General features: G+C 39.5%; 38 protein-coding genes and 2 pseudogenes. 34 read left to right on the top strand and 6 right to left on the bottom strand.

Annotated features, from left to right (window positions below; genetic code table 11):
- Window positions 1-498: 498 nt before the first annotated feature.
- Window positions 499-1,767: an MFS transporter gene (locus tag BIV60_RS06895; RefSeq protein ID WP_071354997.1), complete on the top strand. Its 1,269-nt coding sequence runs from the start codon at window positions 499-501 to the stop codon at window positions 1,765-1,767.
- A gap of 62 nt (window positions 1,768-1,829) precedes the next feature.
- On the opposite strand, the gene BIV60_RS29080 is transcribed toward BIV60_RS06895, so the two are convergent.
- Window positions 1,830-1,955, bottom strand: coding sequence for a substrate-binding domain-containing protein (locus BIV60_RS29080; protein WP_256218319.1), 126 nt, complete (start codon window positions 1,953-1,955; stop codon window positions 1,830-1,832).
- Between the two features lie 36 nt (window positions 1,956-1,991).
- Between BIV60_RS29080 and BIV60_RS06890 the strand changes: the two genes are divergently transcribed.
- Complete coding sequence (locus BIV60_RS06890; RefSeq protein ID WP_071354996.1) at window positions 1,992-2,924, top strand: substrate-binding domain-containing protein; 933 nt, start codon at window positions 1,992-1,994, stop codon at window positions 2,922-2,924.
- Window positions 2,925-2,986: 62 nt separating this feature from the next.
- Here BIV60_RS06890 and BIV60_RS06885 read toward each other — a convergent pair whose 3' ends face one another.
- On the bottom strand, window positions 2,987-3,349 hold the full coding sequence (locus tag BIV60_RS06885) for a winged helix-turn-helix transcriptional regulator (protein ID WP_071354995.1): 363 nt from the start codon (window positions 3,347-3,349) through the stop codon (window positions 2,987-2,989).
- A 178-nt stretch (window positions 3,350-3,527) separates the two neighbouring features.
- On the opposite strand from BIV60_RS06885, the gene BIV60_RS06880 reads away from it, so the two are divergent.
- Complete coding sequence (locus BIV60_RS06880; protein WP_071354994.1) at window positions 3,528-4,763, top strand: MFS transporter; 1,236 nt, start codon at window positions 3,528-3,530, stop codon at window positions 4,761-4,763.
- The gene (locus BIV60_RS06875; protein ID WP_071354993.1) at window positions 4,744-5,583 is read left to right on the top strand and encodes an aldo/keto reductase; all 840 of its coding nucleotides are present in this window, start codon (window positions 4,744-4,746) and stop codon (window positions 5,581-5,583) included. Before BIV60_RS06880 ends, BIV60_RS06875 begins: the two co-directional genes overlap by 20 nt.
- 305 nt (window positions 5,584-5,888) lie before the next feature.
- On the opposite strand, the gene mqo is transcribed toward BIV60_RS06875, so the two are convergent.
- Window positions 5,889-7,415: a malate dehydrogenase (quinone) gene (mqo, locus tag BIV60_RS06870; RefSeq protein WP_256218318.1), complete on the bottom strand. Its 1,527-nt coding sequence runs from the start codon at window positions 7,413-7,415 to the stop codon at window positions 5,889-5,891.
- A 508-nt stretch (window positions 7,416-7,923) separates the two neighbouring features.
- Between mqo and BIV60_RS06865 the strand changes: the two genes are divergently transcribed.
- The 4 genes from BIV60_RS06865 to BIV60_RS06850 all read left to right on the top strand — a co-directional run bounded on the left by BIV60_RS06865 (window position 7,924) and on the right by BIV60_RS06850 (window position 12,677).
- The gene (locus BIV60_RS06865) at window positions 7,924-8,403 is read left to right on the top strand and encodes a TOBE domain-containing protein (protein WP_071354991.1); all 480 of its coding nucleotides are present in this window, start codon (window positions 7,924-7,926) and stop codon (window positions 8,401-8,403) included.
- Between the two features lie 122 nt (window positions 8,404-8,525).
- The gene (locus BIV60_RS06860) at window positions 8,526-10,280 is read left to right on the top strand and encodes a putative 2-aminoethylphosphonate ABC transporter permease subunit (RefSeq protein ID WP_371261509.1); all 1,755 of its coding nucleotides are present in this window, start codon (window positions 8,526-8,528) and stop codon (window positions 10,278-10,280) included.
- A 5-nt stretch (window positions 10,281-10,285) separates the two neighbouring features.
- On the top strand, window positions 10,286-11,155 hold the full coding sequence (locus BIV60_RS06855; protein ID WP_071354989.1) for an EamA family transporter: 870 nt from the start codon (window positions 10,286-10,288) through the stop codon (window positions 11,153-11,155).
- Between the two features lie 214 nt (window positions 11,156-11,369).
- Window positions 11,370-12,677 carry an MFS transporter gene (locus BIV60_RS06850; protein WP_071354988.1) on the top strand — a complete coding sequence of 436 codons (1,308 nt, stop codon included), beginning with the start codon at window positions 11,370-11,372 and terminating at the stop codon, window positions 12,675-12,677.
- 4 nt (window positions 12,678-12,681) lie between these two features.
- Here the strand turns inward: BIV60_RS06850 and BIV60_RS30860 are convergent.
- Window positions 12,682-12,789: pseudogene (locus BIV60_RS30860) on the bottom strand (transposase); the annotation flags it as partial.
- A 387-nt stretch (window positions 12,790-13,176) separates the two neighbouring features.
- Between BIV60_RS30860 and BIV60_RS06840 the strand changes: the two are divergent.
- The 20 genes and pseudogenes from BIV60_RS06840 to deoD all read left to right on the top strand — a co-directional run bounded on the left by BIV60_RS06840 (window position 13,177) and on the right by deoD (window position 32,835).
- Entirely contained in the window at window positions 13,177-14,589 is a 1,413-nt protein-coding gene (locus BIV60_RS06840; protein WP_071354986.1) for an amino acid permease, read from the top strand.
- Window positions 14,590-14,640: 51 nt separating this feature from the next.
- Complete coding sequence (gene phnW / locus BIV60_RS06835) at window positions 14,641-15,774, top strand: 2-aminoethylphosphonate--pyruvate transaminase (protein ID WP_071354985.1); 1,134 nt, start codon at window positions 14,641-14,643, stop codon at window positions 15,772-15,774.
- A 151-nt stretch (window positions 15,775-15,925) separates the two neighbouring features.
- The gene (locus tag BIV60_RS06830; protein ID WP_071354984.1) at window positions 15,926-16,711 is read left to right on the top strand and encodes a DeoR/GlpR family DNA-binding transcription regulator; all 786 of its coding nucleotides are present in this window, start codon (window positions 15,926-15,928) and stop codon (window positions 16,709-16,711) included.
- 69 nt (window positions 16,712-16,780) lie between these two features.
- Complete coding sequence (locus tag BIV60_RS06825; protein ID WP_071354983.1) at window positions 16,781-17,299, top strand: MgtC/SapB family protein; 519 nt, start codon at window positions 16,781-16,783, stop codon at window positions 17,297-17,299.
- Window positions 17,300-17,566: 267 nt separating this feature from the next.
- A pseudogene (locus BIV60_RS30215) lies at window positions 17,567-17,726 on the top strand (Rossmann-fold NAD(P)-binding domain-containing protein); the annotation flags it as partial.
- 155 nt (window positions 17,727-17,881) lie between these two features.
- On the top strand, window positions 17,882-18,694 hold the full coding sequence (phnX, locus tag BIV60_RS06820) for a phosphonoacetaldehyde hydrolase (RefSeq protein ID WP_071354982.1): 813 nt from the start codon (window positions 17,882-17,884) through the stop codon (window positions 18,692-18,694).
- A 62-nt stretch (window positions 18,695-18,756) separates the two neighbouring features.
- Window positions 18,757-19,275 carry a BMC domain-containing protein gene (locus BIV60_RS06815; RefSeq protein ID WP_256218313.1) on the top strand — a complete coding sequence of 173 codons (519 nt, stop codon included), beginning with the start codon at window positions 18,757-18,759 and terminating at the stop codon, window positions 19,273-19,275.
- Window positions 19,275-20,747: an acetaldehyde dehydrogenase (acetylating) gene (locus BIV60_RS06810; RefSeq protein WP_071354981.1), complete on the top strand. Its 1,473-nt coding sequence runs from the start codon at window positions 19,275-19,277 to the stop codon at window positions 20,745-20,747. The genes BIV60_RS06815 and BIV60_RS06810 overlap by 1 nt, the downstream gene beginning before the upstream one ends.
- 32 nt (window positions 20,748-20,779) lie before the next feature.
- The gene (locus tag BIV60_RS06805; RefSeq protein WP_071354980.1) at window positions 20,780-21,061 is read left to right on the top strand and encodes a BMC domain-containing protein; all 282 of its coding nucleotides are present in this window, start codon (window positions 20,780-20,782) and stop codon (window positions 21,059-21,061) included.
- A 3-nt stretch (window positions 21,062-21,064) separates the two neighbouring features.
- On the top strand, window positions 21,065-21,847 hold the full coding sequence (gene pduL, locus BIV60_RS06800; protein WP_071354979.1) for a phosphate propanoyltransferase: 783 nt from the start codon (window positions 21,065-21,067) through the stop codon (window positions 21,845-21,847).
- Window positions 21,848-21,852: 5 nt separating this feature from the next.
- Complete coding sequence (locus BIV60_RS06795; protein ID WP_071354978.1) at window positions 21,853-22,680, top strand: hypothetical protein; 828 nt, start codon at window positions 21,853-21,855, stop codon at window positions 22,678-22,680.
- Between the two features lie 6 nt (window positions 22,681-22,686).
- Entirely contained in the window at window positions 22,687-22,968 is a 282-nt protein-coding gene (locus tag BIV60_RS06790) for a EutN/CcmL family microcompartment protein (RefSeq protein ID WP_071354977.1), read from the top strand.
- A 25-nt stretch (window positions 22,969-22,993) separates the two neighbouring features.
- A complete protein-coding gene (gene ald, locus BIV60_RS06785) occupies window positions 22,994-24,127 on the top strand; it encodes an alanine dehydrogenase (RefSeq protein WP_071354976.1) in 1,134 nt (377 codons plus the stop codon).
- Between the two features lie 204 nt (window positions 24,128-24,331).
- Window positions 24,332-24,607, top strand: a complete 276-nt coding sequence (locus BIV60_RS06780) for a hypothetical protein (protein ID WP_071354975.1) — start codon at window positions 24,332-24,334, stop codon at window positions 24,605-24,607.
- A gap of 360 nt (window positions 24,608-24,967) precedes the next feature.
- Window positions 24,968-25,096, top strand: coding sequence for a sporulation histidine kinase inhibitor Sda (sda, locus tag BIV60_RS28185; RefSeq protein ID WP_083402138.1), 129 nt, complete (start codon window positions 24,968-24,970; stop codon window positions 25,094-25,096).
- A 435-nt stretch (window positions 25,097-25,531) separates the two neighbouring features.
- Window positions 25,532-25,810 (top strand): hypothetical protein, encoded by a 279-nt coding sequence (locus BIV60_RS30855; protein WP_371261508.1) that lies wholly within the window; start codon window positions 25,532-25,534, stop codon window positions 25,808-25,810.
- A gap of 66 nt (window positions 25,811-25,876) precedes the next feature.
- Entirely contained in the window at window positions 25,877-29,284 is a 3,408-nt protein-coding gene (locus tag BIV60_RS06775; RefSeq protein WP_071354974.1) for a S8 family peptidase, read from the top strand.
- A gap of 306 nt (window positions 29,285-29,590) precedes the next feature.
- Window positions 29,591-30,772, top strand: coding sequence for a NupC/NupG family nucleoside CNT transporter (locus BIV60_RS06770; protein WP_071354973.1), 1,182 nt, complete (start codon window positions 29,591-29,593; stop codon window positions 30,770-30,772).
- Window positions 30,773-30,922: 150 nt separating this feature from the next.
- Entirely contained in the window at window positions 30,923-32,101 is a 1,179-nt protein-coding gene (locus BIV60_RS06765) for an MFS transporter (RefSeq protein ID WP_071354972.1), read from the top strand.
- Between the two features lie 29 nt (window positions 32,102-32,130).
- The gene (gene deoD, locus BIV60_RS06760) at window positions 32,131-32,835 is read left to right on the top strand and encodes a purine-nucleoside phosphorylase (protein ID WP_071354971.1); all 705 of its coding nucleotides are present in this window, start codon (window positions 32,131-32,133) and stop codon (window positions 32,833-32,835) included.
- Window positions 32,836-32,864: 29 nt separating this feature from the next.
- On the opposite strand, the gene BIV60_RS06755 is transcribed toward deoD, so the two are convergent.
- Together BIV60_RS06755 and bacA are read right to left on the bottom strand one after the other, a co-directional pair.
- Window positions 32,865-33,623 carry a TrmB family transcriptional regulator gene (locus tag BIV60_RS06755; RefSeq protein WP_071354970.1) on the bottom strand — a complete coding sequence of 253 codons (759 nt, stop codon included), beginning with the start codon at window positions 33,621-33,623 and terminating at the stop codon, window positions 32,865-32,867.
- A 108-nt stretch (window positions 33,624-33,731) separates the two neighbouring features.
- Window positions 33,732-34,529 carry an undecaprenyl-diphosphate phosphatase gene (bacA, locus tag BIV60_RS06750; RefSeq protein WP_071354969.1) on the bottom strand — a complete coding sequence of 266 codons (798 nt, stop codon included), beginning with the start codon at window positions 34,527-34,529 and terminating at the stop codon, window positions 33,732-33,734.
- A gap of 422 nt (window positions 34,530-34,951) precedes the next feature.
- Here bacA and BIV60_RS06745 point away from each other — a divergent pair, with 422 nt between their 5' ends.
- From BIV60_RS06745 to BIV60_RS06720, 6 genes are all read left to right on the top strand, one after another.
- Entirely contained in the window at window positions 34,952-36,493 is a 1,542-nt protein-coding gene (locus BIV60_RS06745; protein WP_071354968.1) for a bifunctional GNAT family N-acetyltransferase/carbon-nitrogen hydrolase family protein, read from the top strand.
- A 194-nt stretch (window positions 36,494-36,687) separates the two neighbouring features.
- Window positions 36,688-38,421 (top strand): sigma 54-interacting transcriptional regulator, encoded by a 1,734-nt coding sequence (locus BIV60_RS06740; RefSeq protein WP_177177233.1) that lies wholly within the window; start codon window positions 36,688-36,690, stop codon window positions 38,419-38,421.
- A 423-nt stretch (window positions 38,422-38,844) separates the two neighbouring features.
- Window positions 38,845-40,038 carry an APC family permease gene (locus tag BIV60_RS06735; RefSeq protein WP_071354966.1) on the top strand — a complete coding sequence of 398 codons (1,194 nt, stop codon included), beginning with the start codon at window positions 38,845-38,847 and terminating at the stop codon, window positions 40,036-40,038.
- Window positions 39,983-40,771, top strand: coding sequence for a carbon-nitrogen hydrolase family protein (locus BIV60_RS06730; protein WP_071354965.1), 789 nt, complete (start codon window positions 39,983-39,985; stop codon window positions 40,769-40,771). Before BIV60_RS06735 ends, BIV60_RS06730 begins: the two co-directional genes overlap by 56 nt.
- A 139-nt stretch (window positions 40,772-40,910) precedes the next feature.
- The gene (gene gabT, locus BIV60_RS06725) at window positions 40,911-42,254 is read left to right on the top strand and encodes a 4-aminobutyrate--2-oxoglutarate transaminase (RefSeq protein ID WP_071354964.1); all 1,344 of its coding nucleotides are present in this window, start codon (window positions 40,911-40,913) and stop codon (window positions 42,252-42,254) included.
- 18 nt (window positions 42,255-42,272) lie between these two features.
- Window positions 42,273-43,691 carry an aldehyde dehydrogenase family protein gene (locus BIV60_RS06720; RefSeq protein WP_071354963.1) on the top strand — a complete coding sequence of 473 codons (1,419 nt, stop codon included), beginning with the start codon at window positions 42,273-42,275 and terminating at the stop codon, window positions 43,689-43,691.
- Window positions 43,692-44,314 lie beyond the last annotated feature (623 nt).

The following is a 44,314-nucleotide window of genomic DNA, read 5'->3' as shown; positions in this document are numbered from 1 at the left end:
GACTTCATTTATCACATGTCTTCGTCCCTTTCTTCTATTTTCATCATGCTTATTTTGTCATAACGGGACGAAATTGAAAACTGAAATGCTTTCAAGGTACCTACTCCTTTTTCAAAGACTATTTTCGCATAGATTGTTGTTTTTCGTATAAGTTCATCAACCCGTATAACAAAATGTTTCGTGGCATCTTTTCGTAAGAACATTTGCGAAAATTGCCTAGAAACTTAAGTATTTGACCCTTATCAAGGTCCAAAAGCAACAAAGTTTACGAAAAGAGCCATATTAAATGCCTCATCCATCTATTTTTCCAAAAATGGCCTAGGATATACACTTTATCGGCATTTGCAATGCAGAGGGAAATCCCTACTGGATTGCCTTTTTTAATTGGAAAAAACTTTTTTTGAAGTGTAAACGCCTACATGAGTAGAAATTTCTATATTCGAAATAAATATGGAGTATAATATTGAGAAAGAAAAAAGTAATCAGGAGAAGAGACCATTGGATAAACAAAATAGCAAGTATCGTTGGGTTGTTTTTGCCACGGTATTGTTTACGTATTTTTTAATTGTCAGCCAAAGAACGGCCCCGGGATTAATTACGGACCAATTAATGACGGATTTCAATTTAACTGCCTCCACCATTGGATTAATGACGAGTATTCAATTTTTGGCGTACGCAGGACTGCAGATTCCGATTGGCATATTATCAGACAGGTTTGGCCCAAATTTTTTCCTTATCATTGGTACATTGCTAAATGCAACCGGAACGGTCATTTATAGTCTTGCACCAAATGGAGCAATTCTTGTCCTTTCCCGATTATTAGTGGGCATGGGGGATGCAACCATTTGGGTGAACCTTGTATTAATTTTAAGTCAATGGTTCAAAGTAAAAGAATTTGTCGGACTGTTGGGGCTTGCCGGTGTCGCCGGAAGTATGGGATTCTTGCTGGCAACTGTTCCGTTTTCAGCATGGATTTCTTTATTTGGCTGGCGTCCGCCATTTTTAGTGATTGGCATTATTTTATGCCTTTGTGCTTTCCTTTTGTATTTCGTGCTGGTAAAAAAACCAAAACAGATTTTTAAGAATGAGGCACCCAAGGTTAAAATGGTGAAAAAACATGAAAATCCACTTCAATTGTTACGCCGGATTTTTTCGACTCGCCAAGCGTGGGCGACCTTCTTTTGCCATTTTGGCGCAGTCGGAACGTATGTAGGGTTTATCGGTTCATGGGCAGTACCGTATGGGATGCACGTCTATGGAATGACGCGGTCACATGCCAGTCAATTCATTATGATTGGTCTAATTGGCGCCGTTATCGGTGCACCGTTGACCACATGGATTTCCAATCGGGTGAATTCAATTAAACGGCCCTATATGGTTGTTCATCTAATCATCTTCTTAAGCTGGGCTGCGTTCCTTTTATTTGGAGGAAAACCGCCATTTTATATGCTGATGATTCTTTACTTTATTATTGGATATGGAAACGGGTCGAGTTCGTTAACTTTTGCGGTTGTCCGAAAGTCCTTCCCTATGAAAGAGGTCGGTGTGGTTTCCGGATTCGCGAATACGGGAGGATTTTTGAGTGCGGTTTTGCTGCCAACTGTTTTTGGGAAGGTTTTAGATTATTTTCATGCTTCAGAAGCCAGTGTTGGATACCAATATGGTTTTATCATTCCCGTAATATTCACTTTGTTAGGCTTGGTCGGAGGGATTTTAATCAAGGAACAGCGTCAGGAAGCCAAGCAGACAAGCGAAGTAAGAGCATAATCATAAAAAATGCGAGGATGCATACATTTCATCCTCGCATTTTTATTTAACTCGTGTGCTTTTTAATGAAGCCCTTTAAACCCATACTTTTCTAAAATCTTCATGGAATTTTGACCTTGAAGAAAATCGTTGAATAACTGCGCTTCTTTTGGGTGTGAACTATTTTGTATAATACATACAGGATAAATAATTTTAAGTTAAAATAAAAGATGGAGGCGATGCAAATGTCAAAGGAGCTATCCTATACGATTGAAGAGGTATCACAGTTACTAAAAGTATCGAAATTAACCCTTTATGACCTTGTGAAAAAAGGGGAGCTGCCTGCTTTCCGTGTGGGTCGCCAAATGAGAATCGATGCGGCTGATCTTGACCAATATATTCACAATCAAAAAACACATAAAACAAAACACCAAGCACCTATTGTTGATCTTCAAAGAAGTGAAAAAGTGGAATCCAACAATATTATTATTAGTGGCCAGGATATGGTGCTGGATATTCTCGGTAAATATATTGAGAAACATTCTTCCTATAAGCCGCTTCGTTCTTATACCGGAAGTTTGAATAGTCTTATCTCTATGTACAATGGCGAAGGTGATATTGTCAGTTTGCATCTTTTTGATGGGGATACAGGAGAATATAATCTCCCATACATAAAGAAAATTTTAGTAGGCCACTCTTATATTTTGCTTAACCTTCTCTCAAGGAAGGCTGGTTTTTATGTTAAAAATGGAAACCCTCTTAACATTACTTCTTGGACAGACTTAAAACAGAATCATATAAAAATTGTCAATCGGGAAAAAGGGTCGGGGGCAAGGATTCTTCTTGATGAACAACTTCGGCTCAATCAAATTTCGCCAAGAAACATTAATGGCTATGAGAATGAGGAGTCCAATCATTTAAGTGTGGCATCCGTTATTTCTTCAGGGGCAGCGGATGTGGGAGTTGGAATCGAAAAAGCAGCCAAAATCGTTGGAATCGATTTTATCCCATTAATAACAGAACGTTATGATCTGGTGATACTAAAAACTTTGGAAACAGAAAAACTCATTGGTACGATAAAGGATATTTTAACCTCCAGGCAATTTAAGAGCGAAATTCACGCTTTAGGTGATTATGATACCACCCATACCGGAAATATTATCTATGAAACCTATTAAAAGAAGGCAGCTGAAAATTTTATTTTCAACCGCCTTCTTTTTCTTTTCTTTTCTTTAACTGATCATTTATTTAATACGTTATCTTCTAGGACGGAAAATTTATCCCCGTATACCTTGGTAATATGTTTTTCTCCCCATGTACAAAGAGAGTCCAGAATGTCTTTTAAACTCCAGCCGTATTCACTAAGTTCATACTCCACTTTAGGAGGGACCTGGTTATGGACTATCCGCTTTACAACCCCGTCTTCTTCTAATTCCCGTAATTGCTGGGTCAGCATTTTTTGTGTAATGTTTGGCATAAGCCGTTTCAATTCACTTGTTCGCTTTTTCCCATGTGTCAGATGGCAAAGAATCACACATTTCCATTTTCCCCCGATTACTTCCAACGTGGCTTCAACTGAAATATTATATTTCTTCTGCATGATTTTCTCCTTTCATATAGGTACTAAAAAGTACCTATATCACTTTTAGGTTCCTATATTACTTAAAAGTACGTACTTTCTTTTATGTTCTTTATATTCCATAATAACATTTGCCGGCTAACAAAAACCACACATTTATATAGTTTTCCAGAAACCACTAAATCGATAAGGAGGAGAAAATATGGTTTTAGATAAAAAAAGAAGTACCCTGGCGTTGCTCGCTTTGGCGGTCAGTGCCTTTGCAATCGGAACAACGGAGTTTATCAGTGTTGGATTATTGCCGCTAATCGCTAATGATTTAAAAATATCCGTCACAACTGCGGGACTGACGGTTTCGTTATATGCCTTAGGGGTAACCTTTGGGGCACCTATTCTTACTTCCCTGACCTCAAGAATGTCGCGAAAAACATTATTACTATGGATCATGATTATTTTTATCATCGGCAATAGTATTGCTGCTAATGCGACAATGGTGAGCGTTTTGCTGGTGGCCCGTGTTGTTTCTGCGTTTTCCCATGGAGTTTTTATGTCCATCGGATCTACAATCGCAGCGAATTTAGTCCCGGAAAATCGCCGGGCAAGTGCGATTTCAATTATGTTTACAGGGCTCACGGTAGCTACCGTGACAGGTGTTCCGTTCGGAACCTTTCTTGGTCAGCAATTTGGCTGGAGATTTGCCTTTATGGCAATTGTTGCAATTGGTGTGATTGCTTTTATTGCAAACAGTCTATTAATACCCGTTGATTTGCCAAAAGGAATCAGGACGACTTTTCGTGATCAATTCAAGCTTGTTACCAATGGCCGGTTATTACTTTTATTTCTAATTACTGCATTAGGATATGGCGGAACATTTGTTGTCTTTACGTATCTTTCACCATTACTTCAAGAAATTACAGGCTTTAAACAAGGGTCCGTGGCGGTGATTTTACTTGTCTATGGAATAGCCATTGCAATTGGTAATGTAATAGGCGGAAAGGCAGCCAACCGGAAGCCTATATCAGCTTTATTCTATATGTTTATTTTACAAGGTATTGTGCTGTTCGTTTTAACCTTTACTGCACCATTTAAGGCAGCTGGCTTAATTACAATAATTTTTATGGGAATATTGGCTTTCATGAATGTTCCTGGATTACAAGTTTACGTGGTGATGTTGGCTGAGCGTTTTGTACCAAGTGCAGTGGACATTGCTTCTGCTATCAATATTGCTGCCTTTAACGCTGGAATCGCGATAGGGTCGTATCTTGGCGGCATAATTACAGACTCCATTGGACTGATTCATACTGGTTGGGTAGGTGCATTGATGGTTCTGGGAGCTGTTATTTTAACAGGCTGGAGCAGAGCACTAGAACAGAAGGACGAAAAAATAAAAAATTTCTTAAATAATGAGGAGAATCTAGATGAAAAACTTGCAAGGTAAAACGATATTAAATAATGGTGTAAAAATGCCCTGGTTTGGCTTAGGTGTATTTAAAGTAGAAGAAGGTCCCGAGCTTGTAAATGCTGTTAGAACAGCTATTATACATGGATATCGCAGTGTGGATACAGCGGCGATTTACGGAAATGAAGAGGGTGTGGGACAAGGAATCCGTGAGGGATTACGCGAGACTGGAATTTCAAGGGAAGAGTTATTTGTCACTTCAAAGGTGTGGAACTCTGACTTAGGCTATGAATCTACTTTAACGGCCTATGAAAATAGCCTTCAAAAACTAGGTCTGGAATACTTGGATTTATATCTTATTCACTGGCCAGTAGAGGGGAAATATAAAGAGGCCTGGAGAGCATTGGAAACTCTATATAAACAAGGACGCGTAAAAGCAATTGGGGTAAGTAATTTTCAAACCCACCACCTAGAAGACTTAATGAAGGATGCAGAAATCAAACCAATGGTAAACCAGGTGGAGTACCATCCTCGTCTTACTCAAAAAACGCTTCAGGAATTTTGCCGGGATCATGATATCCAGCTTGAAGCCTGGTCGCCATTGATGCAGGGACAATTGCTTGACAATCCGGTACTGAAAGAGATTGCTTCAAAGTATAATAAATCAGCGGCTCAAGTTATTTTACGCTGGGACCTGCAAAATGGAGTTGTAACGATTCCTAAATCTACGAAAGAGCATCGTATCGTTGAAAATGCATCCGTCTTTAATTTTAGCCTGTCGAAGGAAGAGATGAACCGGATTGACCAACTGAACCAAAATCATCGAGTGGGTCCGGACCCTGATCATATTGATTTTTAAAGTCAAAGGAGACATTTGGTTTTAGACCTGATGTCTCTTTTATTTTAGCTATAAATGCTTTGTTCATTTATTTATTCTCGCTTTAATAAGAATATTCAGCGAGTCGCCTTCTTAACTATGAAGGCGACTCGGGGCTGTAATTTTTTGTTTTCGGACAGGCAGGGGGGCGGATATAACAGTTAAACGTATTGCGATTAATGTGAATGACGCTCGTATTCCGGAACATAATCTGCATGTTTTTTCTCGACATAGATGGTTCTGTGTTTTATTTCTCATTCAATATCTTGGTTTCTACATCCAAAGAATTAACTAAAGACCGGCTCTTTTTCAATAAGACCAAGCGTCTGCGCTGTTGAAGTATGAATTTCGTGAAGAAGCTCTGGGTTTTCCATTAGTGATATGCCATAAGAAGGAATTATTTCTTTGATTTTCGGTTCCCACTCTTCTATATATTGCGGGAAGCATTTTTTGATTACCTCAAGCATAACGTGAACAGCAGTAGAAGCACCTGGAGAAGCGCCTAGTAATGCTGCGATCGAGCCGTCAGCGGAAGTAATCACTTCCGTACCAAATTGAAGCGTTCCCTTACCACCAGCTTCAGTATCTTTTATAACTTGCACACGTTGGCCCGCTACGACAAAATCCCAATCTTCTCTTTTGGCGTTCGGGATAAATTCACGTAACTCTTCCATGCGCTCTTCTTCCGATAACATAACTTGCTTAATCAGGTATTTTGTCAATGACATCTCTTTTACGCCTGCCGCCAACATAGTTAAGACATTATTCGGGTTTACGGAAGTTACTAGATCAAAAATTGAACCATTTTTTAAGAACTTTGGTGAGAAGCCGGCAAATGGTCCAAATAGCAACGATTTTTTATTGTCGATATATCTTGTGTCAAGATGCGGAATAGACATAGGCGGAGCACCAACCTTAGCTTTGCCGTATACTTTTGCATGATGCTGCGCTACAACATCTGGATTATTACACACCATAAATATTCCACTTACCGGAAATCCTCCAATATGTTTTCCTTCAGGAATACCGGATTTTTGCAGTAAATGCAGGCTTCCGCCGCCGCCTCCGATAAAGACGAACTTTGCAGTATGGAGTTCGACAGTACCGCTATCGAGATTCTGCACCTTCAATTCCCACAAGCCGTCACTAGTACGTTTAATATCCTTAACATTATGTTTGTGGTTTATTACGGCATTTTTACTTTCTAGGTGATCAAACAACATGCGTGTTAAAGCACCGAAGTTGATATCAGTTCCAGAGTCGATTTTTGTTGCAGCTATAGGTTCATTCGATGCGCGGTCTTGCATAATAAGCGGAATCCATTCCATCAGTTGTTCTGGTTCATCGGAAAATTCCATCCCTTGGAAAAGGTGGTTGTTTGATAGCGCTTTAAAACGTTTCTTTAAAAACGTTACATTTCGTTCCCCTTGTACAAAACTCATATGAGGCAGTGGCATGATAAAGTCTTGTGGATTACGTATCAGCCTGCTGTTTACAAGATAAGACCAAAACTGCATTGAAACCTGAAACTGTTCATTAATTTTTATAGCTTTATTAATATCTATAGATCCATCCGATTTTTCGACCGTGTAGTTAAGCTCGCACAGTGCGGCATGCCCCGTACCCGCATTATTCCATTCGTTAGAGCTTTCCTCTCCTTCCTTTGCGAGCTTCTCAAACACTGTAATTTCCCATTCTGGTACTAATTCTTTCATGAGTGTCCCCAAAGTCGCACTCATGACTCCGGCGCCAATTAAAATGACATCTGTTTTTGTTTCTCTGTCGCTCATTTTTACAACCCCTTCCTCTAAAATTTGCAGAAAAGATGTTGGTGTCACAGCAAGTAAGGTGCGTCTAGTCACAAACCTTTTCTGTCTCTAACCATTTCATAGTGTATTAATATCATATATAGATTAAAATATTTACAATTATATGATAATTTCGGATTATTTAAAAGTAGGGAGAAGAAAAAAACAATATAATTCAAATGAAATAAAACTAAAGCCAATTATTTTTGTTAAATTTAATTGGTTTTTCTTGTGTTTGTCTTGGGGATTAACAATATTAGTATTACTTAATTAAAGGCTGTGTTAAAGAACAATGTTGATTTTTGAACAATGTTGATTGGAGCAGAAGGAGCGAAGTGACGAGGAGGCTCCCCGTACCGCTCGCACCTGGAGCGGAAAACAACAACCAAGTTTAACAGAGCCTAATTAAAAGAAAGGTGATTCTTTTGATGCTTCTACAAGGAAAGCCCTATCTCCTACCTTCCTGTAATTAGATGAGCCACTATCTGCCCTTGATGCAAAGGTAAGGCTAAAATTGAGAATTGAAATTCGTAAATTACAGGAGAAGCTTGGAATCACCACCATCATGGTAACACATGACCAGGATGAAGCATTGACTATGGCCGATAAAATTGTCGTTATGAATAACGCAAAAATGGAGCAAATCGGTACACCGCAGGAGGTATACGAACAACCTAAAACCCCTTTTGTTGCAGATTTTATCGGAACCGTTAACATGCTGGGGCAAGAGGGATTAACAATTGCCATTAGACCGGAGCATATTCACATAGTGGATACTGAAACAAAAAGCAGTATCAAAACGAAAGTGAAAGCTTTAGAATTTCGCGGTGCATTTTATCGATTATTGTTGGAAAACATGGATCAATCTTATCAGGTGTCGGATGGGTTATTCACGGTAGATGTCCCAGCATCTTTAGTGAAAAATCTGGATATTGACAAGGAAAGTATTCTGAATGCAGAATTGCCGCAAAATCATCTTGTTACATACTCATAGGCATGCTTTTTTGTGAAACAAGGTCTTTGTTAAAAGTAAAAATGGAATAAAATGTTGAGGTGATCATAGTGGTTACGGAGGAAACTGTATTAAAGCCGTCAGAGGTTACAGTACAAAATACGATTGATAAACGAAAAATTCGCCAAAAGACTGGAAAAGCAGAGTGGTTTCATAAATCATTAATTATCTTAATGCTTTTGGGATTAATTATTGGGATTGTTCTTCCGTTAATTCAGCTATTTTTGGAAGCGCTTAAAGATAAAAAGGGTGAATATGTTGGGGTTGTTAATTTTGTTAATTATTTTAAAACAGAGTCGCTCGTTCAATCCAAGTACAATACATTATATATCTCCATTTTGACAGGTGTAATATCGGTTGTCTTGGCGTTTTTTTATGCTTATGCATTAACGAGAACGCATATCCGCTGGAAAGGATTTTTCAAATATGTAGCGTTTCTTCCATTGTTTGCACCAACGATGATGCACGGGATTGCACTTATTTACTTGTTTGGGAATAAAGGAGCGTTCACAACTGGCTTTTTTGGCTTATTTGAAAAAATATTCGGATCCACTATGGGAATTGATATTCATTTATATGGCCCCGTTGGAATTGTCATTTCAGAGGTCATCTATACGTTCCCGCAGGCCTTTTTAATCTTGATGGTGGCGATTTCTGTAACAGACTATAGATTGTATGAAGCAGCAGAAACGCTTGGATCTGGAAAAATGAAAAAGTTTTTCACTGTTACGATTCCAAGTATCAAATATGGTTTGGTAAGCGCTTTTTTTGTTGCTTTTATATTAAGTTTTACTGATTTTGGAGCTCCAAAAGTGGTCGGTGCCCAATATAATGTGCTTGCCACTGATATTTATAAGCAGGTTGTCGGACAGCAGAATTTAAGCATGGGATCAACTGTAGGGATTATATTAATTATTCCGGCTTTAGTCGCGTTTTTAGCAGACCGGATGATGCAAAGAAAACAAAGTACCTCTTTTTCTTCAAAATCTGTTTCGTATAAAATCGTGAAAAATCCATGGCGTGACAGAGCCTATTTTGTTTACTGTCTTTTAATTTCTTTAGGAGTTTTATCGTTAATTGGTGCGATTATCGCCGCTTCACTGGTTAAAGTCTGGCCCTATAATTTCTCGTTAACACTTGAACATTTAACGTTTAAAAATGTTGCTGGTAATGGACTTGAGCCTTATTTTAACAGCCTTTATGTTTCGCTTATTCCGGCAATTCTCGGAACAATAATTATTTTCTTTGGGGCTTATTTAATAGAGAAAACCAGGTTTATGAAAATCGCAAGGCAGCTAAGTTACTTTTTGTCGATTTTACCGCTTGCTTTGCCAGGTCTTGTCATTGGATTAGCTTATATCTTTTTCTTTAATAAACCAGAATTTGAAGTGCCATTCATCGGCGTGTATATAACGAACCCGTTCCAGTCACTCTACGGGACATTTATGATCATCATCCTTGCGAATATCATCCATTTTTATTCAGTCAACCTGATTACAGCAACAACCGCATTGAAGAAATTGGATAAAGAATTTGAACCCGTATCCGAATCCATGAATATTCCATTCTATAAAACATTTTTTAATGTGACCGTTCCGATGTCACTTCCGGCTATTTTGGAAATTGGAATTTATCTCTTTGTCAATTCGATGACTACGATCTCTGCTGTTATTTTCCTTTATACAGCGGATACGAAGCTTGCTTCGATTTCTATCGTCAATATGACAGATGCCGGAGATACAGCGCCTGCAGCTGCTATGTCGTTGATTATTGTGTTAACGAATATTCTGGTTCGTGTCATCTATGAATTTGCCACGAAGAAAATAAGAAAGCGGACACAAGCCTGGCAGCAGCGTTAACCATTATGTCCAATACAATTTTAAGCATTATTTTAATTGCAGCAGTATGCCATGCGATATGGAATGCACTAGGAAAAAGGGTGGAGGAGAGGGAGGCGTTTTTTACATTAATTTTAGGCGCCTCCGTGATTCTTTACCTGCCGCTCGCCATCTATCTTCTTCATATAGGTGATTTTGCTGTAAAAGCATATAAGTGGGCATTTTTCAGTACGATTTCTGAAACATTGTATTTCTTTGCCCTTGGGAAAGTCTATCAATCTAATACGCTAAGTAACGCTTATCCCATCTTAAGAGGCACGGCCCCTATTGTCGCGACGATCCTTAGCTTTATCTTTTTTGGGGTAACTATTACCTTAATGGGGATCGCAGGAATCATCATGATCATTTGTGGAATTCTTTTCATCAACCAGCAAAAGCTTTCGATAACCGGTACTTATGAAATGTTCAAGGGGAATTTTCACCACCTCAAATGGGTATTTCTGGCCGGTTCTTTTTCCGCCTTAAGCAGTGTTTTGGACGGCATGGGAGCCGCGCATATGTCTGGTTTATTATTTAAGTACTTTGTTTACGTTGGAATGTTCGTTGGGAAATTAATCATTGATCGAATCACAAAATTAGAAGTTTCCTATTTTCCATTAGTGAAAAAGTACCCGATTCCCTTAATTATCGGCGGGCTTTTTGTTTTTATTTCAAATGCATTGGCTGTTTACGCAATGGAAACCACCCCGGTTACTTATGTTGCCGCGGTTCGTGAGATTAGCATTGTTTTTGCAGCGTTAATTGGCTTGATTTGGCTCAAAGAAAAAATAAATTTCGTAAAATGGGCATCCATTTTTATCATTGTAGCGGGGGTCATGGTCGTAAAGTTCAGTTGAAAAGGTTTAAAAGATGTAGGGATCTACATCTTTTTTTACTGTAAAACCAAACAAACAACCAAAACAAACAGTAAAAACAAATATAAACCAATCAAATAAAAGAAAATATCGAAAAAACTATTCACAATTCTCAGAAAACATGTTATTCTTAATTGCGAGATACAAACGAAAGCGCTTCCAGTTGTAGCTTATACTTTGTTAAGGGGGAGGTTTTTTGACCGCAAAAGGACATTCAAAGAAGGTGAAGGCAAAAGCATTAGTTGCAAGTTTGATAGGTAGTTCAATTGAATATTATGATTACCTGCTTTATGGAACTGTTGCTGCGCTCGTATTTAACAAGCTTTTCTTTCCAAACTTCGATCCAAAGGTAGGGCTTTTGATTGCTTTAGCATCATTTGGAATTCCCTATTTCTTCCGTCCGCTTGGAGGAGTAATATTCTCCCATATCGGTGATCGGCTAGGGAGGAAAAAATCACTAGTTCTAACCCTTGCCATTATGGGTTCCAGCACCGCTTTAATTGGGGTGCTGCCAGTATACGGTAGTATTGGCGCATGGGCACCTATTTTGCTTGTTAGCTTAAGGTTGATCCAAGGGATTGCTGTCGGAGGCGAGTGGGGAGGAGCCGTTTTGTTGGCGGTCGAATACTCCGAGAAAAAGAATCGGGGTTTTGCCGGAAGTGTTCCAATGATGGGAGCAGCAGTCGGGATGGTATTGGCAACAGCTACAATCTCTCTAATGAGATTACTGCCTGATGCACAGTTTCTTGCTTGGGGCTGGAGAGTTCCTTTTGTTGCAAGTTTATTACTAGTCATTCTTGGTTTGTGGATTCGGAATGGTTTAGAAGAAACACCTGATTTCCAAAAAGCGAAAGACGAAGGCGCTGTTTCAAAATTGCCGATTGTCGATACCTTTAAAAATCACTGGAAAGAGGTTATCTTAACAACTGGTGCCAAAGCCATTGAAACAGCACCATTTTATATCTTTGCAACCTTTGGAATTTCCTATGCCACTAATTCATTGAAAATGCCAGAAGGCCCTGTTCTAAATGCTGTCACAATCGGTACACTAATTTCATTAGTCATGATCCCTTTAATGGGCAGTCTATCAGACCGTTTTGGACGAAAAAAGATATTTATAATTGGAACAGTTAGTGTAATTATCTTTGCAATGCCATATTTCTTTTTACTTTCAAAAAAATCAATCCTCTTATTAACCATTGCCGTTATGATCGGCTATGCTATCTGGTCTATTATCACCTCAGTTTTAGGCACCATGTTTTCGGAAATGTTTCGTGCAGAAGTTCGCTATACCGGTATTTCCATGGGCTACCAGCTGGGTGCTGCCATATTCGGCGGTACAGCTCCATTAATTGCAACATCATTAGTCACTGCTTTCCAGGGTTCTTGGGTGCCTGCAGCCATCTACCTAATGCTTTTAGGAGTTATGTCCCTTATTTGTGTAAGTTTAATGAAGTCAATGAGTGAAAAAGAAAAAGATTCGCCAACAAAAAAATCAGCATAAAAATATACTTCGCTAAGCCATGGTGGTCTTTAAATCGTTTGATATCACCAATTTCAGCGATTAATCCAGCTGCATATACGTCCCCAATCCCTTTTACGGAGGTAAGGGTTTGCGTTATGCCTTTCATCAATTTGGCAATCTCTTTATCCAATCTTTTTACCTGTGATTTGATATGTTGAATCGTGCTTATAGTAATGGATAAGGAGATGTTAATTCTATTAAAAAATGACGGAGAAAACGATGGAGCTTCCTCCATCATCCGCCATTTTAGATATTCAATTGAACAATGTATTTTCAATACTAATAATGGAACACTTTGCTTCTGACTCCCCCATCGATTGGGGTAAAGCAAGGGTAAAAAAATAATTATTTGATGAGGGAGTCGAAAGGCTGCCAATCGAAAATACCTATAGGAAGCTAGAGTAATTTTAGAGGATCCGGACCAACTGGAAATTCTTCTAGAAAGAGCTCTTACTACTAATATATTAGGAGGAGCAGTATGAGTAATTCGTTGCATAAAGGTCTAAAAATGAGACATATGACAATGATCGCTTTGGGTGGAACCATCGGTGCAGGTTTGTTCGTGGGTAGTGGCACTGTCATTCGATCCGTCGGTCCAGCGGCAATTGTGTCCTACTTCTTGGCTGGTTTGTTGGTCGTTATGATTATGCGCATGTTGGGAGAAATGGCAGTGGCTTATCCGACTCTTGGGTCGTTTGCTCAGTATGCCAGAACCGCACTTGGGGATTGGGCTGGTTTTTCGGTCGGTTGGTTATATTGGTTTTTCTGGGTCATTGTCCTGGGAATCGAAGCAACGGCCAGTGCAGCGGTATTGCATTCCTGGCTGTTGCCGAATGTACCCCAGTGGCTTTTGAGCACAATACCGCTCATTTTGTTAACCCTGACGAACTTAGTATCCGTTCGCGCTTACGGGGAATTCGAGTACTGGTTTTCGTTCATAAAGGTGGCAACGATTGTATTGTTCTTGGTTGTTGGTGGCTTATTCATCCTAGGAGTGTGGCCTGGAACACACTTTTCGTTTGAGAATCTTACCGCGCATGGTGGTTTTGCACCTCATGGTGTAGGAGTTATGTTTTCGGGGATTATCACCGCGGTGGCCGCATTTATAGGCGCCGAGATTGCTACAATCGCGGCAGCCGAATCGGATGAGCCACGAAAATCCGTGGCAAGAGCAACTAGTTCCGTCATTTGGAGAGTGCTAATTTTTTATGTTGGTTCTATGTTTGTAGTCGTTACCATTGTGCCTTGGAATGACACCCAAATCTTAAAGAGTCCATATGTCAGCGTCATGAATGTATTGCATATTCCTGCCGCTGGGGCAATCATCAATATCGTTGTTTTGGTAGCGGTCTTGTCGTGTCTGAATTCGGGTATTTATACAAGTTCACGGATGCTTTACGCATTGGCGAATCGTGGGGAAGCCCCGCGTCGATTACTCGATGTTAACTCCCGGGGGGTTCCTGTAAAGGCCATACTATTTTGTACAATAATAGCTTTTATAACCGTGGTTTTAGCATACGTTTCTCCTAACGCCTTCGCGTTTTTACTCAATGCGTCTGGGGCAGTGGGACTGTTTATCTATCTGTTCATTGCTGTATCCCAATTCAAGATGCGAAAGAAATTAGAGCAAGAAGCGCCTGACAAATTGATTGTGAAGATGTGGGGGTTCCCCTACTTAACCATCATTTCTATCCTAGCGATGATAGGTGTATTGATTTCAATGGCCTATGATGGGGGCACTCGTTCACAACTCATCTTGAGTTTAATCAGTTTTGTCATTGTACTTGCGGTTTACTTTATACATGCAAAACTTTCACTTCGAGGGGGTGGCAAACATTCTGCAAATCCAGGTGTAGTTGAAGACACAGAGCAAGAAAATATATTCTTATAAATGCCTTACAAACTTACTTAAAAAAATTTAATTTAAAAGGAGAATGAACAAATGAAACAAAACGATTTCACAAACAACCCTTACCTATTACTTACACCTGGTCCCCTAACAACAACGGATACTGTTAAGCTTGCGATGATGAAGGACTGGTGTACATGGGATGATGATTATAATAATATTGTCCAGGGAATCCGTAAAAGCCTTGTACAGTTGGCAACAAAATCGGTAGATCAGTATTCTGCAGTATTAATGCAGGGGAGCGGTACTTTCAGTGTTGAATCCGTAATTGGGACCGTTGTGCCGCGGGACGGCAAATTGTTGGTAATTGCAAACGGGGTATATGGAAGCCGGATTGTTAAGATTGCCAAAACCCTTGGAATTAATACAGTGGTTATTGATAGCAGTGAAGTGGAAGCTATTGATTTGAATCGGTTAACGGTCCAGTTAGAAAATGATACCGAAATTACCCATGTAGCAATTGTTCATTGTGAAACGACAACAGGTATGCTCAATCCAATAGAAAAAGTAAGTGAAATTGTTAAACGTTATAACCGGGTGTTTATAGTAGATGCTATGTCAAGCTTTGGCGGAGTTGAATTGGATATCGCCGATTTAAATATTGATTATATCATTAGCAGTGCTAATAAATGTATTGAAGGTGTCCCTGGATTTGGCTTTGCAATTGTAAAAAAGGACGAATTTGAAAAATGTAAAGATAATGCCAGATCGGTTTCACTAGACCTTTATGATCAATGGAAAACAATGGAGGAACAAAACGGCAAGTGGAGGTTTACTTCACCAACCCATGTTGTTCGTGCTTTTGCTCAGGCATTAAAAGAGCTTGAAGAAGAGGGCGGTATTAAGGTTAGAGCAAGCAGATACAAGAACAACCAAAAGGTTCTTTCTGATGGAATGAAAAAGCTTCAAATTCAGCCTATTTTACCTGAAGAGCTGCAGTCACCAATTATTACATCATTTTATTATCCTAATTCTGAAAGTTTCGACTTCAAGGTGTTCTATCATAAATTAAAAGAAAAAGGGTTTGTAATTTATCCTGGGAAGGTTTCTGCATTAGATACATTCCGAATCGGGAATATCGGAGATGTCCACCAAAAAGATATTGAGGGCCTGCTTCAGGCAATTGAACAAAGCAGCTATTGGCTTGATACCGTTTCTGAAAAGTAATCCACCCAAATCGATTCCACTTATACACTATAATATTGGTAACCGGTAAAATTTGGTGGTAAAATAAACGAATATTCAAATAAAATCGCTATCTTTTTCCAATTATTGTAGTAAGATTATAGTGGATTATCAAATCGTGGGGTGAATGGGTTTGTCATTAGTAGGAGAGGAAAGGAAAAGGAAAATACTCGAGCTCCTTGAAGTCAGTGGCAAGGTTAAGGTTAACGAACTTTCTGATATTTTAAAGGTTTCTACGGAAACTGTTCGTAAATATTTGGATCAACTGCAAAAGGAAGAAAAATTGAAAAAAGTTTATGGAGGTGCGATCAACATTTCGTTTTTTAACGAAGAGCCCCCTACCGTAGAACGAGAGGTGACTCATTCTGAAGCCAAACATCGAATCGGAGAGTTTGCAGTGAGCCTGATCAATGATAATGATGTCATTGCGATTGATGAAGGCAGTACACCAATGCAACTTGTTAAAAATTTACGTAATAAGCAGAATATAACGATTTTTACTACCTCCATTTCAGCACTTTCTGTGTTAATTGAGCTGCACCAGCATAATATTTTTACCGGAAAAATCATTATGCTAGGCGGCGAAATTAACACAACCCACCATCGGGTTACAGGAAGCCTTACAATCGAAATGCTGGAAAATCTTTATGTTGACAAATATTTTATCTCGGCAGACGGATTAACAAGGGAAGCAGGGATTACGAGTTTTGACTCGTCCAAAGGTATGGTAACCAAGAAGTTAATTGAGCATTCCAGCCAATCCATTGTTTTAATTGATTATTCAAAAATCGGGAAGCGAACCCATTATAAAATGGCAGATTTAATTGATATTGATATCATCGTTTCAGATCATGAGCATCCACAAGACTGGGAATACTTGTTGAAGGAAAACAATGTACAATGGCTGGTTGCTAATTAAAAATAAGGAAAACTTATTGATAGACTCTCCGTACCTATGGAACAAACTCCCGGGAAAGGGGGAAAACGAATGGACCATTTGGGAGTCTTATATGAAGAGCATTTTTGGAAAAACATTGAAATCTATCTGCGTTTAATCATTAGCGCACTCCTGGGAATGTTTATAGGCTGGGACCGCAGTGCCAAAAATAAGCCGGCAGGACTAAAAACCTTTACCTATGTTTCTGTTTCATGCACACTCATTACACTGGTGTCCATTTATAGTGCTGAGATTTTTGGTGGCTCAAATGCAAATAACCGAATGGATCCGATGAGGCTCGCTGCACAAATTGTATCTGGACTTGGTTTTTTAGGGGCCGGCTTAATTATAAAGGATGGATTACAAGTAAAGGGATTGACTTCTGCAGCGATGATTTTTTTTGCCGGGGGAGTTGGAATAGGTATTGGAGCTGGTTTTTACGGCTTGGTTTTTACTTCCGTATTAATTACATTTTTACTGGCGAAAATTAGCCAGATAATCGAACACCGCCATCCCATGACATTGGACAAAGAAGAAGGGAAGCGGGGATATCATAGTAGTTCTGGGTAATATAAAAGCCAGGTTCTAGTTTAACTAGGATCTGGCTTTTTATTGTCCGGGGTAACTTGGCTATTTAGAGGGTAAATTTCCTAAAAACCACTTTTTTACAGATGCTCCAATTTTATTTATATAAAACTCCAAACTAAAACCAATATAAAATTAAAAATTTTTTTAAAAAATAACAACTAAAACCAAGACAAACCAAATAATTTATGATACAATCAAATCACATCAAGAATTAAGTGAATATTTTAAATTTTAAAAAGGAGGCAAAGGATGAAAGTCTTTTTCCTGGGTGGAGCAGGAAGAATTTGCCGTGAAACGGTTTTGGATTTGGTTAAAGAATTCTGATTTTGATGTCATCACAATTGGTGACTTTAATGAGGAATTAGGGCTTGAATCGGTGAAGGAGCTAGATGATCGCCGAGTATACTTTTGAAAGTATTATGAATTACAATCGGGCAAGTATTTTACATTAGGTATTTTTCAAATACTTTCCCTAAATAAAAACTATCAGCCAATAACCATGGTTTATTTGTTCATAGATTACGAAAACAGTAGCATTGGTTGTTGAATAAGGAGGTTCGTCTATTGAGTAATCAATCTCCCCAAATTGAAGCAGTTATATTTGATTGGGCTGGTACAACGGTTGATTATGGTTGCTTTGCACCATTAAATGTATTTTTAGAGATTTTTAGAAAAAGAGGAATAGAAGTAACAGACGAGGAAGCCCGTGCGCCAATGGGGCTTTTAAAGTGGGATCATATTCGCGCAATGTGTGATATGGACCGGATTGCCGGGGTGTGGAAGGAAAAATTCGGCAGAGTTCCGACCGATAAAGATGTCGATGATTTATATGCCGACTTTGAACCATTGCTATTCGCCAGCCTCCGAAATTATTGTACACCGATTCCGGGTGCTCTTGATTTAGTCGCAAGACTTCGACAGAAGGGAATTAAAATTGGCTCTACAACCGGGTATACATCAGAAATGATGGCTGTTGTTGCACCTGAGGCAAAGAAACAAGGTTATGCACCAGATTATATGTTTACACCGGATGATGCACCAGCGGGACGTCCTTATCCTTGGATGTGTTACTTAAATGCTATGAATTTAGGAGTATTCCCAATGAAGCATATCATTAAGGTCGGGGACACAGTAAGCGATGTAAAAGAGGGCGTTAATGCAGGTGTTTGGAGTGTTGGAATAATCAAGGGCGGAAGCGAGCTTGGTTTAAAGGAAGAAGAAGTAAATTCCATGGACCCAGACCTTTTAGCGGAAAAAATGGAGGTTGTAGCCAAACGCTTTAAAGATGCAGGAGCTCATTATGTGATTGATAGTATTGGAGAATTAGATAAACTAATTCCAAAAATTAATCTGCGTCTAGAAAATGGCGATTTTTAGAAAACAATTAAAAAATTAAAGCTTTTGGTGGAATTTTAGTTTTTTAGCCAAGAGGTGAAGAGGTGAATGGATTGCAAAAACATGCCTATGCACTGGGAATGATCGAAACCATTGGCTTCCCGGCACTGATTGCTGCGGCGGATGCTGCTTCAAAGGCGGCGGATGTAAAGGTGGTCTCCTACCAAGGGGCGGATTCAGGCATTGTTACCATTTATATCATCGGCGATGTAGCAAGTGTCAAAGCATCTGTCGAAGTAGGGTCAGATGCTGCTAAGAGGGTTGGGCAATTACGCCATTCTCATGTCATAGCTAGACCAGATAACCATATTATTCAAATGGTTTTTCCAGGCCTATTTAAGAAAGAACAGCCAGAAAAAAACGAAGTAAAAATCGAAGTAAAAAATGAAGTGAAAAACGATAAACCAAAAGATTGGACCAAAAGTAGTCTTCAAGAGCTAAGAGAACTTGCTAATTCGTATAAAGGTTTTCCTTTATCGTCCGAAGAAATTTCTTCAGCTAAGAGAGAGGAATTATTGAAACAGATTAGCAAGTTTCCGGCTGAGAAAGGTGGCGATAAATAATGTACCTGGATAAGGATCTTGAGTCAATTCAGGAAGCGAGACAAAATCTCGAGCAGGCAAAACTTGCACAAAAAAAGCTAAGGACGTTGACACAGGAGCAAGTGGATCAAATTGTCCATAGTATGGCACATGCCGCGATGAAAGAGGCTGGCAGGCTTGCATCGATGGCTGTAGAAGAAACAGGGTTTGGAAAAATAGAAGATAAGGTGACGAAAAACCTATTTGCGGCAAAAGATATTTACGAGTCCATTAAGGATCGAAAAACGATTGGAATTATTTCACGCGATGATGCTAAGCAGGTTTGGGAGGTTGCGGAACCGGCAGGAATTATAGCGGGGATTGTGCCAACGACAAATCCTACTTCAACTGCTATTTATAAAGCATTGATTGCAATCAAGTCAGGAAATGCGATTGTATTTAGTCCGCACCCATCTGCAGCAAATTGTACGAATGAGGCTGTGAAAATTTTAAAAGAAGCAGCGATCCGGGCAGGTGCCCCTGAAGGTGCGATTTCGTGCATTTCAAAACCAACGCTTGCCTCTGCGCAGGAATTAATGAATCATAAGCTGACAGATCTTATTTTAGCGACGGGCGGCCCTGGAATGGTCAAGGCGGCCTATAGCTCTGGAAAACCGGCATACGGAGTTGGACCTGGGAATGTGCCTGTTTACATTCATTCCAGCGCCAATATTCGTAAAGCGGCCAGTCAAATCGTTCATAGTAAAACATTCGATTACGGAACCATCTGCGCTTCGGAGCAGGCGCTGGTAGTTGATCAATCCATCAAGCGAAAAGTTAAAGCTGCTCTTGAAGAAGAAGGTGCATACTTCCTTGATGATTATGAAAAGAAAAAGATTGAAGAGATTATTTTGAAAAATGGAAGCCTAAATGCGGAAATTGTAGGGAAATCACCGCAGGCTTTAGCAAAAATAGCTGGAATTCTTGTTTCAGATGATACAAGAGTACTAGTCGCTGAGGAAGAAAACATTGGAAAATCCTATCCGATTTCACTTGAAAAGCTTTCTCCAATTCTTGCATTTTATACGGTTGAAAATTGCACAGAGGGAAGTAAAGTGTGTAACGAGCTATTAGAAGCAGGCGGTTTAGGACATACTCTTGGGATTCATTGTGAAGACAAACAAATCATTGAACGCTTTAGTCTAGCGCAAAGAGTCTCTCGGGTTGCTGTCAATACTGGGACAACTTTTGGCGGAATTGGTGCCACAACCGGTATTTCGCCATCGTTAACACTCGGCTGTGGTACTTACGGAAACAATATTTCATCTGACAATATTGGTCCGGAGCATTTATTGAATACAAAACGAGTTGCTTTTGGTGTCAGGGAAATGAAAAATGAAACTCCGGCAGCACCAGCAGCTTCACAGCAAAAGGTTTCAAGCGATGAACCGCTTATTTCCAAAGCTGAAGTAATGGAAATCGTAAAAAGTATTTTAAAAGAATTAAAGAATTAAAGAATTAAATTTTAAATGAGGAGGAATAAACAATGAGTGGAGAAGCTTTAGGAATGATTGAAACAAAAGGTTTGGTAGGTGCTGTAGAGGCAGCAGATGCAATGGCAAAGGCCGCAAATGTAAGGTTGATTGGGAAAGTCCATGCCGGCGGCGGGCTTGTAACGGTAATGGTACGCGGGGATGTTGGTGCAGTTAAGGCTTCTGTTGATGCCGGGGCTGCAGCTGCAGAAAGTGTTGGGGAATTGGTATCTGTACATGTTATTCCACGTCCGCATTCAGATATCGAGTTAATCCTTCCGAAAATGGAAGGATAGACCATGGCGATTATTACGGAATCCAAACTAAGGGCCATGCTGAAAAATGGGATTCCTAATCCTTTCATCCTAGGCGAAGGGGAAAAGCTTACCCCTTCAGCGAGGGATTTTCTTCGCGAAAGACGAATTGAAGTGAAACAGCTGCATGGGAGGAAAAAAGCGAACAGCGCCAATCAGATAGCTAAAAGCCCGCTTATTCCTGTTGGGGTTTCCAATCGACATATACATTTATCCCCCCAAGATGTCGAGGCCCTTTTTGGAAGCGGTTATCAGTTAACTCCGCTCCGTGAATTATCACAGCCGGGTCAATTTGCTGCGAAAGAGCAGGTTACATTACTTGGTCCAAAAGGAATTATTCAAAATGTAAGAATCTTGGGGCCTGCACGGGGGGAAACACAGGTGGAAATTTCCATTTCGGATGGGTTTCAAATTGGAATCCATCCCCCCGTGCGCTTATCCGGTTCTATCGAAGACACTCCCGGACTAACTTTAGTTGGTCCAAAAGGGTGTGCTGTCCTTGAAAAAGGAGTGATTGTCGCTAAATGTCACGTCCATCTTTCGCCTGATGACGCAAAAGAACTCAATGTTGAGCAAGGTGATCGGCTATTGCTGGAAACAACCGGTGATCGGCGGATCATTTTTTCAGATGTGATTGTCCGTGTTAATCCCGGCTACCGCAAGGATTTCCATGTTGACCTTGATGAGGGGAATGCCGCTGGGTTAAAAACGGGGGATCTCGTTAAAGTCATTGGGAAAAACAATCAATTTTATGTGAATGGGAGGTGAGGAGGATGGATATTAGAGCAATGATTGAGTCGGTTGTACAAGAAGTAGTTCAATCGATGAAACATGAAAAGGAAAACGAGAATTTTGGAAAAGTATTATTTGTTTTTTGTGATAGTTCAGCACACGAACCTTTTGCTGATCAGTTTATTAAATTAAAAAATTCAAAAATTGGCTATGATATTTTATTTTTAGATGGTGAAACCTCATCATGGCTTGGGATGCAGCGAGTTGAATCAACTGGATCGGAAAGAGTAATTGCAACAGATGAATATTCTCCGGCCGCTATTGAACTTGCGAAGGATTATGACGGCATCATCATTCCTGAGATTGATTTAGACAATGCTGCCCGTGTTGCCGCGGGTTTAAAGGGAACAATTAAGGCAGAAATTATTTTCTCCGCCATAATGCTACAAAAATTTGTATTAGTTGGCGGGGATTCACCGGGGATAAAGCGATCTGATCGCCGTTGTTTAAACACTCTTTCATTACCTGCTCCATATCAAAAGCGATTTTATTCGTATATAGAACAAATGACCGAACTGGGAATTGAATTTTTTCCTCAAATGGATTTAAGTGAGGCGGTAATTCAAAAGTTCACTAAAAAGATGGAAGATGTTCAATCAACATGCGAGTCTGATTTAAGAGAAAATGACCATGCTCTAGAAAATAAGGCAATATTTAAGAAGAAGCTTCTCACACATGACTGGATTGAATCGCAAGCCCATTTCCCCAATAATAGTATCTACCTTTCAAAGGGTGTTATCATCTCTCCTTTAGCAAAAGATTTATTGAAGGAGAAAAAATTGACTGTAAGATTTATAGAAAAAGGATGATTATAAATGCTATTAGCAAAAGTGGTTGGAAGTGTTTGGGCAATTCAAAAAGAAAAAGGGATGGAAAATATCAAACTTCTTATTGTTCAGCCTATAAATACTAGGAAAGAAGCAGTGGGAAATGCTTTAGCCGCAATGGACAGAATTGGGGCGGGAATTGGAGAATTTGTACTTATTACACAAGGCTCACCTGCACAGAAATTAACTGCAGATAAGAATTCTCCGATTGATGCTGCTATTGTTGGTATTATCGACTCCTTTGAAATAGGGTTACAATCGGCTAATTAATGAGTTTAGAGGGAGGATGTTCATCTTGATTATTGGTGTACCGAAGGAAATTAAAAATAATGAAAACCGAGTAGCTTTAACACCAGCTGGAGTGATTTCATTTATAAATGCAGGTCATAAAGTTCTGGTCGAAAAGGAAGCTGGTTCTGGCAGTGGTTTCACAAATGAAGATTACTTAACTACTGGTGCAGAAATTATTGATCATGCAGAGGATGTATGGAATAGGTCCGATATGATAATGAAAGTAAAGGAGCCTCTTCCTCAGGAGTATGGTTATTTCCGTAAAGACTTAATTTTATTTACTTATTTACATTTGGCTGCAGAACCTTTCTTAGCAGAAGCGCTTAAAGAAAAAGGCGTCCTGGCCATTGCCTATGAAACGGTTTCAGTCAATCGCACCTTACCGCTGCTTACTCCAATGAGTGAGGTTGCTGGCCGAATGGCAGCACAGATTGGCGCACAATTTTTGCAAAAAACTAATGGCGGGAAAGGCATTATTCTTGCAGGTGTACCTGGTGTTAACCGTGGGAAAGTAACCATCATTGGCGGGGGAATAGTAGGAACGAACGCTGCGAAAATGGCAATCGGCTTGGGAGCTGATGTAACCATTATCGATCTTAGTGCGGAGCGTTTACGTCAATTAGATGATATTTTTGGCAATCAAATTAAAACGTTAATGTCGAATCCATTTAATATTGCGGAGGCAGTTCAGGAGGCTGATCTTTTAGTTGGTGCCGTATTAATTCCTGGGGCAAAGGCTCCAAAGCTCGTCACTGAAGAAATGGTAAAAAGGATGAAGCCGGGTTCAGTCATTGTTGACGTGGCGGTCGACCAAGGTGGAATCGTTGAGACGATTGATCATATTACCACCCATGATCAACCAATATATGAAAAGCATGGTGTTGTTCATTATGCTGTCGCAAACATGCCTGGTGCGGTTCCGCGAACTTCCACCATAGCCCTAACAAACGTTACTATACCATTTGCCTTGCAAATAGCGAATAAGGGAGTATATAAAGCAATCTCAGAAAACGAACCACTAAAGCTTGGAGTTAACGTTGCAAAAGGTAATATCACATATGAAGCAGTTGCTAAGGATCTTGGTTTTGACTTTGTGAAAGTCGAAAAGGCTTTAGAAAAGGAATTGGTTACAATATAGGGTGTGTATTGCATTTTTATTTAGATAGAAATAGTAAAACAACAAACAGTGCTTACTTGAGGCTGTTTGTTGTTTTAAGAGCACTGCCAGCGATTTATATTTCGGGACATAGTCTTTGCAAGGCATAAGATTGAACAAATCAAATAAGAATTTTTATGATAGTTTATTTTCTATGATGAAATGGGTTTGAGAGGAAGTTAAACCATGAGAATACAAGGAGAAATCGTTCGTAAACGTCTTTATGAAAAGAAAGGTAATCTAAATTATTACCTCTTATTTCTCAGAATTCATGATGGGGTAATGGTTAATGGGTTAAGAATTCATTATATTCCGGCACTCATATCGAATAAAATAAATTTCAGTTTAGGTCAACAAGTTGATATTAAGGGTAAAATAAAATTTCAACGGATAATTACCCCTTCAGGAACTCTTAGTTTTTCTCCGATCCCTGTGATGATTTCTTCAGATTCTGGATTATAGAATATGAAAATGGAATGACGGAGGGGGAGTTCCTAGCTGATCTTCCCTCATAATTATTTCCTGGCTGGAGATATAAAAGTTAAAACACAGCCTATTTCTCTACAATATGGAGAAAAGCAGGTATTTTAAAAAATACCATTGTAAATTTGCATTGCATTTTCCATATACCACTCCAAACCTCTTTTGGTTCGATTATGGTAAAAATTTTAGATGGTCGGCTCACAAGCCGTTGGACTCCTAAAAAGTAGTTATATGATTATTTACTTTTAGCAGGGTTTCTTTACCTTTGAAGAAACCGGTGGAAACAATCGTGATAAACATGTATTGATTAAGAAAAAGAAGGGATGGAGTGAAATAATTATGGAGAACCTTAACACTAAACAATTGCTAGAAGTTATTAATAAAGCACTTGAATTAAACTTAAGCCAAGCGTTTATTGATTTATTACGTAGTGAGCTAAATAAACGATATACTGCACAATTACAATAAAGGAATTGTCAATGAATGCTTCAAGTTCTGGTTTAGCACCCGGGATTTTTAGCTATTGGTTCTTTATTTTTGTCAATCTCGGCTGGATACAGAGCTGAACAAGGGAAATCGAAGCTACGTATTAACCTTTCAAGTATCTTCCAAGTAGATTTGCACAGAGGATGATTTAAATTAATAGCTTTGGTTATTTTACTAGCGATTTTGATTAATCTATTAGGAATTGGGATTGGCTTTGGATTCGTAAATATTTTTCAAAAACATTATGGGTCTGGCCCAATGGTTTATTTATTGTTTTTGTTTTCTTCCAATTGCACAAGTTGTATCGAAAAATGAACATAATCCAATATAGCGATTGTATCTTGTGGCGGTATGTAGGGAATATCCTTGGCATTTTATATTTATTTTTTTCTTCCTAATAGCAGTTTTGTTCTGCGTGTGTATGCTGAGCTCATCATCACCACCGCTCTTCCTAAAACTTCAATTATTGTAGTGATTGCTAGCATGGTTCTAGTAAGTGCGCTTACCTGCAGCACTGGTTTTTCCTCCACTATTTACCTTTCCTCTTCTTATAACGGTGTTACTTCTTTCAGATATAAATCTACAAAACATACTTCTTATCATGGAAAACGGGATTATTCTATCTTTAAAAGGAGCCTTTTATATTATTCATTCCTAAAGAATGTTTGTCGAAAAACAGCAGAAATTTGCCTATAACAAAACCTATATTTTTTGGAAGCATATGGTATGATATTGCTAGTTTTATAGAAAAGAGGGGGATTCATGAAGTCGGTTTGGCGAAAACTAAGTGCCATTGGAATTGGCGCAACACTGATGACGTCCACACTTTTGACTACTAACATCCAGGTTTCGGCAGCGAGTAAGTTGGGAACGTCAAAGGCGTTGATTCAACAGAGAACAGCATCACTAAAACAAAAGCTAGAAGAAAACAAGACTCCATTATTTAGCGATGATACGCTGATTATCAAGTATAAGCAGCCGCTCCTGTATGGTGAGGTAAAAGGGGCTAACCAGGATTATATTGTCGTTCAAAATGTAGAAAAGCTAGGATACATGGTGGTCAAGCTATTAAAAAAAGACACCCTGCAAAAAGTAACCAAAGCTTTTCAAAACAGCAATAAGGTTCTATCAGTGGAAAGAAGTGTCCTTTATAAGACATTTTCAGTACCTTCAGACCCGAAGGCCAAGGATGAATACTACCTATCAATGTTAAAAATTCCAGAAGCACAAAAACTAGCGGGGAAAAATAAGATTACAATCGCCGTCATAGACACAGGGATTGACGGGAACCATCCGGAACTAAATGGGAAAGTGCTTCCAGCCTATGATGAAATCAATCCGATGAATCATGGAGCCCCCGACCAGCACGGTACCCATGTGACTGGTATCATTGCTGCGGCGAAGGGGAATGGAATTGGCGGCTATGGAATCAATCCAAATGTAAAAATTCTTCCGATTGATGTGTTTGACCGCGGTGGATTTATTACTGACTATACACTCGCCCAGGCGGTATTATATGCAGCAAACCACGGAGCGAAAGTAATTAATATGAGTTTGGGGTCGCCTATGCCATCTTCCATTTTAGGAGATGCAGTTAAAACGGCCATTCAAAAAGGAGTAACCATTGTGGCGGCTTCTGGAAATGATGGAGCATCTTCTTCGAATTACCCTGCCAGCTATGAGGGCGTAATCGGGGTCGGTTCTGTCAATAAATCAAAGCACTTAAGTTATTTTTCGTCCTATGGACCTTCGATGGATATTGTGGCGCCAGGGGAAGATATTTACGCGCCATTCTATGATTATGAGAAAAAATCAACCTTTCAGACGTTAAGTGGTACTTCCATGGCCTCACCAATGGTGGCGGGGGCAGCCTCCTTACTATTGTCCAAGTATCCAAAATTAAAACCGGCACAGGTTGAATATATCCTTGAGCATACAGCCAAGGATTTGGGAGCGAAAGGATACGACCTTACATACGGTAATGGTCTTGTCGATCCCGTTTCAGCCTTAAAATACGATATTAAAAAACTTCCTTCTTTTATAAACACCACATGGACGAAAAAGGAAATTTTACAAAATGCCATATCCATTACTGTGAAAAAAACAAAGGAAGTAACAGGGGCTTTAACAAAACCTCGGCAACAAAAGTGGTACCAATTCCCTGTACAAAAGGGTGAGTATATTCAAACGGCACTTGCGGGGCCAAAACAATATGATTATAAAATGACCCTTCGTGTTTATGGGGAGGACCAAAGCCTTTCGATTGATGTAAATAAGGTACAAGCAGGAAAAACAGAAGGAAAACTCATCAAGGTTCCTTTTTCCGGAATAATGGCAATTGGTGTAAATGATGTTAATGGAAATTATGATGAGTCTCTGGCCAAACAGTCCACTTATCATCTTTCAGTTAACCGTTCTGCTGTGATGCCAGCCGATGAGTCGACCGCGGATGCTCCAATAGCGGTAAAATCTTTGCCATATACTTCAACTCCGCAAATGCTAATGGGGGAAAATGGGGACGATGATTTCTTTTATCTTAAGACGAAGAATGAAAATGTCGCAAAGGTAACGCTTTCGGGAATACCTGGTATTAAGACGAATATTCAAGTCTATAGTCTGTCCGAATTGAAAGGGATAGAGGGGAATAATGAAAAAACAGCGGATGGAAATGTCCCGTTTGATCAGCTGCCTCCAATTGCAGCGGCAAACAGTAAAGGAATTAGCGAAGGGGAAACATTGACATTCCCTGCTGAACCTAATACAGAATATTTAGTTAAGGTTTCAAGCAAACCAATGGCACAATACGATGGTGAAAAGGGGATGGTTCTTGTTGACCAGACCAGCGAAGAAGCGCAATCATCACTAGTGCCATATACCGTCAATATTCAAGGCAAGGTACTGCCAAAAGATGAGGATAAAAGCAGTAATACCAATCCCGATGGTACCCTCTCGGATTATTATCAATCGATTTTAGCGGGCGCCGTGTCTTCACCTGCCGGTAAAACAATAAAGGGTTATTTGCAAACGCAGGGAGATGAGGATTGGTATAAGATCAAGCCGTCTAAAACGGGGATTTATCAATTTAGCCTTCCAAAGGGTTCGGCAGAAAAGCCGTATATAGAAATTGTTCATGTGCTGAATGGAAAGGATGAAAATGGCAAGACTGTCATTGATGTTGATTTGGCTGGATCGAATATGAATGATGGAAATTGGAAATCAGGAGAATTAGCAGATAAAATTTTTGCAGGTTTGAAAAAGAATGACACCTATCTTATTCATTTTATGGGCAATCCAATGACAGGGGGAGGTATTTCCTTCGACCCATATCAATTGTCTTCCAAGTTACTCATTTCGAACCCTGGAGATAAGTATGAGGATAATGATACCGTTCCCAAAAATCTGCTGTCTTCGACGATTCATGGAAATTTTGCGACACCAAATGATATTGACATGTTTTATTTGCAAGGGAAAAAATCCAGTGTCTATAGCTTGCTATTTGAGAGCGGTGAGCCTAGTGCGGCCATGTTGAAAAAATATCCAAAGGAGCTCTTCTCACAAATTTATGGTGCTGTGATTGTGTATAAAGATGTCAATAAGAACCGGAAAATTGATGCAGCAGACACCGAAATGGCCAGTATTATAGCCAAAGGGCTGTTTGAAGGTGCACAAAATAATTATGGATCCTTTAAAGTGGAAAAGGGATGTAATTATATTGTCGTGGTCATTGGGCTTACGGCCAGCTCTTCACATTTATCATTAGTACCGTATAATTTATCCGTTTCACCTGTACCAGCAAAGGATGAGGATGGGAAATCGAAGGTGAAAAACAATGTACCATCTAAGCCGCTTTCCTTGAAAAAGAAAAATTCTACTACATGGATGGCAACCGGTAATTTAAACAGTGGTGTCGGATATGGGGATGAAGACTGGTATGTATTAAATGTTAAAGATAAACTGAATGGTTATATTTCGCTTTCGGGCGGCACTGAAATTGATGGGGCCATTTCCCTTTACCATAAAGGAAAGAGAATTGCCTATGCAGATTACTATGCCCAAGGGCAATCCGAAGTCATGCGTGTTCGTCTAAAAAAAGGAAAATACTATATCAAAGTAAAGGATGTACATGGAAACGCAACAATTAAGCCATATACAATTCAAGTAACAAAATAATAGAAGCACAAAGTAAGGCGGATAGTTAAGAACTATGTTCTCAACTATCCGCCTTTTTTATTCGCTTTTTTATTCGATGCCTTTTTTTCGGTGCCTGACACCGTACGTGGACTTTTTATTCATTTTGTCCGTGTGGGATGGACGATGGTGTAAAGGGTAAATATGCAGGGGGTTTATGGGGCATATTAAAGATACATAAATCCTTGCACAATATTCAAAAAGATAGTTACTGTACTAGGAGTAACCAAAATAAACGTTTGTAAGCGTCTACAGGAAGCGCAGTTTGATATCACTTGGGGGTAATGTATGAAATATGTAATTGCAATTATTGGTCTTCTAATTGTATTTGGACTGGCGTTGTTAGCCAGCCGGGATAGAAAAAAAGTAAGGTTTAAACCGATTATAATCATGATTGTCATTCAGATTCTTCTATCATGGATTCTATTGAATACGGAAATTGGTTTAATCATAATTCGGGCTATTTCAACTGTTTTCAGTAAATTACTGGAATACGCAAATGAAGGGGTAACCTTTGTATTTGGAGGGCTGGCGAATAAAGGCGAGGCACCGTTCTTTTTAAATGTGCTGCTTCCGATTGTCTTTATTTCCGTCTTAATCGGGATTTTTCAATATTTAAAAATCCTTCCGCTTATCATGAAGGGAATTGGTCTTGTTCTTAGCAAGGTTAATGGCATGGGGAAATTGGAATCTTATAATGCGGTGGCATCAATGATGGTCGGTCAGTCCGAAGTATTTATTACTGTTAAAAAACAACTCGGACAGCTGCCGGAGAATCGCTTGTATACCTTGTGTGCTTCTGCGATGTCTACGGTTTCGATGTCGATTGTCGGTGCCTATATGAATATGATTCAGCCCAAATTTGTGGTGACGGCTCTTGTTCTGAACTTATTTGGCGGTTTTATTATTACTTCAATCATTAATCCCTATAGGGTTGAACCAAATGAAGATATTTTGGAGATTCATGAGGAAGGGAAACAATCCTTTTTCGAAATGCTTGGGGAGTATATTCTCGATGGATTTAAGGTTGCCATTATTGTCGGTGCCATGCTGATTGGGTTTGTTGCTTTAATGGCTGCGATTAATCATTTGTTTCAATTATTGTTTTCAATTTCGTTTCAGCAGCTGATTGGTTATATATTTGCCCCTGTGGCATTTATTATGGGAATTGCACCTTCTGAAATGATTCGAGCCGGGGGCATCATGGCAACAAAACTGGTTACGAATGAATTTGTGGCAATGATGGATTTATCAAAAGCGGTAAAAAGTTTTGACCAGCGGACTGTTGGAATCCTTTCTGTATTTTTAGTATCCTTCGCTAACTTTTCATCCATCGGAATAATTGCGGGTGCTGTAAAAGGGTTACATGAAAAGCAAGGAAATGTCGTTGCCCGCTTCGGTCTAAAACTGCTATATGGCGCTACCCTTGTCAGCGTGCTGTCAGGCGTAATTGTAAGTATTGTTTTATAAATTGTTTTGAAACCTAGTGCGATGCACTAGGTTTTTTGTTAGCGAAAAAAATCCTTGCATAGAATGATTTATAAGGTTACTATTATGGTAGTAACTAATTATAAATCTTTATAAGAAAACACTCAACCAACCGAAAGGAGGAGTCATCAATTGAATTTTAGAATCTATCTTTTAGCCATTGCGTCGTTTGTGGTCGGAATGGCGGAGCTGATTGTCGGAGGGATTCTTGACATGGTCTCAAACGGCCTTAATATTTCGATTAGTACCGCAGGAGAACTCATCACAATTTATTCACTTGTTTTTGCAATTGCTTCACCTGTCCTTTTAACGGTAACCGCGAAAGTGGAAAGAAAACGGCTGTTGCTTTGGACCTTAACCATTTTTCTAATCGGGAATATTCTTGCTTTTATAAGCCCTAATTTTTCCATATTATTTCTTTCAAGAAGCATCTCTGCTGCAAGTGGATCCCTTTTAGTGGTTCTTTCTGTAACCATTGCTTCAAGTATTGTAAAAGAAGAATTTCGTGCACGGGCCATTGGGGTCATCTTTATGGGAATAAGCGGATCACTTGTATTAGGGGTACCGATTGGACTGGTAATTGGTAACCATTTCGGCTGGCGCTCACCGTTTCTTCTAATAGCCGTGCTAACGCTTGTTTCAATGGCCGGGGTCTATGCCTTTTTAGATAAAATTGAACCTAAGCCAATGATTTCGCTAAAACAGCAATTACAGACATTAAAAAATTCAAAAACATTATCGGCACATTTAACATCTGCTTTATTTTTAACGGGGCATTTAGCCCTCTATGCATACTTAACCCCGTTTTTAAAAACAACCTTACATTTAGATGCCACATGGGTCAGTATTTTTTATTTTATTTTTGGGATTTCGGCAGTCTTCGGCGGCGGCCTGGGCGGTTGGCTGGCAGACAAATGGGGTTCAAAGAAAAGTATTATCACCATTGTGGCTGTGTTTGCTATCGCCCTGTTTATTCTGCCGAATGTCACTTTTTCAATTACGCTGTTTGTTATCGTTATGATGATTTGGAGCATGTTAAGCTGGGCCATTACCCCAGCACAGCAAAACTATTTAATTGAAACTGCGCCGGAAACATCAGATATCCAGCAAAGCCTAAATAATTCGGCCTTGCATATCGGAATTGCCTTAGGCTCTGTGATCGGTGGAATGGTGATCAATCAGTATTCAGTTCAGGCAAATGCTTCGGTGGGCGGAGTCTTCATCATCCTCGCCTTACTTTGCGCCATTTTTTCCATCACAAGAAAAACAACTGAAAATAGAAAAGAGGAGGTGAGCATGATGATGAAGTAGGAGAAAATCCTCTCCATCATCATGGTAGAATGAGTGTTCATATTAATGCAAAACAAGGGGAAATTGCTGAAAATATTTTGTTACCGGGAGATCCTTTGCGTGCCAAGTATATTGCAGAGACCTTTTTGGAAAATGTGACTTGTTATAATGAAGTGCGCGGCATGCTGGGATTTACAGGTACTTATAAAGGCAAAAGAGTTTCCGTTCAAGGAACAGGGATGGGGATTCCATCGATTTCCATCTATGTGAATGAATTAATCCGTGAATACGGAGTGAAAAATCTTATTCGTGTTGGTTCCTGCGGTGCAATTCAAAAGGATATAAAGGTCCGTGATGTAGTTCTTGCAATGACCTCCTCAACGGATTCGAATACGAATCGTATGGGCTTTCCAGGAATTGATTATGCGCCATGTGCCAACTTTGGCCTCTTACAGAATGCCTATCAAGTTGGAACGCAAAACGGCATGGAAATAAAGGTGGGCAATGTCTTGTCTGCGGATCTATTCTACCGTGACAGCATGGATATTGTGAAAAAGCTCGCTGATTACGGCGTACTTGCAGTTGAAATGGAAACGACCGCATTATATACGCTGGCAGCAAAATATGGAGTGAATGCCTTATCAATCCTGACCGTCAGTGATCATATTTTTACCGGGGAAGAAACCACAGCCGAGGAACGGCAAACGACATTTAATGATATGGTCGTTATCGCACTCGAAGCAATTATTAAATAAAAGCAGCGGGGTTCAATCCCGCTGCTTTCTTAGTATCTTAGTCTCATTAAAAGGTTTTTGATTTCCTCATCCTGCATCAAAGTCTCTTCAAATCGTTTTGTGATTTTAGCCAAGGCTAAATCATGATAGAAGAAGTCCGCGAAAAATTTTACAAATGGCGGTGATTTTGTAATCATTGCCTGCCATGCGCCATTTTCGACACCGGCAAATAAAATCTCCTCTTCATCCGTAATGATTAAGCGGCTATTCTCTAACATACGATGCTCTTCATTTGGAGACAAAATCGTAAGCGATGAAACGCCAGCATCCACTTCCCCGACAACTAGTGCCTCTACTTTAACACCCGCTTGTTCTTGTTCGAGTAAAATAGGTAAAAAATCTTGAAAGTCTTCTTTCCAAAGAGAAATTTGAATAGATGTCTTTGCCTCTTGAAGCAACTGTTTACATTTTAGCTGAATCGAGGAATCGACCTTTAGACTCCATACCCGGTCGTCGGTTATTTGTTTTTTGTATGAATTTTGTTTCAAACGATTGATATTCTCTTGGAATTGCTTTGTCAGCATTTCGATAACAAGATTCAACGGCAGTGCTGTATAGAGCTTTTTCTTTTCGGAAACAGAATCCAGCACCAGCCCTTTTTCAATCATTCGCGTTAACACTTCATATACTTTCGCTTTTGGAACCCCGGAGTATTTTACAATTTGTGTTGCATCCAGCGGCTCGTCATTGGAGGAAAGGATCTCATAAACCTTGCTTTCGTATTGTGAAAAACCAAACTTTTGCAGCATCATTCAGACCTCTTTTTAGAAAAATTCATCTGTATAGTTTTTATCATATTAGATTACAGAATTTTTGTAAAATCAATCCAAACCAGCAGTAAGAAAAAAATCTATCAATTAAAGAATAACAAATACCGTAAATAGAATCGCCAATGCAATTCGATAATAGGCGAATACGGATAGTCCGATTTTTTGTATTAACTTAAGGAACACGACTGCGACGACCATCGCAACTACAAATGCAGTGATAAAACCGATTGCGAACATCGGAATGTCACTTGTTTGTAAAAAATCCAAACTCTTTATTAAATCTAATCCGGTTGCACCAACCATAATGGGGAGGGCAACTAGAAAGGAAAATTCAGCTGCAGTTCGATGATTCGCTCCAACTAATAGTCCTCCTGAAATGGTGGATCCAGCACGGGAAAAACCGGGGATGACAGCCAAGCATTGGAAAAGTCCTATCGCCAAAGCTTGTTTATATGTTAATTCATCAACCGTATTAGAGACGAATTTTCCATGTTTTTTTTCTGCGAATATCATCAAAATAGCACCGGCGATAAGGCTGTAAACTACAACTATTGGTGAAAAAAGTTGAGTTTTTATAAAATCATGTAAAACAAGCCCGGCAATGGCTGCGGGTATAACACCTAATATAATGTGCACAATATTTAATTTCTTAATTGGTTTTCCAATCGTACTGAAATTTAAAAGAGATAAATATCTCTTCCAATACAATACTAAAATGGCTAGCATTGAGCCGAGCTGTATCACAACCTCAAAGGTATTGGCCTTTTGACCTGTAAACCCTAATAAGTTGCCTACTAAAATTAAATGACCTGTAGAGGAGACTGGTAAAAATTCCGTCAATCCTTCTACGATTCCTAGAATAAAAGCTATGATATGATCATGCATGTTTTTCTGGTCCTTTCATTGTTATTCGTTTTTGCATCTTAATCGGATTTCGATTTGTATAAGGAAGTATAGTCTCAGCGGTATTTTTATAACAACCCATATTACAAGAAAATTACCTAATCTTAACATTCTATTTTAATATGGGCCTTTTTTACTCAAGGCTATTTTCGCATAGATTGTTGTTTTTCGTATAAGTTCATCAACCAGTATAACTTTGCGAAAATGGCCTAGAAACTTAAGTATTTGACCCTTATTAAGGTCCAAAAGTAACAAAGTTTACGAAAAGAGCCTTACTCAAAGATGAATTAATGGAAGAAATTCGTTAATTTTTAGAGATAGAGGGAATTATATAATCACTTACCTAAAAAACGATCCATCTATATTTGAGAGTTGGAATAACAAAAAGCCAGGAAGTGAGAAAAATGTCAGATACAGATATCTCTAAATATGAAAAGAAAATCATTATCCGCAATATACGGGTTGAAGATATTGACGCCATTATAGCCTTAGGGAAAGTTTGCTTTCCCAATATGGTTCCATGGACAAGGGCGCAACTGCTGAGTCATATTCGAATTTTTCCTGAGGGTCAGTTTTGTGTGGAATATGAGGACAAGATTGTTGGCTCCTGTTCCAGTCTAATTGTCAATTTTGACGAATATGATGACCAGCATACTTGGGATGTTATCACAGACAACGGGTATATCACGAACCATGACCCTGATGGCTTTAATTTATACGGGATAGAGGTGATGGTAGACCCCGAATACCGCCGGATGAAATTAGGACACCGCCTTTATGAGGCACGTAAAGACCTCGCTGTTCGCTTAAATCTAAAAAGTATCATCATTGGCGGAAGGATTCCGAATTACCACAAATATAAGGATGAAATGACTGCCCGCGAATATGTTGCAGCCGTTGAGAAGCATAGCATTTATGACCCGGTGCTGTCCTTCCAGCTCCTTCAGGGATTTACGATTAAACGGATTAACACAAAATATTTGCCGGATGACAAAGCATCAGATTCAATGGCCACGTTAATGGAATGGAACAATGTCGATTATCGTCCCAAGTCTAAAAGAATCCACCGGACAGCTTTTCCGATTCGAATTTGTGCTGTACAGTATATGATGAAAAAAATAGAGTCTTTTCAGGATTTTAGCCGGCGGGTCGAGTACTATGTGGATGTTGCTGCTGACTTTGGATCAGATTTCGCTGTGTTCCCAGAGATATTTACCACCCAATTGATGTCCTTTCTCGAAGAAAAACGGCCCGATCAGGCAGTAAGAAGGCTTGCGACCTATACTGACCAATACATTGAACTCTTTACACTGCTTTCCGTACGATACAACATCAATATTATCGGCGGTTCGCATTTCGTGGAAGAGAACGGGGATTTGTACAATGTTGGTTTTCTATTCCGCCGCGACGGTACGATAGAGAAACAGCCCAAACTGCACGCTGCCCCAGATGAGCGCAAATGGTGGGGTATATCAGAAGGAAATGAAATCAATGTGTTTGACACCGATTGCGGAAAAATTGCTATCCAAATTTCTTACGATGTTGAGTTTCCAGAGCTCTCAAGGATTGCCGTGGATAAAGGGGCAAACATCATTTTTGTGCCTTTTTGTACAGAGGATCGTCAGGCCTACCTCCGCGTTCGCTGCTGTGCACAAGCACGGGCAATTGAGAACCAAGTATATACGTGTATTGCGGGAACTGTGGGCAATTTAACACATGTAGAGAACATGGATATTCAATATGCGCAATCAGGAATTTACTCACCTTCCGATTTTGAGTTTGCAAGGGACGGGATTGTCGGGGAATGTGATGCCAATATTGATACCGTGGTTGTAGGTGATGTTGATTTGGAAAAATTGAGGCGTTCCCGGAATTCCGGGTCATTAAGGCAATTACGGGATCGCAGACATGATTTATATCGGGTGGAATGGAAAAACTTAAGCTAATAAGCTGCTCCCAAGTTGTTGGGGCAGCTTATTTTTTATAAACTTTTGATGTCGAAAAAACTACACCGAAGGGGATTAAGCCACTTTCCGACTAATGCATGCGCTTACGCTTTTCGTATAACCGTGTTATCATAATGATAGTAAAAAATTATCGCAAGATTATGATTTCAACTGCGGGAAAGGAAGAAATTCTCTTGAATTATAATAAAGACTTTGCCGTAATCAATGCCTCAACAAATGTTAGGGAAGCCTTGGATAAGATGATTCAAGCTAGTATCCGGTTATTAATTATAGAATCAGAGGGAAAGCCTGTCGGAATCTGCGATAGCTTTCATCTATTAATGCAAAAAGACCAGCCTGAACAAAAAGTGGTATTTCTAACCGATTTTATCCTAACAACCAACCACGATTTCTTTTCACTTGCCGATGACGATTTCTCCTATGCCCTCATTGAGGATCATACAGGGAAAATAATCGGCTGGACGGATCAGAAATCAGTGGAAGTTGATCATGTAAAACATACTTATTCTAAAGACCTAAGAGCCATAACGACCGATTTGGAAGCAATTGTCGATTCGATTTATGATGAAGTTTTAGTGGTTGACAGTCGAGGAAAAATCATCCGAGTTTCCAATCGAAGCACCCACCAATTATGGGGAGTGGACCCTGAAACCGTCATTGGTCAAAATATTTTAGAACTTGAAGAAAAAGGCTGGTTTAAGCCTTCTGTTACAAGAAAAGTATTGGAAGAAAAGAAGAAAATTTCGATTGTCCAGCATAACCGCTTTGGTAGGAAAATACTGGCTGTTGGGAACCCGGTTTTTAATCAAAAAAATGAATTAGAAAGAATTGTCATTGCTTCCCGTGATATTACAGCTGTTAAAAAATTAGAGGAAGAACTTGAAGAGGCCAAAACGTTAAAAGAAAAATATCGTAAAGAGGTAGATATCTTAAAGAAAGTCCAGCATGGAAATGAGAAAAAGATTATCTATCAATCTGAACAAATTAAAAATTTAATGTTTGAAGTCGAACGGGTTGCCCGGGTCGAATCAACGGTTACTCTGTACGGAGAATCTGGCGTAGGGAAAGAATTATTTGCACAGGCCATCCACCAGCTGAGCCCGCGGGCGGAAAAACCGTTTATTCGCATCAATTGCGGGTCCATTCCCGAAAATTTATTGGAGAGCGAGCTTTTTGGATATGAGAAAGGCGCCTTTACAGGTGCGCTAAGCAATGGGAAAAAGGGCTTGTTCGAATTAGCCAATGAAGGAACGCTTTTCTTAGATGAAATTGGTGAATTACCGCTAAATTTACAGGTAAAGCTTTTAAGGGCGATCCAGGAACGCGAGATTATGAAAATTGGCGGCAACAAAGCGATTCCGATTAATATTCGAATTATTACGGCAACCAATAAGAATTTGGAAGAAATGGTTGCGAAGGGAACATTCCGCGAGGACTTATTTTACCGAATTCATGTTATTCCGTTATTCATTCCGTCTTTGCGTGAAAGAATAGAAGACATTGAACCAATTGTTCACCATTTCCTTGAGTATTATAATGAAAGATTTTCGTCAAAAAAATATTTTTCAGAGGATGCATTGGAAGTATTAAAGACGTATAAGTGGCCCGGCAACATCCGGCAACTGCAAAACGTAACAGAACGGGCTATGGTGGTTACGGCAGAGCAGATGATTACCGCTAATGACCTTGTAAAAATATTGGACAACCGTCAGAAAAACCAACATCCAGTGGAAGTGCATAACATTATCCCCCTTCAGCATGCAGTCCAGGATACGGAAAGACAGCTGCTTCAATTAGCTTTATTGAAATATAAGACTCTAACAAAAGTGGCCGAAGTGTTAGAGGTGAGTCAGCCGACAATCAGCAGACTTTATAACAAACTAAAGAACAGCCTGCAGGTTCGATAAAAAATAGTACAATTGTTTTTCTAATATAGTTAAAAGAGCAGTTCATTCATTTTTGAATAATTGCCATTCAAAAATGAATGAACTGTCGGATTATATCTATAAAGATAGTTGAAATGTCGTTAAAAAAGAATTGGCACGAAAAATGCATAATAGAATAATAGGGATGGTTTAAAAGTTTAAGGGTAGAGGAAAGGCTGTACTACCAAAACAAATATAGGAGGAATCAAATCTACAACTAAAATTTTCTGACTATTCAAATTAGAGGGATTAGTCAAATAGATAGCGTTTGCAAAATTATGAACGTTATCTTAAAAGTTTTATGGCAACTTAAGGGGGAACATATATGGAAAATCACGAGGTACGTTTGAACGATCACTTACATTATCGCATCTAGTTTTATTTGGACTTGCCTATTTAGCACCGATGATTGTCTTTGGAATCTATGGAACTGTTGCGGAAGTAACCCATGGACTAGAGGCAAGCGCTTATCTTGTTGCCTTAATTGCAATGTTTTTTACTGCCTTCAGCTACACGCAAATGGTTAAAGCATATCCCGTCGCCGGATCTGCCTACACCTATACAAGGAAATCTCTTAATTCACACCTCGGATTTATGGTCGGCTGGGCTACCCTGCTCGATTATGTCTTCATTCCAATGACCATCTGGCTGATTGGAAGTGCCTATTTAAATGCGGCATTTCCTTCTGTACCATCATGGTTATGGATCCTCTTATTTATAATTGTTACAACTGCAATCAATATTCTTGGAATTAAATTAAGTACCAAGGTCAACTTCCTTATGATGGTGTTTCAATTTTTAGTTATTGCACTATTTATTATTTTAAGTATAAAAAGCGTTTTAGGCGGGGGCGGAGCCGGCACGCTTCTTTCTGTAAGTCCCTTCGTGAATACTCATGTTTCATTTTCATTTGTCCTGGCCGGAGCATCGATTGCCTGTTACTCATTCTTAGGTTTTGATGCTATCTCAACCTTTACCGAAGAGACAAGAAATCCTGAAAAAACGATCCCGAGAGCCATCATTTTGACAAATGTAATCGGCGGATTGATTTTTGTTGTTTCTACGCTTCCGAAAAAAATCTTTGGCTACCTGCATCCAAAGTTTAAAACACCAGTACTGAATATTCTGGTTGTCGCTGTGATTGGTTTACTTTCATTAAAGCTAAGTGTTTCAACGTCCACTTCATTTATAAACTTTGGGGCGTTTGTCGCTTTTATATTAGTAAACGTTTCCGTAATTGCTCACTTTTATATAAAAGGCGGCAAACGGGCAGGAAAGGACAAAATTTTCTACTTATTATTTCCTGTCATAGGTTGCTGTTTTGATATTTGGCTGTTCGTGAATCTTGATAGAAATGCACTGATTTTAGGCGGAGCATGGGCAGTAATCGGTTTCGGCTATTTGCTAGTTCTTACGAAAATGTTTAAAGGACAGCCGCCGGAAATGCGTTTTGAAGAAATGGATGAGGCTGTTTTAATGATAGCAATGAGTGGAGGGCTCGGAAATCCAAGCCCTTCTTTTATCGCTAATGGGAGGATTTTAGATGGAAAAGAATTATCGAATTGCCCTCGCGCAGCTTGCGGTTGCGGATGGAAATAAAGAAGAAAATTTAAATAAAATGGCTTCTGCCATTATGAAAGCTTTTGAACAATCGGCGGATCTCTTGGTTTTACCAGAGTTAAACCTGACCGGTCTAGTCTCGAAGGAGCAATTGATAGGAATAGCAGAGGCGCGTGAAGGGGAGAGCTTTAAACGGATTCAAAGCATGCTAGCAGATTCCCCAGTTTCCGTACTGTATTCTTTCCCAGAGTACGTCTCCGATGGGGAAATCTATATTACCTCCTGCTTGGTAGGGAAAGATGGCAAAGCATTAGCTTATTATCGAAAAACACATCTTTTTGCCGAAGAAAATGAACTATTCAGCAAGGGAAATGAGCTTAAGACTGTTCGTTATGATGGTTTAACAATGGGCATGCTCACCTGTTATGATATTGAATTTCCCGAGCCTGCAAGGGTACTTGCATTACAAGGAGCAAATCTTTTAATCGTGAATTCTGCCAATATGGCACCATATGAATATATCCATCGCTTATTTAGTCAGGCGAGAGCGCTCGAAAATCAACTCTTTGTGGTTTACTGCAATCGCATTGGGGCTAATGGGAAATATGAATACCATGGCCAAAGCGCAGTAATTGGGCCGGACGGTAAAATCATTGCCGAAATTTCTGACGATGTTGAAACGTTACAAATCATTGATCTTTCTTTCGAGAATTTAAAAAAATCCAACGCTGTTTTTGACTATTTAGCCGACCGGAGAAGAGAACTCTATTAATCCATTTAATTATGAATAGCGAATATTCATTTTTGAATGAAATTCCTCTGTGAATGATTGTAAAAAGGGGATTTAGCACTTGGCACACTTCTTGCATTATAGATTAGTAGTTGAATAAATTAATAAAGGGGTTAATAACATGAGCACAACAACAAAAACAATTGAACTTAAAACATCAATTCCAGGGCCAAAAGCTGAAGCCCTTTTAGAAAGAAGAGCAAAGAATGTACCAGTGGGAGTATCTAATAACGTGCCTTCCTTTGCAGCAAAAGGCCATGGCGCGATTTTGGAAGATGTGGACGGCAATGTTTATATCGATTTAGCCGGAGCGATTGGTACGCAAAATACTGGACACTGCCCGCCTAAAGTAGTAGAGGCGCTAACAGAACAAATTCAGAAATATATCCACCCTGGATTTAACGTTATGATGTACGAACCATATATTGAACTTGCAGAAAAGTTAAATGAAATTACACCTGGTTCACATGCGAAAAAGACATTTTTCCTAAATAGTGGTGCGGAAGCTGTAGAAAATGCGGTGAAAATTGCTCGTAAATATACAGGCAGAAAGGCCATTCTTTCTTTTGACCGTGCCTTCCATGGCAGAACATTATTAGCAATGTCATTAACAAGTAAAGTGAAGCCTTACAAATTTGGTTTTGGTCCATTTGCACCGGATACCTATAAAGTCCGCTACCCATATTATTACCGTGCACCATTTGAGGTTAGCCAAGAAGACCTTGATGCAAATCTACTGCATCAACTAGAAGACTTTTTCAAATCTGAAGTTCCTGCAGAAGAAATTGCAGCCGTTATTATGGAGCCTGTTCAAGGTGAGGGCGGCTTCATTGTGCCATCCAAGACATTTGTGCAAGGTGTGAAACAGATTTGTGAACAACATGGCATTCTATTTATAGCGGATGAAATCCAAACTGGTTTTGGACGCACAGGAAAAATGTTTGCGATTGAGCACTTTGATGTTGTTCCAGATCTAATGACCATGTCAAAATCAATCGCTGCTGGGCTGCCAATCAGTGCTGTAACAGGCCGTGCGGAAATTATGGATGCTGCGGCACCGGGAGAAATTGGCGGAACTTATGGCGGAAGTCCGCTTGGATGTGTGGCCGGCTTAAAGGTGATTGAAACAATTGAAGAAGATCAGCTTCTTGATCGTGCAAATGTGATTGGGGAAAAAATTATCTCTCGTTTCAACAGCTTAAAAGAAACATATGATGTAATCGGTGATGTCCGCGGTTTAGGGGCAATGTGTGCAGTGGAGCTTGTAAAAGATCCGCAAACAAAAGAGCCGGACAAGGATTTAACCAATAAACTTGTAGCTGAATGTCAAAAGCAAGGTGTAATTGTACTTAGTGCAGGATTATACGGCAATGTGCTCCGATTCCTTTCACCGCTTGTGATTACTGATGAGCAATTAGATGAAGCACTTGATACAATTGAATCTATATTTAAAAAATTGGTTTAAAGAATAGGAGTGTTCTAGATGAAAAAACATCTTTTAATAGATGGACAATGGAAGGAAGCGAAAGAGTACCGTCCATTATATAGTCCTTTTAATAATGAACTGCTGGCTGAAATCGCCTTTGCTGATGCGCAGGATGTAGAGGATGCGATTGCGGCTGCCGAAAAGGCAAAACCCGTAATGGCGAAAATGCCGGCACACCAGAGGGCATCGATTTTAGAAAAATTAGTGGAACTGCTAACGAAAAATGAAGAAGAATGCACCCGTTTGCTTGCACTAGAAGCAGCCAAACCTTGGACGACAGCAAAGGCTGAAGTGGCACGTACAATTATGACGTATAAATTTGCTGCTGAGGAAGCAAGACGTATTCACGGAGAAACCATTCCGATGGATGCGGCTCCAGGTGGGGAAGGAAGGATTTCGTTTACGATCAAGCAGCCGCTTGGGGTTGTAGCAGCAATCACTCCGTTTAACTTCCCGATGAATTTAGTGGCACATAAGGTCGGTCCTGCAATTGCTGCAGGAAATACGGTTGTACTAAAGCCGGCATCGCAAACGCCGTTAACTTCGATTTTCTTAGCGGAACTTCTACTAGAAGCTGGCTTACCTGCCGGCGCGCTTAATGTGGTAACAGGAAGCGGAAGCATGATTGGTGATATTTTAATCCAGGATGACCGTGTAAAAGTGATTACTTTTACGGGAAGCCCTGCGGTAGGAATTGGTATACGTAATAAAGCAGGATTGAAGAGGGTAACACTTGAGCTTGGCTCAAATTCGGCATTAATTGTTGATAAGGGTGTCGATGTTGATTCGATTATCCCAAGAACTGTTACCGGAGCATTCTCCTTTGCTGGCCAGGTTTGTATTTCACTGCAAAGAGCCTATGTTCATGAAGAACTATATGAAGAGTTCGTGGAAAAATTCGTTGCTCAAACGAAAAAGTTGAAACTTGGTAACCCGCTTGATCCGGAAACCGATGTTTCAGCGGTAATCAGCCCTAAGGATGCCGAAAGAGCCCTTTCATGGATTGAAGAAGCTAGACAGTCCGGAGCAGTAGTGGCAGCTGGGGGCGGACGTGAGGGAAATATCGTTGAGCCTACCGTTTTATTAAATGTTGATCCACAGCAAAAGGTATCTTGCCAAGAAGTATTTGCGCCAATTGTCTTAATCAACAAAGTGTCTTCCGTTGAAGAAGCTATTCGCTTTGTGAACGACTCAAGATATGGACTTCAAGCAGGAATCTATACGAATGACATCTTCAAAGCCCTAAATGCAGCTGAAGAACTAGAAGTTGGCGGCGTCATGATCAACGACATCCCAACCTTCCGCGTCGACCATATGCCATACGGCGGCGTAAAAGAAAGCGGAGTAGGACGCGAAGGACTAAAATACGCCATCGAAGAAATGACCGAAATGAAACTAATCAGCATTAAGAAATAATGAATTCGACAAAAATCGGGAGGTGCCTTGCACTTCCCGATTTTTGTTAATATAGATATTTGTTATTTTGGATTCAATTGTTTGATTCTATCTTGCTGAATTAGGAGATCAGATATTTCTATTTCATGTTTCGCTTTTTTTGTATGCACTTAGGTCAATTTTCATTTGTTTTGGATGAATAACATAAGCCTGAATTGGCTTGCGTGTCATTTGGAGCTATATATAAATATTCGCCGTTTATAAAACTGCCAACAGGTTGAATGGCCTGTCCTAATGGGGAAAAGCAATTTCTAATGATTTTTTTAAAAAAATATGTTGACGTAAAAGTATAATTGTTATATTCTAATTAAGTCGCTTCGGAAAAGCATAAAACAAATATTATTTGAAAATAATTATTTGTTGACATGTTTAGAAGTGATGTGATATAATAATTTTTGTCGCTTCGAGATGAAGTGCTAAAAAAGAATTGCTAGATAAGGTAATTCGAGTGATTTTGTTCTTTGAAAACTAAACAAACAAAAACGTCAACAAACAATAATAATCGTGTTTCTTCTATTATATAGAGAACACGAGCCAACGTAAATTTTAGAGCTACATCAACTTTCTTGGAGAGTTTGATCCTG

This window comes from Bacillus sp. MUM 116, assembly GCF_001866655.1.
Classification (GTDB): Bacteria; Bacillota; Bacilli; order Bacillales; family Cytobacillaceae; genus Neobacillus.
Note: the sequence above shows the minus strand (reverse complement) of the source record. Positions and strands in the feature narration are given on the sequence as shown.

What these genes read in the sequence shown, in the direction of transcription:
- BIV60_RS06805 (WP_071354980.1), top strand. Translation starts at nt 20,780, where the DNA reads ATGAGTGGAGAAGCTTTAGGAATGATTGAAACAAAAGGTTTGGTAGGT.
- BIV60_RS06875 (WP_071354993.1), top strand. Translation starts at nt 4,744, where the DNA reads ATGAAAAACTTGCAAGGTAAAACGATATTAAATAATGGTGTAAAAATG.
- phnW (WP_071354985.1), top strand. Translation starts at nt 14,641, where the DNA reads ATGAAACAAAACGATTTCACAAACAACCCTTACCTATTACTTACACCT.
- BIV60_RS06825 (WP_071354983.1), top strand. Translation starts at nt 16,781, where the DNA reads ATGGACCATTTGGGAGTCTTATATGAAGAGCATTTTTGGAAAAACATT.
- sda (WP_083402138.1), top strand. Translation starts at nt 24,968, where the DNA reads ATGGAGAACCTTAACACTAAACAATTGCTAGAAGTTATTAATAAAGCA.
- BIV60_RS06790 (WP_071354977.1), top strand. Translation starts at nt 22,687, where the DNA reads ATGCTATTAGCAAAAGTGGTTGGAAGTGTTTGGGCAATTCAAAAAGAA.
- BIV60_RS06855 (WP_071354989.1), top strand. Translation starts at nt 10,286, where the DNA reads ATGTCCAATACAATTTTAAGCATTATTTTAATTGCAGCAGTATGCCAT.
- BIV60_RS06775 (WP_071354974.1), top strand. Translation starts at nt 25,877, where the DNA reads ATGAAGTCGGTTTGGCGAAAACTAAGTGCCATTGGAATTGGCGCAACA.
- BIV60_RS06795 (WP_071354978.1), top strand. Translation starts at nt 21,853, where the DNA reads ATGGATATTAGAGCAATGATTGAGTCGGTTGTACAAGAAGTAGTTCAA.
- BIV60_RS06880 (WP_071354994.1), top strand. Translation starts at nt 3,528, where the DNA reads ATGGTTTTAGATAAAAAAAGAAGTACCCTGGCGTTGCTCGCTTTGGCG.
- bacA (WP_071354969.1), bottom strand. Translation starts at nt 34,529, where the DNA reads ATGCATGATCATATCATAGCTTTTATTCTAGGAATCGTAGAAGGATTG.
- BIV60_RS06840 (WP_071354986.1), top strand. Translation starts at nt 13,177, where the DNA reads ATGAGTAATTCGTTGCATAAAGGTCTAAAAATGAGACATATGACAATG.
- pduL (WP_071354979.1), top strand. Translation starts at nt 21,065, where the DNA reads ATGGCGATTATTACGGAATCCAAACTAAGGGCCATGCTGAAAAATGGG.
- BIV60_RS06745 (WP_071354968.1), top strand. Translation starts at nt 34,952, where the DNA reads ATGTCAGATACAGATATCTCTAAATATGAAAAGAAAATCATTATCCGC.
- BIV60_RS06755 (WP_071354970.1), bottom strand. Translation starts at nt 33,623, where the DNA reads ATGCTGCAAAAGTTTGGTTTTTCACAATACGAAAGCAAGGTTTATGAG.
- BIV60_RS06780 (WP_071354975.1), top strand. Translation starts at nt 24,332, where the DNA reads ATGAGAATACAAGGAGAAATCGTTCGTAAACGTCTTTATGAAAAGAAA.
- BIV60_RS06720 (WP_071354963.1), top strand. Translation starts at nt 42,273, where the DNA reads ATGAAAAAACATCTTTTAATAGATGGACAATGGAAGGAAGCGAAAGAG.
- BIV60_RS06890 (WP_071354996.1), top strand. Translation starts at nt 1,992, where the DNA reads ATGTCAAAGGAGCTATCCTATACGATTGAAGAGGTATCACAGTTACTA.
- BIV60_RS06735 (WP_071354966.1), top strand. Translation starts at nt 38,845, where the DNA reads ATGATTGTCTTTGGAATCTATGGAACTGTTGCGGAAGTAACCCATGGA.
- gabT (WP_071354964.1), top strand. Translation starts at nt 40,911, where the DNA reads ATGAGCACAACAACAAAAACAATTGAACTTAAAACATCAATTCCAGGG.
- BIV60_RS06810 (WP_071354981.1), top strand. Translation starts at nt 19,275, where the DNA reads ATGTACCTGGATAAGGATCTTGAGTCAATTCAGGAAGCGAGACAAAAT.
- BIV60_RS06770 (WP_071354973.1), top strand. Translation starts at nt 29,591, where the DNA reads ATGAAATATGTAATTGCAATTATTGGTCTTCTAATTGTATTTGGACTG.
- BIV60_RS06730 (WP_071354965.1), top strand. Translation starts at nt 39,983, where the DNA reads ATGGAAAAGAATTATCGAATTGCCCTCGCGCAGCTTGCGGTTGCGGAT.
- deoD (WP_071354971.1), top strand. Translation starts at nt 32,131, where the DNA reads ATGAGTGTTCATATTAATGCAAAACAAGGGGAAATTGCTGAAAATATT.